The organism is Streptomyces sp. NPDC056480 (assembly GCF_042795405.1).
Lineage (GTDB): Bacteria > Actinomycetota > Actinomycetes > Streptomycetales > Streptomycetaceae > Streptomyces.
This window is the reverse complement of record NZ_JBHTSA010000006.1, coordinates 1-57,671: the sequence shown is the minus strand read 5'-3', so window position 1 is coordinate 57,671 and position 57,671 is coordinate 1. Positions and strand designations below refer to the sequence as shown.

Sequence of the window (57,671 nt, the reverse complement as noted above, 5' to 3'; positions counted from 1 at the left end):
TACCGTGCGCAGGCTGAGGAACTGAACCTCGTAGTCCACCGCCCCTTGCAGCTTGGAACGGCACGGGTGGTTGTAGGGGAACGGAGCCGAGTCCGCACCGCCGTCCTGCGCCACGGCCACGGTCGACATCAGTGCCACGGCCCCCAGCGCGTACGACACTGTGGCTGTGGCTCCGGTTGCTAAGGCGCAGGCAGCGAGCGCGCGCCACCATCCGGGCCGGCGTGTGCTCTTCGTGAAGGCGACCTCGACGGACTGGATCAGGAGGGCGACGACGGATGCAAGGGCGGCGAGAAGCACCACCGGTATGAAGAGGATCATGGTGTTGCCCTTCCTCATGCCCAGCCGCTCACAGCCTTCTCGCCTGCGCTGAACTGAGCTCGATGCCAAGTGCTGACGCGCAACGAAACCACAATGTGAACTGGAGCCGCAGGTATCCCGCTGGTGTCCCGCAGGTATCCCGCTGGTGACTCGCTACGACTTCGGCGGGAGGCGCGCTGGCGGCCTGTTCGAGCGCGGGACGCATCGAGCTGATCGCTGCCCCTGGCGCGATCCGTCCGGCCGTATGTGCTGGTGGGTGATGCGTGCCGTGCGTGAAGGGCGGCGCGCGCTCCGTGTCGCCCGCTCGTCCGGTCGGTGCTTCTCCACCCCGGTTCCACCCGGGGTTCCACCCCTGGGTGCAGGTGCCGCGAGCTGCGTCGCAGCAGTCTGGAGGGCATGACAGCAACCGAGTGGATCACAGACGCAGCACTCATCCTGATCGTCTTCCGGCAGCTGCGGGAGGGCCGTCTGGACCGCAGGACGTTCCTGCTGCCGCTGGGCATCGTGGCCTTCGTGGCGTACTCGTACCTGGACACCATTCCCACCGGAGGAAACGACCTCGTCCTGATCGCCGCGCTGATGGCGGTCGGTGCCGCCCTCGGTGTCGCCGGCGGGATCTACACCCGTATCCGGGCCCTCGACGGGCACCTTCTGATCAAGGCCGGTGTCGTGTCGGCGGTCCTGTGGGTGGTGGGCATGGGGGCCCGGATGGGGTTCCAGGTGTGGGTCGAGCACGGTGGCGGGGCCGACGACGTCGCCCGCTTCAGTCTCGCGCACCACATCACCGGCCAGCAGGCGTGGGTGGCGGCCTTCGTCCTGATGGCGCTCACCGAGGTGGTGACCCGAGTGGCCACCATCTACGTACGCAGCAGGACGCACAAGGCGGTCCGCCCCGTGGCCGTTCTCGATCGTGCGGCCTGAGCGTGCAGTATGTTCGGCTCGTGCCCGCAGACCATCACGCCCCGCCTCCCCGGCCGGACATCGGCCGGGAGACGGGAGCGCGTCGTGTTCCCGGACAGGACCCGCGGGTGCAGTGGGCGGTGAGCCTCGCGGTCGTCATCGTGGGTGCTGTGACGATCCGGCCCATGGGGTTCAGCGGGCAGGGGCTGGCCGTGGCCGTTCTCTTCGCGGTCAACGCCGCTGCTCTGCTGGCGCGGCGTCTGCCCGAGCACGGGGTCTCCCCGCGTCTGGTGCTGGTCTGGCTCACTCTCGGCGTCGTCGCGGCAGCCGCTCTGATCGGTGTCAGCAGCAGTGGTACGGGATACCTGTTCGCGTTCTTCCTCGCCGGTCACATCGGATACCGGCTGGAGGCGCGGCCGGCCCTCGTGCTCGCAGGACTGTGCAGTCTGCTGTGCGGTGCGGTCCTGTACTTCCGCCTCGGACCGGGGTACGAAGCGCTGCCGTGGGCGTTCGGGCTCCTGACCGGCCTGCCGGTCGTGATCGGCATCGTCAACCGCACACAGCGCCAGGCGGTACGGGCGGCCATCGAGGCGGCCGAGGCGGCTGAGCGTGCCGCTCGCGCCGAGGCCCGTACGGCCGTACTGAGCGAACGCAGCCGGATCGCCCGGGACGTGCACGATGTGCTGGCGCACTCACTCGCGGGGATCAACATGCAGCTGGAACTGGCGGACGCGCTGATGGACACGGGCGATCTGGACAAGGTCCGCGAGGCCCACGACAAGGCCCACGGTCTGGTCAAGGAGAGCCTGAGGCAGGCGCAGTGGACCGTGCACGCGCTGCGCGAGGACGCCCTGCCCCTGCGGGAGACCCTGTTCGCGATGCTGGAGTCCTCGGGCCACCGCGACGCCCTCACCGTGAACGGTACGGTGCGCGACGTGCCGGCCCGGGTGGCGCAGGACCTGCTGCGGATCGCGCAGGAGGCCCTCACCAATGCGGCCCGGCACGCGCCCGGCGGTGTGGTGCGGGCCGAGCTGGCGTTCACCGAGGACTCGACCGTGCTGCGCGTCATCAACGGCCCCGCCACCCGCGAGGTCAACGCGGGCGTGGGCAGCGGCATGGGACTGATCGGCATGCGCGAACGGGTCGCCCTGCTGGACGGAACGCTCACCGCGGGCCCCATCACCGAAGGACCGGACCGTAACGGCTGGCAAGTGGAGGCAGTGATCCCGGCATGAGTGAAGACACGGATCAGCAGCGCTTGAGGGTGGTCGTCGCCGACGACCAGGCGGCCGTCCGCGAGCCGCTCGCGGCGGTTCTCGCCCTGGCCGAGGACATCGACGTCGTGGCAGCCGCCTCCAACGGGCGCGAGGTCCTGGAGGCGGTCGCTGCCGGGCCGGTGGACGTGGTGCTGATGGACCTGAGAATGCCCGTGATGGACGGGATCGAGACCACGGGGCTCCTGGCCGACCAGTACCCGGAGGTCGCGGTGGTCGTCCTCACTACCTTCGCCGACGACGACTCCATCCTCGGCGCACTGAGCGCGGGAGCCCGCGGATACCTGACCAAGAACGCCGGACGCCGCGACATCACCCGTGCGATCCGGGCCGCGGCGGCCGGTCAGTCCGTCCTCGACCGCGCGGTCCAGGACCGCCTGCTCGCCACGGCGCGGGCCAAGGCCCCCGCGCCGCCGAAGCAGGACCTGCCCGCGGACCTCACCCCCAGGGAACGCGAGGTACTCGCGCTGATCGGCCTCGGACTGCCCAACCGGGGCATCGCCGAGAAGCTGTTCATCAGCGAGGCCACGGTCAAGACCCACATCAACAACCTGTTCGCCAAAGCCGACATCCGCGACCGCCCCGAAGCTGTCCGCCGCGCCATCGAAGCAGGCCTCGCCTGACGCACCGTCCATCAGACGACCCCGCGGCGTGCGCCACGGACGCGAAGGGGCACGCGCCCCTCGGCAAGGGTGTGATCGACGGCCCACCGGTGGTTGCCCGGCGACAACTGTCGAGTCAGTTGCGGCTCGCCTCTGCTTCCGGCATGACCACGACCTGGTACTCGTCCTCGTAGATGACACGACCGGGGTTCGTGGTCTCCAGGCGCCGGCACTCCACTCCGTGCGCGGCGAGCAGCTCGAGGTACCCGTCCACGCGGCTCACGAGCTCGACGGCGGACGACTTGAACCAGGCGACGGCTCCGGGGTTCACCTCGGGGTCGTACACCCGCGGATCGACATGGCCGGGGTTGGGATAGTTGGCGTCGTACCAGTCGTTGTTCGACCTCCAGAACCGGTACTGCTCCTCGGTCAGCCTGCCTTGCGCGGCCAGTTGGTTGGCGAGGATGAAGACTCCTGGACAGTGACCTCGCTCATGCCGCTCGGTGCCCTGGAACCGTACGTACAGTGCTTCGTCCATGAGGTCCTCCTCAGCGCGCCCAGATTCGCATTCCAGGTTGGAGCCTAGGGAACCCATGACCCCTCTGTTCTCCCACGCGCAGGGACGGCCTGACTGTCAGGGCTTGTAGTGGTCGGTCACGCGTCGGCCCACTCCGCGTCGGCAGGACGCTGGTGCCCACACGGAGCCGGGTTGCCGTTCTTGTCGAAGACCTCGGAGGCGTTGGCCGTATTCACCCAGACCGTGATGCCCTGGCTGTGAACGACGACGTTGAACGGGGACTCCTCAGGTGCCGTCTGCGTCACGACGGTGAACTCCTCGCCTGGACGCATCCAGTGATCGGTTCCCCACGGCTCGACCCACAGGCAGAGGATGCTGTCCGTCTCGTTGCTCACGCTCGTCTTCGCCACGCCGGCATCCTAACGAGCAGCATGATCGGCCGGACAGTTCTGATCGCCGCTACCACCGCAGTCCTCCGACCATCAGGAAGCCACAGGCGACTTCTCAGCCCCGGGCCGTCCACTCCGAACCGGGCGGAGGTTCTGTCGGCGGTGTTCGCCGGCCTTGGTCACGAAGCGGGAGTCTGGTCGACGGCGTAAGTCTGGCCGCCCGCCCTCATGTTGGCCCGGGCCTTGCGGTAGGCGCGGCGGCTGGGCGGCTCGGCGCCGGCGTTCTGCTCGTCGCGGCGGGTGGTCAGGGCGGCCAGTGCCTCGCGGGCCTCGACGGGGCTCCAGTCGGGCAGGTCGATCTCGCGGTGCTGCCGCGCGGCCGTCTGGATCGCCAGATAGGCATTGGCCGCGGTGACGGCCTGACTCGCTCGCTGCGGTGCGTTCACCGTGGTGAGGACCGCCCCGAGGCCCGCCGACAGGAGGGCCAGGACGCCGGCGGCCGTCGCGCCGGTGGACTCGACGAGGGCGGTCGTCCCGGCGATCGCGGCGAGCAGCGTCGCGGGCAGGCCGAGGGCCCAGTGGGTCGCCCGCCAGCGCTTGCCCTCCTCGAACTGGCACTGCGCGCTCCACATGGCGCTCTCCTCCAGCCGACGGAACTCGGCGTCGAGAGAACGGCGACGCCTCTCGTCACCGTCTGCGCCGGTCGCCGGCGCCCCGCTCAGGGGGGCTTCCGGGGCGTTGGCGGCCGGGGCCGTCTCTGTGTCGCCTGGTGTGGTCTCCACCTGCTCACGGTATCCGGCCGCGGTCGCCGAGGGGGCAGAACGTCCGGTTCTACGCGGGCAGTTCCTCCTCGTACATGACCAGCGCGGTGCGCGCGGGATGGCGGGGCGGCAGCCCGTCGATCAGCTCGTGCCAACGCACCGGGCCGATCAGTTCGTTGGCCCGCAGCGAGGCGAGCAGCTCCGCCGTGGACACCCGGTCGAGGAAGAGCAGCGGGACCGGTGGCCCGTCCAGGTCCACGTCGAACCGGCCCGCGGGCGCGGGCACGGCGATCCGGCCGTGGAGCACGGGGCCGACCCGGTCGAGCAGCATCCAGTACCGCTCGCCGCCGGCCGCTCCGGCTGCTCCGGCAGTTCCGGCCGCGGCGCCCGCCGGACCGAGCAGCACGGGCTGGCACGCGGGCCCTTCGGCCGTGTCCGGGAGGCGCCCGGCGCGGGGCCCCGCAGCCTCCGCCGGACCCGCGTCGATCTCCATCTCGACGGTCACCCGGCCGCCTTGCGTGACGGTCACCTCCGCTTCGACCGGCCCCTGCCCGAGCGAGACGGACGCCGGTCCGTCCGGCTCCCCGTCGGCGGCGCGGAGGACGAAGGTCGAGTCGAGCCGGGCCGTGAGGGGGAGGGGGCCACCGGCGAGGGGCTCCGGGGTGGTCAGCCGCGCGGCGGCGAGCCGGGCACTGTGGTGGAGCGCCGGGTCCGCGCCGAGTCGGAGGGCGAGCCCGGCCAGCGCGGCGCGGGTCGGTGCGGGCAGCCGGGCCGGATCCGCCGCCAGCAGCCCGGAGAGCAGGGCGGACGCCTCCCGGCCGAACCACGGGCCGGGGCGTACGGTGCGCAGCCCGGCTTCGAGGACGGACAACGGTCCGGCGAGCGACGTGGCGGCGGGGGTGAACCAATGGCGCAGATGACCGTCCGGGGCGGGGAGCGTGGAGAACGGCGGGCCGGCCTCGTCGAGGAGCGCTGCGGCCGTGCGGGCGGCAGTCTCAACCCGGTGCCACGGCAGGCAGTGGAAGAGGGCAGCGGGGGCGGTGGTCTCCAGGTCGAGGCGGTGCAGCAGGAAGTACCTCAACTCCAGGCTCTCGCCGGTCAGCCGCTCCACGGTCGAGGGGTCGGCGGGAGCGGCGGTCCACCGTTCCTCGAACTGCGCGACGAGCTCGGCGCCGTTCGCCGAGACCTCCACCGGCGCGCCCCGATCGTCGAGTTCGACCAGGAGCGAGCCGTCCGGGGCGCGCAGGGCCAGGGCGCGTACGGGGTCGCCCGCCGGCCGCAGGACCGCGGCGGCGGTGCGGGTCCAGCCGGGGGTGCGGAAGCGCGAAGCGGTCCGGGCGTCGGCACGCTCGTCACCGTCGTTGATGGGGCCGAGCAGGCCCGGTGCGCCGGAGGTGTCGCCCGGCTCCAGCCGGGCGACCCAGCCACTCAACGGACGGTGTGCGGGGTGGGCGTCGCCGCCGGGTCGGGGCATCAGACACCGCTCTCGTCAGGCCCGGCGCACCGCGTCGGCCGACCGGGACGGTCCGGAGGGGCGTCGCCGTCGTGGCCCCCGCGCGATGTGGGCGTGTCCGCCCGTCCCGGGCGGCCGGGTTCGACCGGTGGGACGGCGTCGCTCAGCCGGCCGGGCGGCGTGGACAGCCGGTCGAGCAGCCCGGACGCGGCCGGCCCGTATCCGCGGACCGATTCCGCCTGGGCCGCCGTCGGCCCGCCCGGCACCCACGACTCCCACAGGGTCGCGAGCCGGAGCCACTCGTCCGGGCCGCCGTCGAGCGCGTCGATCCGCGCGCAGAGGTCCGCGGGCAGCTCGGCCGCCCAGGCCCGCAGCGCGGTGGTGTCCAGGCCGGGCCGCGTCTCCCAGCGGATCAGGAACTTGGTCGCCCGCAAAAGGAGTTCGGCGCAGGTGACGGGCCCCGCCGGGCGTCCGGGCGGCGCCAGGCGCAGAGGCGGACGCGGGTCCTCGTCCCCGTGTCCGAGGTCGGCCAGGGCACGCCCGAGCGGATCGAGCACGAGCTGCCGCACCGGGTCGTACAGGAGCGTGTTGACGGTGAGGTCGCGCTGCCGGGCGTCCTCGCGCAGGTCGGTTCCGGTCGCCGGGTAGGGCACGCCGGTGAGGCCGAGGCCCCGGTACTCCAGGGTCCGTCGGTCGCGGCGGACCGAGAGGATGGAGCAGACGAGCGACCGCGGGCTGAAGCGCGGCGGGAGTTCGGCGCTGCGGCCGTCGAGGGCGAGCACCTCGTCGACCGTCCTCAGGAAGGCGCCGGCCGGAGCGGTGCCGGTGGCGTCCAGATCGCGCACCGTCTCGGGGGCGCCGCCCGCGACGAGGTCGCGGGGTGCTCCTCCGGCCAGCCAGACACCGTGACCGTCCGAGGCGAGGCGGTCCACGAGGGCGTCGAGGTAGCCGGGGGCCTCCGGCCCGTACAGCAGCCCGTCGAAGGCGGCGACGAGTCCGGGACCGAGGTCGCTCGCGCGGTGCACGTGCCGGTCGTCGAGCTGATGGGCCGGGGGACGGCCCGAGCGTTCCAGCGTGGGATGGTCGGCCGGGTCGGCGCTCCGCTCCGGCGGCCCGCTCGCGCGCTCGTCGCCGTCGAGCAGCAACCGGTCCCCGTGCCGGTCCGCCGCGTCCCCGGCGTCCTGCCTGCCCGGCAGGGGTCCGCCACCGTGGCCGAAGCCGAGCACCCGGTGGCCGTCCACGAGGTCGCCGGTCATGATCGGCCCCGCTCCGGGCCGGAGGAACACGTCCCGAGCCTCCCGGTCTCCGGCCTCCTCCTTCCGGGCCTCCGGCTCCCCTTCCTCCCGCTCATGCTCCCGCTCCCGCTCCCGCTCCCGGGCCCTGGGGCCCGGTACCGTCGAGCCCTCCGCCACCCGGTCGTTCACCCTGCCGCCAGTCCGGTCCACAGGGCCTCTCCCTTCGCGTGGGTCCGGAAGAGGAGCGGCACCAGGGGAGGGCCGCCGGTCCACGTGCCGTAGACGACCCCGCCGTAGTCCACGTCGCTCTCGTCGGGGCGCGCGCCGAGCAGGGCGACGTCCCGGAGCTGCTGGGTTGTGCAGGTGATGTCCTGGCCGGGTTCGTCCACGCAGCTGCTCAGCCCGGGGTACATCAGGCCCTCCGTGCCGTTGCGTCCGGGGTGCGTGCGGATGGCCCGCAGGACGGCCGCCGGACCGTCCTCGCCGCGGATCCACTCGTGCACCCCCGCCCGGCACGTCCCGCAGAGGGCGACCAGCCCGGCGGTGTCCCCCCGTACGGCCGCCTCCTCGATCCGGCGCGCCAGTCGGACCACGGCATCCGGCAGGCGCGTGCCGTGGTCGTCCACGGAGGTCACCGTCGGGGCCGGTGGTTGCGGGACGGCAGCCGGGCGCCGGGCGGCGGCGCTCTCGGCGGGGGTGAAGGCGAACGCGGACACCCCCTTGGCCAGCGTGTGGTCCCGGTCCGCCGAGGTCAGGGTCAGCGTCCCGGTGTAGTCGGTGACTCCGGACGGCGCGCGGGTCAGGCCGAGGGAGGACTCGTCCCCGGCGAGCCTGGCCACCCGCCCGTCGGCTCCGAGCGCGATCCCGAGCATGCCGGTGCCGAGGAACGTCCGGGCCCCGTCCCGCACGTAGTACGACACGAACCTGTCGGGGCCGGGGACCTGGCAGCGCTGGAGGGGGCCGTAGGTGACGGTGATCCCGTCGCCGGCCCAGGCGAAGGAGGAGAGTGTGCGCTGCCGGTCACCGATCAGGGCCCGCCGGAAGGGGGCGTCGTCCGGCAATTGCCGGACCGGGGCCGTGGCGGTGCGGCCGGAGTGGGTGAGCAGGGTCGACCTCGTCCAGCAGGCGCCGCCGCTGTCGGAGGTGCCCCAGGCCACGGCCTTGCCGTCGGGGGAGCGCAGGGCGTCGGTGAACGTGGAGGGTCCCTTCGCCGGCAGGAGGTCGCGGACGGTGCCGCGCCGGTCGACGGCGGCCAGGGTGCCCTGCCCCCGGGTGACGCCCGGGCCCTCGGGCAGCGCGGCGAAGACGATGACGTCCTCGGGTCCGCCGGCCGCGAGCCGGGCGTACGCTCCCCGGCCCGTGGCGAGCGGCACGCGGTGCGCGGGCTCGGCCGGGAAGCCCGGAGGGAAGAGGGCGATCGAGCTGCCGTCGGCCGCCAGGGTCGCCAGGTCCTGGCCGAGGAAGCCGAGGCCATGGCAGGGGCAGACCTGGGAGTGCGGCTTGCCCGTGGCGACGTCGTAGATGTGGACCTCGCCCGTGCCTGCCGAACCCTCCTCGTCGAGCCAGGCCAGGCGGCGGGCGTCGGGCGACCAGACGACCTTGGTGGGCGGTGCGGCCCCGGTTCGGGCGGCGAGCCATGTGCGGCCTGCCGCGTCTGCCAGCATGACGGCCCGCTTCTCCGGCTGGACGAAGGCGAGCACCGGGTGGGCGCGGTCCGGTCCCGGGCCGGCGGCGCCGGTGGCGGGTCGGGGCCCGGCCGACGGACCGTCGTCGCTCGCCGTGCAGCCGACCGTGGCGATCATCCCCGCGAGGAGGAGGGCCACCAGCCGCCGGACGCGCCGGACGCGCCGGACGCGCCGGGCGCCACCGCGCCGCGGGCCCGGCGTCGCCTCCCCGAAGGGTCTCCGCAGGGTGGACGGGTCGGCCGGAGCACCGGCGGCCGCGGTCCGGTCCGGTGGCCCGGCCGGTTCCCGGGGTGAGCGCGGCGTGCCGTGCGTGCGGCCCGGGACGGGGCCGGAAGGGCGGACGGGTGCCATGACGGCCTCACTTCTTCTCGGCGCACAGATCGACGTACGGCTCGTCGTGACTGACGAACTCGTTCCACTCTTCTTCCGTGAGCCCGGAGCCGGTCCAACGACACAGCACCTCGCCCCAGTCGATGGAGCCCACCCGCCAGAGCTCCACCGGGCCGGCGGGCCGGTCGCCCTCCCTGCCCACGGACGACCGGGTGATCCCGGCCAGCACCTCGCCGTCCGGGGACCAGCGCAGATGAATGATCCGGTCCGTCCCGGAGACCCGGAGTTCGGGCAGGAGGGTGTCGCCGGTGCCGGTGTCCCGCACGGTCACCCGGTCGCCGTACCCGACCGCGACCCGTGCACCGTCGGGCGACAGGGCGATCGACGACGGTCCGGTCACGGCGCCGCTGAGGCGCAGCGGCTTCCCGGTCGCGCGCAGGTCGGCGTCGAGGAACCGCACGGTGTTGTCCAGGCCGAGGAGGGCCACACGCTTCCCGTCCAGGCTCCAGGCGAACCGGTGGACCCGGGGGGTGTCGACCGCCCGGGTGGTGCGGGTGACGAGGTCCACGAGGACGAGGCGGGCGTCGGCTGATCCGGGCCGCTCCAGGGCGAGGGCGAGCGGCCGGCTCTCGTGCAGGGTGAACCCGAGCCCCTCGCTCGCACCGAGCGCGACGGTGCCCAGCGGCTTCCAGGTGCGGGTGGACCACAGGTACAGGGGTCCGTCGACGTGCCGGGCCACGAGCAGCTCCTCGCCCGGTACGAACCCGACGCCGACGGCGATGCGGTGGGCACTGGTGCCCCGGTCGGCGTCCGGGGGGCGGAGGTCCCGCAGCCAGGTTCCGTCCCGCTTCCACACGACGATGTTCGAGGCCCCCTTGAACTGACCGGCGGCGGCCACGAACGCGGAGGAGGAGGCCGCGTCGTTGATGTAGTGGCCGGATGCCGGATACTCCTTCAGAACCGGGTACTCGGCCATCGCCGGGTTCCGCTGGTAGGCGAGCGGGTCCGCGTCGATCCGCTGGAGGCCGTAGGAGAGCTCTCCGCTGACGCTCGTGAGCAGCAGCGACCCGTCCGCGTCGAAGGTGGCGGTGCTCGACGCCTCTCCGGGGAGCAGCCCGAGCGGCCCGGGACGGCGGTCGAGCACGCCGACCCGGCCGTCACGGCCGGCCGTGACCACGGTGAAGTGCTCCCCGACCGCGGCCGCCCCCGTCGCCCCTCCGCGCGGCCGTTCGAGGCCCCGGCTGGTCGCCGCGTCGCCGCCGGTGCCCAGGGGGATCAGCGCGGCGCCCTCGTCGCCCGCGATGACGACGCTCCCGCTGTGCCCGATGAGAACCTTCGGGGCGTCGGCCAGTCCGCCGACGGGATAGTCGAGTTGACGCTTCCTCACCCGGTCCCACGCCAGCACTCCGCCCGGGGTGGCCAGCACCACGAGATCGTCGTCGGCCCCGATGGCGGTGGCCCTGCCCGGGATGTCCTCGCTTTCGATCTCGGACTGGACCTTGCGGCTGTCCAGGCCGACCGAGACCACCCGGTTGTCGTCGAGGAGCAGCACGGCCCTCTCCTCGGCCGGAAGCTGCCCCGAGACCCACGGGCTCGTCGCCACGGCCGCGTCGACCACGCTCCACCGCCTCCGCGGGTCACCGCCAGGGCCCGCCCTGTCGCAGGCGGACTGCTCGCGCGTGAGCAGGTCGTACTGGGCGATCGTCCCGTCGTTGCGCACCTCGACCAACCGGCTCCCGCCCTCGGTGAACGCGGTCGCCACCGGGTACGCGTCCGGGCCCGCGCAGGTGGGCTTGGGGAGGGTTCCGAGCAGCTTGGGCACGCGGCCCTGGGCCGAGTACAGGAGGCTCCCGTTCTTCCCGTGGGCGGCGAGCATGCCGCTCTTCGGGCCGAACACCAGCCCGCCGACCTCGCCAGGCACGACCCCCAGCAGCTTTCCGGTCCGCAGGTCCCAGGACTTGAGGTACGGGTCGTCCCCGGTCGTGTACACCCGGTCCCGCTGGTCGTCCACGGCGATGCTGTCGACGCTGCCGGGGCTGGCCTTCCAGGACAGCCGGAGACCGGAGTTGGCCTCCAGGACGTCCCGCATGGCCTGCTCGGCGTTGGGGGTTCCGGAGTCGATCCGCTTCCCGGCCAGCGCGAGCAGCCCCGCCAGCCTCGGTTCGGTGCTGCGCCGCGTCAACGCCTTGGCGACGAGGCCGGCGGCGAGCGCCTCCCGTGCCTTCTGCCGGCCGTTGAGGTACAGCCCGCCCGCCAGCACACCGCCGATGAGGGCCAGCGCGATCAGGACCCCGATGACCGGCCGGAGGGATCGCAGGAGAGCCGGCATGTCCACGATGCGGGCGGCCTTCGCCGCCTGCGCGACGGTGCGGACGGGTTTCAACTGGGCCGAGCGGTCGCCCTCCCAGACCTCCAGAGCCCGCATCCGGTCCTCGTCGGGGAGGACGACGGTCTGGCCGTTGTCGACGACGCGGAGCTTCTTCTCGTAGCCGCCCACCGAGGTCAGCCGGCCCTCCGTGCTCCCGTCGAGCGCGCCGATCAGGGCGGTCCGGGGGTTGATCCGCCAGACGGCCCCGAGGCGGCGCTGGACGAGTCCGCCCGGCGGTCGCCCCGCTTCGTCCAGGAGTACGGCGAAGGCACAGCCCAACGAGGGGTCGGTGACCATCGCGGTGACGCCCTCGTCGTCGGTGAGCGACCAGAGGAGGGTTCCCCGGACACCGCCGCCCGCCGCGGTCCAGGCGTGTCGCAGGGAGGTGTGGAACATCTCGTCGGCCCGGAAGCCCGACATGGTGCGGGGGTCCGGGACGAGCGCGGGCGGTCCCTCCGCCAGCTCCGCCACGCTGAGTGCGCCGCGCACCCCGGTGTTCCCGCCGTCGAACAGCACGCTCGCCGATGCCACGGGCCGGGGCTTGGGCAGTGCGCCGTCGAGGGTCAGCAACCACAGCAGCAGGGGCAGCGCCATGTCCCGGTCCTGCGGCCCGAGGCCTTCGAGCAGGCGTCGGATCCGTGCCGGGTGCCCGGCTCGGCCGGACGGTACGGAGCTGAGGAGGCCGTCCAACGGCGCGCCGGGTTCCGGCAGATGGGCCCAGGAGTTGCCGAGCCAGCGAAGGCCGGCGCCCAGCTGCGCCGCGGCACCGTCCAGGTCGTCGACGAGGGCGAGTCCGAGCGCGGCGGAGGCGCGCAGTGCCTGGACGACCCCGGGCTCGGCGTCCCTCGCCGGGCGGAAGGGCGGATGGTCCGCCAGGGCCGGGACGGTGGTCCGCGCCGCTGCGCGGGGCGTCATGAGGGTGTGGACCTGGGTCGGCTCGTCCCGTACGAGACGGAGGGTCGCCACGTCCTCGGCGGCGACCCTCTCGCGCAGGTACGCGAGCGCGGGCTGCGCGGTCGACAGCAGCGCTTGGCGGGCCGACGGCCGGTCGCCCATCGGCAGCCGCGGCCCCACGAGTAACGTTCCGACGTCCAACGGCGCGGCCGGCGCATCCGCCATCGTCTCTCCCCCTCGCGCACGACCGGCGGAGCGGTCCGCGCCGGTTGAGAACACATAGTGGCACCGGAGACGCCCGCGCAGGAGGAAGTCGGCGACATCCCCCTCTCTTTGGACTTCTGGTACTACACCGGCTCTTGAGAGGATTCAGGGGACCGGAGCGTGGAAGGGCCTGCGCCGGGAGAAGCCTCGACGGGAGACCGAGAGTCCGCGCCGCACGCCGGGGCATACCGAAGCCCGAGCGGCCCCGCCCCGGAGAGCAGCGTGAACACCTCCGACGAACACCGCCGGCACGACGACGAGCGTCCAGCCGTGCACATGCTCCAGGACCGACGCACACCACCCCGAGCGCCTCAGAATCCTTGCGCTGCTTGACCAAGGGGCCTTCCGGTATCCGGGGCTGGGATCAGAGGGAAGTGCCCAGAATGTCCCACTGTCCACATTCCGCCACGACCCGTGCAATGTCCCGGCGTTTCGGATAGCTGTAGCGAATTCGTGACAGGCGTTCGGCGTAGGCTTTCGCGACATCGACCCCCTCACCGGTCAGCAGGTGGAAATCTCCCTCGCGCCACATGTCTTCAACTCCGCGAAGGGTCGTCTTGATTCCCTGAAACTCCGCCCTGGAGTATCCGTCGCCAGCCTGCAGCAAGTCATCGCAGGAATCCCAGAAATTCCCGATGCTTGACGTGATCCTCCATCCACGATCAGCATCAGGAAGCTCCTTCGAGGCCACCAGGATCGCCACTCCAGCGGCTGTCGACTGGAAATAGGACGGGGTGGACGAGTCCTCCAGGGCACCGATCTCGCTTCGCCAGTTCCTCAGCGAGTCGATCTTCTCGGTACCGCTGGGAACGTGCGGAGCGCTGCAGCCGGCGACGATGTCATCGATCTCTGCCAGGCGCGAGGTCTCGGCCCCGGCAAGCTCAAGGACGGGCCGCATCCTTGCGAGAGCCAATCCTCCGGCCAGGCTCCACATGTCCATCAGTCGCCGCCCCCTAGAACCACTCGCCATGGCGTGTTTCCTGTACTCGACACTCCGTTGCCCTTGCCGATGGAGCTGGGTGTGAGGCCCAGATCTGTCGCTTGCCCGAAGCATGCCGGGCACATCCTAGTTGACGAAGCCATCCCGATGATCTCCCAGTCGCTCCCCAGCTTATTCATGATCGTGGCCTCGGCATGACCCGGCCCGGAGATGTAGCGTTCGCCGCTCAGCGGCGCATTGCCGCCCTTCCATTCATTGGGGAGCCCCGTGCGTTCAGTCGCGACCCATGTTTCCGATCGCCCCGTATTCACGTTCTGAACATTGGCAACCGCAACGGTCGATGCCTCGTCGGACCGCGTTGCGTAGAGCTCGCGCGATCGATCGTAAAGAGCATCGCCGCAGTTGTGAACGAGGACCGGTGTGTTCCCCGCCAGCACGTAGTACGTGTGCAGGTCATCGACCGTGAGGTTGTGGACCCGCTGGTGCTGGGTCCACGCGCGCACCGCGCGAACCTGGATGTAGGAGCCGTTGCCGGTCTGCAGGAGTGTGCCGGGGAGTATTTCCTTGGCGTAGAGCCACGTGCCGAGTTCGGGCGCCCAGAACGGGTGGTTGTCCGTCGCGACGACCTTGCCCTCATCGGCGCCCGGGGTGGCGACGGTGATCTCGACCAGGTTCTTCTCGCCCTCGCCGGTGATCAGCGCGGTGACCGTGCGCGGCCCGTTCTCGCCGGTCGCCGGGTCGGTGGCGGTGACCTTGTCGCCGACGCGTACCTGTTCTATGGCCTTGTGGCTGCCGTCGGCCATCACGATCGGGGTGTCCGCGGTGAAGCTGTTGCCCGTGCCGCAGCTCCCCGCCCCGTTCCCCGCCCCGCTGTCCGCCGGTTTCGGTGCGGGAGGGCTGTCCGCCGCCTTCGGTACGGGTGCGGTGTCGGCCGCTTTGGCCGTCGTCGCCGCGTCGGCGGCATTGTTGGCGGTCTTGGCGGCCTGCGCGGCGTCGAGTGCCTTGTTGCCGTACTTGGCCGCGTTGGCCGCGTAGCCCGCGCCCGGGATGGCCGACGCGGCGGAGAGGCCGGCGTTGACGTAGTCGCCTTCCGCGGCGTACCAGCCCGCGTTGGCCAGGTCGCCGACCTCGCCGACGACCGGGACCATGCCGACGACGTCGAGGGTGGTGTGGCCGATCGTCTTCCAGGACGGCATCTTCGGCCACTTGCCGGTCGGGTCGATGAGCTTGACCGGGTTGTTGTGGGCGTAGGTGTAGGCGGCGAGGTTGCGCGGCTCGGCGATGCCGCCCGCCATGCCCCCGTCGAGGTAGTCGGCGAGCACCGGGTCGGCGCTCGCCCAGAGCTGGGTGCGCGGGTTGTAGTAGCGGGCTCCGTAGTAGTAGAGACCGGTCTCCGCGTCGAGTTCCTTGCCGGTGAACTGGTAGGGCGTGTCCGCCTGTCCGGTCCGCTCCTCGACCCAGGTCTCCCCGTACGGGAAGTACTCCAGGTGCTCGGTGACCTTGCCCTGCTTGTCGGTGACATAGCCGGAGGAGCCGATGTGGTCGGCGTGGAAGAACTGCTGGGCGTCCTCGGGACCGCTGGTCTCGACGGCTTTGGTCGTCACGCGGCTGTCGCCGACGAAGACGTGTTTGTAGCCGGTGGTGTCACGTTCGCTGTAGTAGCGGTTCGGGTACAGCGAGAGTCCGTCGTCGCTCCGCTTGACGAGGCGGTCGCCCTTGTCGTCGTAGACGTACGAGACGGTGGCGCCGGCACAGCCGCTCGGGTCCTGCGTGAGGGTTCCGGTCGCGGTGTCCTGGTTGCAGACGAGGCGGTTCTCCTCGTCCCACACGTACTGCCGGCGCTTGTCGGCGACGGCCGTGTTGATCGTGCTCGTCAGGTTGCCGTTGGCGTCGTAGGCATGGTCGATCGGACCGACTTTGGTCGGGGCATGCGGCCCGGCTCCGTCGTATGCGTACGTGTAGTCGTAGGTGGTCCGGTCCTGGACGTCGCTCGGGTTGGACGGGTCCTCGACCGGTTCGATCGGCCCGGCTCCGCCGCCCGATGAGGCCGGGAAGGCAGGGGTGCCGCCGGTGACCTCGTGGGTCTGCGACTTGCTCGTCGTGTTGTGGATCGAGTCGTAGCCCAGGCTCAGCGTGTACGTGTTGACCGCGCTGTTCTTGTCCGTGTACCGGCCGGACGCGGAGGTGAGCCGGTACTGGTCGTCGTACCCGTAGGTCTGGCTGCTCGGACCGCCGATGTCCCCGCCCTGCGGCGCGTTGTTCGCCAGTGAGGTGATGTTGCCGATCCGGTCGTACGTGTAGCCGAGGTTCTGGAAGGCGGTTCCGCCCGGCGCCACGGACTTCAGCGTTCCGAGCCGGCGGTCCTCGGTGTCGTAGGCGAAGGTCGTGCGGACCCCGTTGCCGGTCTGCTGGAGGATCTTCTGCCCGAACTTGTCGTAGTCGACCCGGTCCAGGTACGTGTAGCCGGTGCCGCTCTTGGATCCGGTGGCCCGGCTGACCTGGCCGCCCGAGTCGTAGTCGTAGGTCAGGACCTCGCCGTCGGGATAGGTCATCTGCAGCACACGGTTCAACGCGTCGTAGCGCCAGGCGGTGGTGTAGGTGCGCGGGGCGTCGCGGACCGCGGTGATCGTGCGGGTCTCCTCGATCACCTCGCCCAGCGCCCCGTAGGCGCGCTTCACCGTTCCCGCCGCGTCGTGGACCTCGGTGACGCGCGAGGCCGCGTTGTCCGGTGCGCCGGGGGCTCCGTACTCGTAGGAGACGTCGTTCCCCGGGAACGTCGGGTAGCGGATGGCCTTCAGCCGCGAGTACTCGTAGTCGTACTCGACGGCCTTCGCCGCTGCCCGCAGGTTCGCGGTGATCTTCGACGTGACGTTCCCGGCGAGGTCGTAGCGGGTCTCGGAACGCCCGGCGTCGGGGCTGTCGAACGAGACACGGCGTCCCAGCGCGTCGTAGCCGGCGCGCGTGACGTTGTTCTTGTCGTCGGTGACCGTCGTGACCTGACCCATGGGGTCGTACGCGTAGCCGGTCCAGATCTCCGAGGAGCCGTTGAACTCCTTCACCGAGGTGGTGGCGCCCCGGACGTCGGTGTAGGTGCGGAGCTTCTTGCCGTTGCCGTCGGTCACCGTCCGCTCGAAGCGGGTCGTGCCCGCCCGGTCCTCTCCGAAGCCGTAGACGGTGCTGGTGGTGACGCCGTCCGGTTGCACGGTCCTGACCGAGCGGTCCAGGACGTCGAAGGTCTCCTTCGTGGGTGCCACCGAGTCGAAGGAGGCGTTGAACGTGGTGTTGGCCGCTCCCTTGTCCTCGGTCACCGGATAGTACTTCTCGACGGCGCGGCCGAGGTGGTCGAACCTCAGCCGTCCCGAGACCGTCATCACCTGGGTGGGCGTGGTCCCGGGCGAGGTGGACACCGAGGCGTCCTTCTTGGTCTGCAGGACCCGCTGGAGACCGTCGGTGAAGGTGACGGTGTCGATGGTGTCGTCGCGTACGCCTGAGGCGGCACGGTCGAGGTGCTTGGTCGTGGCGTACGGGACGGTGGCCTCGGGGTGGTAGCCGAAGGTGATCGTTGCCCGGTCGCCGTCCTTCTCGTACGGCCCGGTCACCTTCTCGAGCCGTCCGGCGCCGTCGTAGGACATCCGGACCGGCTGGCCGTTGTGGTCGGTGTTCCGCTCGGGCCGGCCGTACTTGAGGTTGTACGTCGTGGAGGAGCGGTAGCCGAAGCTGTCCTCGACGGACTCGACGTGGACGCCGACGGTGGTGTCGTATCCGTACTCCAGCTTGTAGCGCTGCCCCTTCGCGTTGGCCGGACCGGTCGCCGACTTGAGGTTGCCGTCCGGGTGGTACGTCAGGTCGGAGACGGCCGGGGTGTCGTCGTCGAGGTACTCGCGTACCTGGCTCACCGCGCCGGTCGCGCAGTCGACAGTGGCTTCGCGGTGCCGGAGGAGCGTGCCGGTGGCCGCGGCCTTCTGCCGTATCGCGTCGGCGGTGCCGACGAGGTGCCGGTCCCGGCACCGGGTGTCGGATCCGCTGTACGCGTAGAGGGTCTCCAGATCGTCCGCGGCGCCCTCGTCACCCACGTCGAGGGCGCGGGTGACGTTGCCGTACTCGTCGTAGGAGAGGTCGGTGAAGCTGGACCTGCCTCCGGCGGCCTCGCCTTCGTAGGACTTGCTCTCGATGCGGATGAGCTGCGGGAAGACGGTGGCGGTCCGGCTCTTCGGGTCGGCTGCCTCGCCCGTGGAGGTGTCGAGCAGCCGGTAGGTGTTGAGCGTCTCGCGGTACGGGCGGCCGGCGCCGTCCTCGGTCAGCGTACGGGTGAGCAGGCCCCGGCCCACGTATCCGTCGGTGCGGTACTCGTCGGTCACCGAGCGGCGAACGGCGTCGTCCGCACCGGGGTCGCGGTCCTCGGTCACCACGCGGCCGAAGCCGAGGAACTCGCGCTCCAGCCGGTCGTAGCGGCCCTGCTCGTAGCGGAAGGTGGTCAGCCGCGTGTCGGCACCGTCACCCGCGAGCCCGTCGAACACCGAGGTGCGGGACAGCACCCAGCGGCTCTCCGGCATGGCGGCGGTGTTGCCCGTCCGGCTGTAGTCCAGGTCGATACGGGCGCCCATCGGCCGGCTGACGGAGCGCAGCAGGTTGGTGCGACCGGTCTTGTTCACGGCGACGAGGAGCTCGTTGTCCCGGGTCGACCTCACGTGGTCGGCGCGACCGTCGCCGTTGACGTCACGCAGGCTGGTCTCGGCCCGGCTGATGCCGGTGGACGCGTTGGCTCCGGGGTTGAAGACGAAGACGCCGACGGGAGTGGGCAGGCCGACGGTGAAGTAGACGCCCCCGCCGAGACTGGCGTTCTTGTCGACGGCGATCTCGGGGAAGCTGCCGCGGAAGGGGGTGGGTGCGGTGAAGCCGGTGCCGGTGTTGACCGCGACCTTGATCGCGTTGGCTCCGTCGGTGAAGACCCGGTCGGTGAGGCCGTCGCCGTTGACGTCCGTCATGCTCGCGTTGGTGAACGAGGTTCCCAGCTCGGCGGAGACGCCGCCGGCGAAGCCGTAGCGGTCGACGTTGAACCCGAGGTTGACGCCGACGTTGCGGGTGGACGCGTCGTTGATCGGCCCGGCCGACCAGCGTTCGCGTGCGGCGAAGGAGTAGCCGAGGTTCAGCTGCGCGTCTCCGTTGCCGAACACCTTGTCCGGCAGCCCGTCCCCGTTGATGTCGATCAGGTCGACGTGGACGTCGGACTCACCGCCGCCGAGGCTGCCGCCGATGCCGAGCGACGGCTGGACCGCGCCGGTGGTGGCGGTGTTGGCGCTCGTGCCGGCGTCGGGGGCGGCCATGCCTCGCGCGCTGGCGATGGTGGCGGACTCGCTGCCCGCGGAGTACGACACGTTGCCGGAGACGTTGTCCGCCTCGCGGACGTTGCCGCCGAGGGTGCCTCGTGTGGCGCCGAGCGCGCCGGTCATGTCGGAGAACTGGATCTCCTTGGCGCCGACGACGTCGGGGTAGCCGTCGCCGTTGAGGTCGAGGTAGTCGACGGAGCCCGCGGTGATCCCGCCGACCGCGGTGCCGCCGAACGGGCCCGCCGCGAGGGTGGCCGACACCTGGCCGGTGACGCCGCGGCGCATCACCGCCCGGTCGCCCGCCACGTCGGCGTCGGTGACGATGTCGATGGTGTCCGCGCCGAGGCGGGAACTGGTCGCGATCGCGGACGTGACCCACGAGGACTCGTCCTGAGCGGCCCAGCCGCCCTTGGCCGGAACGGGGGCGAACACCGCCAGCCGCGGCATGGTGAGCCGGGGATTCGCGGTGAAAGGCGCGACGTCCGCTTCCTTGGGCTCCTTGGGAAGCGCGTCCTTGAAGCTCTGGTCCAGCATGAGTTCGGCCTGCTTGAGCGGCTGCGCGGCACGGTCGCGGTTGCCCTGGTAGCCGATCACACCCCAGCCGCGGTAGGGCTGGGCGAAGGCTCCCTGCCCGACGGAGGCGTGCATGGCGCTGGGCGCCGGGGCGAAGGTCGGCCAGCTCGAGGTCACGTCGTAGGTGACCGAAGCGGACTGCCCGACGAGCAGTCCGAGCAGTCCGGTCTCCGTCGTGGAGTAGTCGATGTAGAGCTCGTCGCCGGTGGTGACCGGAACGGTCAGGTCCAGGTTCGGGCCGCCGAAGGGGGAGGTGTCCTTGGCTTGGAAGATGCGTTTGCCGAGCAGCTGTCCGCCGCGCTTCTTCACGGTGAGCGCGATCTTCGCATCACCGAGGAGGTTGAAGTCGAAGGAGAGCTTCGGCCGCACCTTCAACTGGCCGGTCCTGGTCGCCTTGTAGGACTGCTGGGGCGCGGTGAGCGTGTCCGCCGGGAACATCGCCATGTCGTAGGGCGGGTTGATCACCAGCGTGGGATCGCCCTTGGCGTCGACGACCGACTCGACCCCCTGCGCGGCCGTGTAGTGCGCCTTCGGCGCCCAGCTCACCGCGGAGGCGTCGATCGGGGAGTCGGTCTTCAGCTTCCACGACATCTTCTCGAACGTCCTGACGGGAATGCTCAGGTCGATCGTGGACGTGCCGGTCGAGGCGGCCGGCAGTACCTTGCGGAACACCTCCGCACCGGGGTGGACGCCGTTGCCCTTCTCGATGACGACGGTCACGTCGTCCGAGGTCGCCTTGGACTTGACCACGTCACCGGTCAGCCGCAGCGTGCCGTTCACCGGCACGGTCACCAGCGACGGCCTGCCGCCGTAGGTGAAGTCGGACGACGCGCGGAACACGGTGTTCGCCAGGCCGTTCGCGTCCGTACCCGCCGGCAGGTCGGTGTAGGTGATCGCCGGGTCCCACGCCACGGTGTCGTACGTGCCGTCCAGGACGGACTGGGTGCGGAAGTAGAGCGCGTCGCCCTTCTTCACCGGAATCGACGCCACGTTGCCCGGAGTGAACTGGCTGTGGTCGTCGGGGCCGATGCGCTGCGCCCAGAGTTCGGCGTCCTTGTGCTGGATGGTGACCCGCACGCCGTCGGCCTTGGTGTACGCCGCACGGGCGGGGGAGGGGTCCTGGGTCAGCTGCACGCTGCCGTCCACGCGGACGTTGCCGTCGAACGGCGCGACCCAGCGCCGCACCGTGTCGAGGAGGGGCGAGTTGTCGACCTGCTGGTTGAACTGCGCGGTCTGGTCGCCGACGATCTGGCCGGTCACCTCGCCGCCGCCGACCGGCACCGGGGTGCGGCCGGAGTCCGCGCTGTAGGCGGGCTGCCCGTTGGCGTCCAGGTACCCGAACAGCACGCCGCCGTTGTTCACCAGGTCGGCGATGCCGTCGCCGTTGACGTCGCTGAAGAACCGGTCCGAGGTGGTCGTGGTGCCCACGAAGTCCAGCTGGGCCGAGGTGGTGAGGACGTACGACTCGATGCCGATGGTGCCGGACAGCGTGCGCTCGGTCGAGATGCCCGGGAGATCGGTGAGCTTGATCGGCGTGTCGCCGAACTTCGGCTCACCGCCCGGTGCGGCCAGGTTCGGCCGGTAGAACACGTCCTTGTTCTTGCGGAACACCTTGTCCGGCAGGTTGTCGCCGTTCACATCGGCCAGCGCCGACAGGCCGTCGTTCTGGCCCGCGCTGAACCCGACCTTCAGGCCGACGGACCCCTCCTTGGTCGTCAGCCCCTGAACGTTGTAGCCCGCGAACAGGTGCGCGCCGAAGCCGACCGACGTGCTCGCCGAGATCGCGCTGGCCTCGCCTTCGCGGATGTTCACCCCGAGGTCGTCGTCCGGCACCGACCAACCCGCCGCGTCGGCGAAGGCGTTGTAGTCGCCCGACTGGTCGCGCACGTCGTCGAAGTAGTCGAAGGTGTGGGTGTTGAACAGCTGGTTGCTCTCGCCGAACTGCGACACCGAGGTGAGCAGGGTCTTGGCGAACGCGCCGGTCCGGTAGTTCAGTTCGTAGGCGCGGATCAGCTGGTCGTCCAGCTTGACCTCGACGCGCCGCAGCAGGTCGGCGGTGACCCTCTTGAACCCGTACGTGGCGTCGATCCGCACGTCCGGACGACGGGCCTCGCCACGCTCGCGGTCCCGGACGAACGTCACCGAGTACCTGCCGTCGGTGTCGCCGCGGCCGGTGTACGTGATCTTCTGCGGGTACAGCTCGCTGCCCGGCACCGTGGAGCCCGCCGTGCCGCCGTCGGCCACCTTGGCGTACCGGTAGCGCATGACGTTGTCGTGGCCGTCGCGGACCTCCCGCGCCGCCCAGGTCGCGACGCGCCCCTTGCCGTCGGCCAGTGTGCTGTCGGCCGTACCGCCGAACAGCGTCCGGACGCCCTGCTTGTCGGTGACCTCCCACCAGTAGTTCGCGGGGCTGTCGCCGTGGCGCACGATCCGGTCGAACGAGCCCTCCACCCGGGAGTGGAAGACCTTCTCCGAGGTGCGCGCCCGTAACGCGCTCCGGTGCGCCACCGGGGTCAGTTGCTCGCCGTTGAGCAGGTAGGTCTCGGTCTCGAGGCCGGCGTCGTAGCGCGGCACACCCCACCGCGTGTCGACCGTGACCGTCGGAGTGGCGAGATCCCACCCGACGCCGAGCCACCCGTTCGTCCCCGACGAGTTGTACGCGATGGCCAGACCCGGCTCCAGGCCCGCACGGCCCTTCGGCACCTCCACCGGGTACGAGAGCCGCGCGTCACCGCTGTTGTTCGCCGAGGGCGCCCCGATCAGGTTCACGCCGGATCCGGGGTCGGCCGCCTTGATGTCCTTGATCTGGTTCGGGTTGAACGACGTGCCCTCCGGCCCCTCAGGCCCGGTGACCGCCGACCCGGCGTCCGGCACCGTCGCGGCGGCGCTGCGGAGCAACTGGGGCGAGGTCAGCCCGGACATGGTGAGCACCACGGCCAGGAGGATGGTCACGCCCGTCCGACTGCGGACCAAGTGCTGGACAGTCATCAAAGAGCCCCCGTACCGCCGGACGTCCCCGAAGCACGGATCGTCCGACGACCCCCGCCCCCTGCATTACCGAACGGTAGATTGCCGGCCGGGTCGTTCGTACAGGCTTTCTGGACAAGGGCGGCCCGCGTCGTAACGATCCCGCTACGGGGGTCTGGTACGCGCTCGCGAGGTCCCGCAGGAGATGATCCGTATGAGTCGGTGCTCGGGCGGAATGAGTACGACTACTCAGGCGGCCGGTGTCCGCGGGCCCGCAGGCTACGGACATGCGATCGATTCCCTTCTCGAGGCCCCTGATCACCGCCGCAGTCGGCAGCGCCGTCCTTCTGGCCGCCGCCGGCACGCAGAGCGCCTACGCCGCCACCCCCCACGCCTCCGCGCCCGCCGTCACTTCCTCCGTCTGGGCTCGCACCCCTGTCGTCCACGTGGCCCCCCGTGTCGTCGCCGTGCGAACCGCCCGGGCGGTCACCCTCGTGCCGAGAGCAGCCGAGGCCGAGGCACGGTTCCTGGAGTTGGCCGACCTCATCGCGCAGAGCTGCGAGCCGAGGGTCTTCACCGCCGCCCGCCACGTCACATCGGCAGCGACCCCCGACACCACCATGCCCGTCCTGGTGGATCCCCTGCCGCTGACCCCGTGGGAGGAGTGCGCCGCCCAGAGGCACCAGGTTCGGATCGGCAAGGCGTTCTCCGGAACGGAGACGGGCACGTATGAGCAGATGCGGGACAGGCTGACGATCCTGAGGTACCCCGGAGCACGGATCCATCGCATGCCGAACTTCGCGGGCAGGCCTGTGGCGAGGCTCGACCTGCGCGTGGGAGCCGACCGCCTGGCCCTGGAGGTCACCGACATCGGTCACGGCGTCATGGTCCGGGCGTTCGGAGTACCGCGGCACGTGAGCGTGACCGAGGTCCGGCTGAAGCAGCAGCTGGACCGGCCCACCTCCTGAGTTCCTGCCGGGGCGCCGCGTACCCCGGGCGGAACTCCCGCCGAGGACGCGGCCGGCCCCGTGGAGCCGGAGACCCCTCGGCCTGGGTCACCGATCGGGCAGCGCACGGTTTCCCGTCGACCTGTCGGCCGCCCGGCGAGGCGGTCGGCAAGCAGGGGGAGCGCGGTTGCCGCCGGCTCCGAAGAACCCCCGCACAGCGGCAACCGTTCTGGGCACGATGACCTCATGACGGCTCCCGACCACACCACGCGCGCACACTCCTTCAACACGGCCGCGGCCCAGTACGCGGCCCATCGCCCCTCGTACCCGCCCGCTCTCCTCGATGCGGTCGAGGAACTCTCAGGCCGCTCCCTGCGCGGCGCCCGCGTCGCGGACATCGGCGCCGGTACGGGCAAGGCGACCGGCCTGCTGCTCGCCCGAGGCTCCGACGTCATCGCCGTGGAACCCGGATACGGCATGGCGGCCGAGCTCCGCCGTGCGCATCCCGACGTGCCGCTCGTCAGGGGCGACGGCAACCACCTCCCTCTCGCTACCGCCTCCGTCGACCTCCTCACCTACGCCCAGTCGTGGCACTGGACCGATCCCTCCCGCTCCATCCCAGAGGCACGGCGTGTGCTGCGCCCCGGCGGTGCGATCGCGTTGTGGTGGAACGTGAGCCCCGCGGACGTGCCCTGGATCGCCGAGGCGGGCGCCCGCCGAGCCGCGCACTTCGGCCTCGACGTCAAGGCGGACGAGAGGCTCGGTACACATGCAGGCGTGGCCGATCCCGAAGACCGCCTCGGCCTCACCGCCCGCACGTTGCGCTGGACCCGGCACGTCCCCCTCGACACCCACCTGGCGAACCTCGGCAGCCACTCGATGTTCCTCATCGACACCGAGGAACGCCGCGCCGCCTACTTCGCGGAGGAACGCGAGCACTTGCTGCGGGTCTTCCCCGACGGGGTCATCGAGGAGACCTACGACGTCGACCTTCTGGTCGCACGCACCGAGGCCTGATCCTGCGCGATGGCCCCGCCCATCGACGACCACCGCGCTGCGCCCAGGGATCACGAACTGCGCCGCGCACGCCCGACACCCGTGAACCGTGAACCGTGATCATTCACAGATCTACTCTCGGCCGACGGTTCGGGGCGCCCCCACCACCGGAGCCAGGGCAGCCAACAGGCGGGTGCCGAGGTCGCGGCGAGCGGTCTCGGTGTCCGGGTGGGCGTCGTCGAAGCCCGTCCAGTCGACCCCGCGGACGGCGTCCTCGAACATCGCCAGGTTCAGCGGCTCGTCGGGACGGCCCGGCCACTCGTCCGCCTCGCGCAGCACCGTCTCCAGGAGGGCGAGGGGCAGGGTACAGCTCTCGGCGAGGAGGACCGCGTCGTACAGGTCCTTGGCCTGCGGGTACGTGTCGCAGCTCAGCCACATGAGCTTCCAGGCCAAGGAGGACTCCCGATCCGCCGCGGTCAGGCGGACGCCCGCGACCTCGGTGGGGCGGGGAGGGGTCGGGAGGCGCTCGTTGAAGACGAAGTCGAGCTGGACCTGTCCGCCGGGCAGCCCGGGGGCGGTCCACGGCAGGACCAGACGATGACCGGGCACCCGCTCGTACGTCCAGATGTACTCGGACACCGCCCCGGCCGCCGAGATCGCCAGGTCCGTCCCGCGCTCCGCGGCGAGGTGCTCGGCCGCCGCGGCGATGCCGTCCAGCATCACCCGGGTCCGGGGCTCCTCGATGCGCCAGGTCTCGGGGACGACGACGAAGTCGATGTCCTTCGGGGCGCGGGCGCAGTCGCCGAACCAGGCCCCCATCAGCATGCTGCCGCGCAGCACGAGGGAGTCGGCCCACGGCGACGCGGCCACGGCCGCGAGAACGAGTTCCAGCGCCGCGCGCCGGGCCGTCCGCCAGCGGGCCCGCAGCTCCGGGTCCTCGACGACCCCGTCGGCGGGACGGAACGCCTCGTCGAAGTGCTTGAGCGCGGGGTCGAAGACCCGGTGCCGCGCGGGCACGTCGCCGACTCCCGCCGTCAGGGTCTGCGGAGACTCGCTCCTGCGGCGCACACGGTCGGCGACGGGCTCGGTGAGACTGTCGGGCCCGTCAGGGATCGACGGCGCCCACTGGTTCTCGTTCATACAGGCATCTCCTCCAACCAACCCTCGTCCCACGACAGATCGCTGTCGGAGACCACGAACTCCCGCTCTTCCGCCAGCAGTTCGTGCCCGGCGGTGAGCAACGCGTCGACGAGCGCGTCGCAGGCGTACCCCGCCGCGTCCGCGGGTCCCCTGTGCCGCTGGGTCACGAAGCGCTCGTGTCGCCCACCCGGCCCCGGCAGCGCCCGGCGCGCGTTCCACGACACGTGGGCGCCGTGCGGCACGACGAGGGCCTCGAGCGCCGCCCGGTCGTACGCGGCGGGCAGCACCAGCTTGACGTGGTGCTCGAAGTAGCCCCCGCCGGGACCCGCGGGCTCCGTGCTCCACGGCACCGTCTCCACCTTGACCCGCGCCGGCTCGAAACCGGCCGCGCGCAGTTCGGACACCACGGCCGGATGACCCGTGCGGCCCCGCAGGGTGAGCATCGGCTGTACCGGCGTGCGGCCGCGCGCGAGGACGATGGTGGTGACCTTCAGAGCCCGCTCCGCAGCCCAGGCACCGAGGCTGGTCAGCTCGTCCTCGCTCCGGCACCGCACCGTCACATGCGTCTCGAAGACGTCGTGGACCTCGTTCATCCCCCACCCCAGGAACACCGTGCGTATCACCGCGAGTCTGGCAGACCAGCGCCCGGGGGCGCCTCCGGGATTCCGCCCCCGGAGCCGTAAGCTCACAGCCGACGTCGACGGGAGACTGGCATGTGGAAGCGGGCCCTCGACCGGGCCGGGGTGAGGGAACCGCGGCTGCGGCGGGACTACACCGAGCAGCGGCGGGCGGTACGGCGGTTCGCGACGGCCGAGTACGCGGCGGCGCGGATCCTGCTCCCCGCCACGCTGCTCCCGCACGTCGTGGCCGCTGTCGCGTTCATGCACGACACCGACGACCGGATCGACCGCGGCACACCGGACGAGCGGGCGGCCGCGCTCGCCGAGTGGGACGGCCTGGTACGCAAGGCCCTCGCCGACGGCGACTCCGCCCTGCCGGTCCTGCGCTGCCTCGCCCGCACCGCCGAGAGCCACCCCGAGACGCGCGCCCACGTGGACGAGTTCCTGCGGGGATGCGAGCGCGAGGTCGCCTGGCGGACCATCGCCGACGACGAGGAACTGGGGCAGTACGTACGGGAGTACTCGCTGCCCGCCCTGATGCTCACGGCCGGCCTTCTCGCCCCCGAGGACGCAGCCACACGGACGGCGTTCACCGAGGGCTGCCACCTCCTCATCCGCGCCATGCAGCGCATCGACTTCCTGGAGGACCTGGCCGAGGACGTACGTGCCGGCCGCCCCGGTGTCCCCCTGGACGCCGTGGCGCGCCACGGCGCGGACCTCACCCTGCCCGGCCTGGCACTCGGCCTGCTCGTCGACGAGGAGGCCGAACGCGCCGCCGCCGACCTCACGGCCGCCACCCCGCTCCCGAGCCTGGTGGCGCCGCCGTACCGTCCCTTCGTCCGCGCCCTCGTGGGCGTTCAACGCCTCCGCCTCGACGCCGTACGCCGCGCGGGCGCCTCCCTGGCGACCCGTACTTCGGGCCCCTCGGCGCCGGCCGCAGCGCTGCTGCTCCTGCGGGAGGCGACAAGGAGGGTTCGGAGCCGCAGCGTGTCCTTCTGATCAGACCGGACCTCGCACCCGGCGTCGTCGCGCTCTTCCGCGGCTCGGCGAGGTCCCGGTATGCGACGACCTCGCGGACGAGGCCCTGATACGTGCGAGGAAGCAGGACGTCCTGCCGACGGCCTGCGGAATCCACGCCCGCCGACCCTGTGGCGTTTTCGGAAAGGGCGATCCCGGAGGAACTCGTCGGGCTCCGCGTTCCCGGATAGACCGTTTGGGATTCACTTGTCGCCGTCGAATCCGGATGAGCTGGGATTCCGGCTTCTGTCGAGCTATAGATACATGCCACGTGGATGGGGCAGCTCATCTCATTTCGATCGGCATCCCGGAGGCTCCTATGCCCGACATGAACGGTACCTACAGCCCGGGCACCCCGTGCTGGATCGACCTGATGGTCCCTGACCAGCAGGCGGCCATCGACTTCTACAGCGACCTCTTCGGCTGGCAGGGCGAGATCGGCCCGGCGGAACAGGGCGGATATTCCGTCTGCACTCTCAAGGGCAAGCCTGTCGCCGGGATCATGAAGGCGATGAACCAGGACGGGACCGTTCCCGACCCGCTGCCGCCGACCGTGTGGACCACGTACCTGTCCACAGATGACATCAGCGCCACCATCAGCGCCGTCACCGGCGCCCACGGCACGGTCATGATGGGTCCGATGGACGTCATGGACCTCGGCAGGATGGCTCTGATCGCCGACCCGACCGGCGCTGTGATCGGTCTGTGGCAGCCCGGCACCTTCGCCGGTGCCGGCATCGTCAACGAACACGGCGCTCTGATCTGGAACGAGCTGACCACGAGCGACATCCCGGCGGCGTCTGCGTTCTACTCCGCCGTCCTCCCGGTGACCACGGCCCGCTCCGAGATGCCCAACGCCGAGGGCTACGTCGAGTTCAAGGTCGGCGGGCGCGCGGTGGGCGGGATGATGGACATGAGCCAGATGCCGCCGGGGGTGCCCTCGCACTGGCAGCCCTACTTCCACGTGGACAGCGTCGACGACATCCAAGCCGCCGCCGTTCGGGCGGGCGGCACTGTCCTGGCCCCGGCGTTCGACATGGCGGCGGGCCGCATGGCCGTGCTCGCGGATCCACAAGGCGGCGCGTTCTCAGTGATCACCGCCAGGAGCCCGGAACAGCCGTCCTGACGCCACCCCGCAAGGCCTTCGGCCGTCGCCTTCGTCTCCGCGGGGCGACGGCTCGGGACGACCGCAGTACATGGGCATAGAAGACAAATGGGAAATTTTGCGTCAAACTTTGTAAAGAAAGGTTTCCCCTGCTCGTGTGAGGGGTCCCCCATGCTCGACGTGCCGTCCTGGCTGTGGGTGGCGTTCGCCGTCACTGTCATCGTGTCGCTGGCCGTGGACCTGTTGGCGCACCGGGAGGCCCATGTCATCGGCTTCAAGGAGGCCGCGGCCTGGAGCGGCGTCTGGGTGGGCCTCGCCCTCCTCTTCGGTGCGGTCGTCTTCCTGGTCCTGGGGACGGCGCCGGGCGTGGAGTACACGACCGCGTGGTTGCTCGAGAAGAGCCTGTCGGTCGACAACCTGTTCGTCTTCGCGCTGATCTTCGCCTACTTCAAGGTGCCGCGCGCCTATCAGCATCGCGTGCTGTTCTTCGGCGTCATGGGCGCGCTGGTGTTCCGGGGCATCTTCCTGGCGGCCGGAGTGGCGGTCGTCAGCCGGTTCACGGCGGTGCTGTTCGCCTTCGCGGCCGTTCTCTTCTACAGCACCTACAAGATCCTCAAGGGCGAAGAGGGCGACTTCGACCCGGGCAAGAGCATCGCCGTGAGGCTGCTCCGCAAGATCGTGCCCGTCCGGGACGAGTACTACGGGATGAAGTTCTTCGTCCGGGAGGCCGGGAAGAGGGTGGCCACGCCGCTGCTCGCGGTGGTCGCGGCGATCGAGGCGGCGGACCTGGTCTTCGCCGTGGACAGCGTGCCGGCCGTCCTGGCGGTGAGTGACGACGCCTTCATCGTCTACACCAGCAACGCGTTCGCGATTCTCGGTCTGAGGGCCTTGTATTTCCTCCTGTCGGGCCTTCTCGACCGGTTCCACTATCTGAGCAAGGGCCTCGCGCTGATCCTCTCCTTCATCGGCGTGAAACTGATTCTCCAGGCCTCCCACAAGATGTTCAGCAGCAGCATTCCGGAGATCCCGTCACCGGTCAGCCTGGCGGTCATCGCCACGATCCTGGCGGTGTCCGTTGCGCTGAGTGTCCGGTATCCGCGCCCGTCGAACCATGAGGAGGCCGAACCCGCGGAAGGCGAGGGCGGCGATTCCCGGGGCGCGGTCGGTGAGCGTGCGCCGACGCGGGCGGACGCGGAAACGGGCGACCCGCCGCAGTCCGGGTGACCTGGCGCAGCCCGAATGACCCGTGGCTCTGAAGGTGAATGTGGGCCCTGTCGTGCGGCAGCCCTGTATCGGGCAGCCCTGGATCGGGCGGCGCTCAGGCCGGTGGCGTCACCGGAACCCCATCCTCGTAAAATCTTCGCCATTTTAGGGCAAAGTATCTTATTCTATGCATATGAGCAGAGGCGAGCATGCGTCGACACCGCAGGCCGGACATGTCTGCCCCGCCTGCCAAGAGCCCGTGACCGCGCAGATCACGAGGCACAAAACGATGGGAGTCTTCATTCCCCAGTGGAAGTCGGGCCCCTGCCACAACCCGACCTGCACGAAGTGCGTGCCCGACGCGCAGCACCCGTCGGCCGACAGAGAGAAGACATGACGGGGCGGTCGGCCGTCCAGGATGTCGTACCCCCTGAATACCCTGACCGCATGACTCTTTCTGTCGAGCAACTGGCCGGGTACGTGGAGTGGGGTCTGGACGACGACCTGGCGCGCTGGTTCCCGGACGCGCCGCCGGTTGAGGTGCCTGCCTCGACCCGCCCGGTCGAGCCGTTCCTCACCCGGCTCCCGCGGAACGCGGCCACGACGCTGGCCGTGTTCGACCGCAAGGTGCGCTCGGGAGACATGAGGCAGTGCCTCGATGTCTTCGACTGGTCGTACGCCTTCGACTTCGCGGCCAACGGCTGTTCCGTCCTGGACAGCGACTACACCACGGAACTCGGCGACGACGACGTGTGGTCCCTGGGCGCCGACGGCGGGGGCAGCCTGTACGTGATGCGCACCGACGGCCGTGTCGCTGTGTGGTTCCACGAGGAGGAGGTACTCGAGGAGGGCACGGGCTTCGACGATCTCGACGTGTTCGTCTGGTCCGCCGTGCGATTCCGGGCCGTCCGCGCGGGCGTGCTCGATCTCGCCGCCGTCGAGGCCGACTTCCGCTCGCTCGCCCAGCCGGGTGCCCTGGCGCCGGAGATCGGACTCCTGGCGTCGATGTCCTGACGTCCTGACCTGAATGAGCGGGCACCCTCCGCACCCCTCCCGGTCCAGGCGTACACCGCGCACCGCGCCGGCTCAGCGGACACAGACGGTGGCCGGCAACGGCCCCGGGAGGGCGTTGCGTTCGTCGTCGGTGAGGCCGCGGCCGAGGACCTTGCAGATGTGCCGCTTCCACAGTGCGGGGTCGAGGCGGGTGGGCGTCAGGGCGGACCTCGTGAACCCGATCGCCGTGCGTTCCAGCGCGGGGGTGCCGAGGAAGGACGTTCCGTCCGTGGTGGCGACGAAGCCCTGTTGGCCACTGAACTTGTACGTGTCCCGATAGGAGGGATCGTCCGCCTTGAGGAAGACGGCGGTACTGTCGTAGGCCACGACGAAGTCGGCGCCTGCCGGATTCCCGACCGTGAACTCCCCTGGTTCCAGGGGCCCGAGGGGGCCCAGCGCCCGTCGCGCCCGGTGTCCCGGCTCTGCGGACCACAGTTCTACGATGCGGCCCGTCGTGAGTAAGGAGAGGTACCGCCTGTCCTTGAGGAAGGCGACGGCGAGCAGGTCGTCGCCGAGCGTGATGAGCTGGTCCCTGCGCTCACGGCCAGTCCCCGGGGCGACCGCATGGAGGTGTGGTTCCCCATGAACGTACACCGCGATCACTCCTGGGATGCGATGCTCACCGACTCCGTACACGGGCTCGGCGCGGGACGTCAGCCGGAGATCGCCGAGGTCTCTCGGCGGGTTCAGCCGGCGTCCGGTGCCGGTGTCCCAGTGCTCGACCACGGGGCCGGAGAGCGTCACGAGCCGGCCATCGGCCTGGAAGTCGAGCGCGACGGGCTCGTTCTCCCCCTGGCGACCGCCCTTGGCGTCGCGGCGCGCCGCGGTGAAGGCGGAGACCACTTCCAGCGAGGGGAGTCGGCGGACCGTGATCCGGGATTCGTCTGACACGTCCGCCATGAGGGTCTCCGAGCCGTTGACGGCGAGGAGCTGGTCCTTGGAAGGTGGGGTCCTGGCCCTGTACGACACTTCGGACACCACGCCGTTGACGCCTTCGGTCTCCACCAGGGCCAGCCGACCGCCTGCCGCACCGGTGCGGACCAGCATGGTGCTGCCGTCTCCCGGCAACCGCGGTTCCCCGTATGCGATGTAGCCCTCTGCCGTGGTCAGCTTCTCGGCGCTGACCGCGGTGTCCGTCAGGACGGGCACGACCGGCGCGTCGCCGGTACCGAGCAGGGGAACGGCCGGCTGTCGCCGACGCGTAGAGAAGGGCCCACGAACGTGCGGGGTTCGGTGTCCCCGCTCGTCTTGAGGACCTCACCGCCCTCGTCGTCGATGACCCGGGCGCCACCCGTGAGCGGCTGTCCGCTCACTGCTGCCCGCTCTCGGCCTCAACGCCGTCGGCATCACGCTGAACCAGGCCGTTGCAGCGCCTCAAGGAGCGCGGAGACAGCTCCCTTGTTCCGCTGTGACAGCAGGACGAAGTGGTTCGTGACGTAGGCGACCGGGTCGGGGCGGGTACGGGGCCTGCCCGGTCCCAGACGATGTGCCTGGGGATCCGCATGGGCGGGCCGTACCGCTCTGGCACCCACCCCGCCACGGCGCCCCGGTCCGTGTCCGCCGTCGTGTGCCGTCGTTGCTCAGCTGCCGCTGAGCCCGTGCCGGAGGACGTCACGGCCTCTTGCCCGTCGGCAACAACGGCTTCAGCAGGGCCCACTGCGCATCGGCCAGATCTCCACGTTTCACGAAGGGAGATCATCCTCCGTCAACTGGCTGACGGGACGCGTCAGCGGCTGGGACGATCCGAGACGTGATCGCTTGGATGCACCGCACCCCGCACTGGGTGGTGATAGTGGTGTGCGCCACTGCAGCCGGCCTGCTCCTCGTTGGCGCCGTCGCCCATGTCACCGACCTTCTTCACCATGGCCTACAGGCTTACGACTGGGCTCCGAGGTGGCTCAACTTCTACTGGTCCTCCCTGGCGTTCCTCGACCTGCTCGCAGCTGCGCTTCTGATCAGCGGCAAACGCCGAGGGGTGGAGCTCGTCTGCGTCATCATGACGACCGACCTCGCCGCCAACGGGTACGCGATCTACGGCATCCAGCACAGCAACCTCGCCGCTCAGCCCGGCCTCCAACGACTGGTCGCCTTCACTGTATTCGTCTTGGGAACGGCGCCTTTCGTCCGACGGCACCTCAGCTGAGCCGATGGGAAGGTGACCCCCTTCCGAAACACGGCCTTGGGGGTCGGGGAGATCTCACGGACGAGCAGGGGTGGTGTTGGAGCCGTTGTTGCCGAGGGGGACGAAGGCGGGGCGGTCGCCTGTCTGGCCTCGGCGGCGACTGATCGACGGCTTACGGTTCCGGGTCCGGACCGGAGTCCCGTGGCAGGACGTCCCCGTCGAGTACGGGCCATGGAACCGGGGCTACGACCTGTTCCGCCGGTGGCAGCGCAACGGCACCTGGCACCGCATCCTCACCCGGCTCCACTCCTCGGCCGACGTGGCGGGTGCGATCACCTGGGACCTGAGCGTCGACTCCACGGTCTGCCGCGCCCAACAGTAGAAAGAGCCGCCGGGCGGCGTGCTCACCGAGCCTGGAGACCACGGACTGGGACGCTCGCGCGGCGGGTTCACGACCAAGCTGCACCTGGCTGTCGAGCAGCGCCAGAGACCCATGTCGATCGTGGTCACGGCTGGGCAGCGCGCCGACTCGCCGCAGTTCGAGCCTGTGCTGGAGAAGGTTCGCGTGCCTCGCATCGGTCCGGGCCGGCCACGCGTCCGCCCCAACCGGGTCCGCGCGGACAAGGCGTACGCCTCCCGCAAGAACCGTGCCCACCTGTGCCGCCGGGGGATCCGCTGCACCATCCCCGGCAAGACCGACCAGGCACGCAACTGCCAAAAGCTCGGCTCCCGCGGTGGCTGGCCGCCGCAGTTCGACCCGGTCGACTACCGCGAGCGCCACGCGTTGGAGCGCGGGATCAACCGCCTCAAGAGGCACCGTGCTGTCGCCACGCGATACGACAAGCTCGCGGTCTGCTACGAGGCGACCGTCCTCGTCGCGGCAACCAACGAGTGACTGTGAGCCTCGGTCATCACGCGTTGACGTCCACGTTCCACGCCTCCGGCAGATCGCCTCCGCAGAAGACGCAGGCGAAGTCGTCCTCGCGCACGATGTTGTGCTCCTGGCAGCCAGGGCACCGGCGGAACACCACTTCGTGGGTAAAGCCGGAGGGACGTTCGAGCCCCACCTCGTCCAGAGCACAAGCGACTTCCGGCCAGGAGCCGATGTCAGGGCAGTACCCGGTGGACTGGTTGCTGACCTCGCCCACGGCCCACCGCCCCGCCTCGCGCAAGAAACCGATCTCGCCGGCGCCCAGAACATAGGCTCCGCCGGCACAGGCCACGTGCTCACTCCGCCGCGGCGCCAGCCGAAGCACACCGTCCGTGCCGACCACGAAGGTGAACGGCTCTGCCAGCTCCGCCGCCGATTGCCCAGCGATCCAGTGGCCGAATTCAACTGCCGAGCTGATCCGGCACCCGCCACTGCCAGGCCGGACGGCAGCCTTCAGCTCGATCGGTCCGACGTATCGGTAACTCCGCCCCTGCGCACTCACATTAGCCAACCTAGAGCACCTCGACACACCCCCTAGTGCTGACGACATCCGCTGGACTGTGTCGGTGGACTCCACCGTCTGCCGGGTCCACCAGCACGCCGCCGAAGCGAGGAAGAAGGGGGCGCCATTTCAGGCTGAGTCCGATGACCATGCGCGCGCTCGTGCGTTCCCGCGGCGGCCTGAGCGCGAGAGTCCATCTCGTCAGCTATGGCCATGCGCGGCCCCTGGCCCTCCGCGTCACGGCGGGACAGGCGGGCGAGACGCCGGCCTTCGAGGGGGTCTTGGCAGGTCTCCGTGTTCCGCGAAGCGGGCCAGGAAGACCGCGGACCTGGCCGGACGCCGTCCTTGCGGACCGCGCGCATTCATGCCGCGCGATCCGCGAGCATCTTCGGCGGCGAGGCATCCGTGCCGCGATCCCGCAGCCCGTCGAACAGGTCGGTCACCGGCTGCGGCGAGGTCGCGCCGGTGGCCGCCCGCCCGGCTTCGATGCCGAGGTGTACAAGCAGCGCAACGCGGTCGAGCGATGCATCAACCGGCTCAAGCAGTGGCACGGCCCGGCCATGCGAACGGACAAGCTCGCCATGGCCTACCGGGCAGCGCTCCACCTCGCCGCCATCTTTGTCGGGGCCCGGGCGTAGGAGCGTCGGGCCGCATGATGTGGAGAGGCACGTCCGCAGCCCAGCGTGGCAGCATGCGGCCATGGTCTTTCGACACCCCGGCGGCGACTACGCGATCACCACGATGTACTCGGTGCCCGATGACGCCTGGTATCTGGATCTCGTGAACGGGCAACGGACTCTCGTGACCGCGATCGTCCCCGACGAGGATCCGGCACGGGAGCCGACGGTGTGCTGCAACCCGAACGCAGGGCACACTGACGTCCCGTACGAGGTCATGCGCTGGTTCATGGACCAGGTCGATGAAGAGATCCGTAGCTCCCGTGCCTGGATGCAGCTGAGACCGGACCTCGTCGAGATCATCTACCAACTCCGTCAGGAGCACATGGGCGTCATCGACGATGACGACTTTCCCCAGGTTCTGGCAGACGTGCGCACCATGCTCCCCAAGGAAGACGTCCCCGCCGTTCTAGAGGCCGCCTTCGGGCGGAATCCCGACGGCACCACCATGAACCATCCGTAAACGCCCCGGCCTGTAGATGATCAAGGAGGCAGGACCTAGCAGCCGCCGCGCTCCGTGAGGGCGTGAGGACCGTCCTCACGAAGTCCCCCTCGCAGCTACGGCATAGCCCGCCGGCGCCGCCTCATTGAAGCAACGAGGCGCGTGGACCCGCATCCGTCACCCGACCGCTCACCTGAGGTCACCGCATGTCCGCACGTCGTACGTCCCTGGTCCTCGCCCTCGCCCTCGCCCTGGCCGTGCCGGCACTCAACGGCTGACGAGAGGCCTCGATGTCGAGCGGGATACGGGGACGGCCCGGGCGAGACGGCCGAGGAGGCTCGCGCGGTCCCAGACCAGCTCCATCGCGAGCAGTCCGGCCGCGTGCTGCGACACGGTGGCCGCGCTGGGACACGTCTCCCGGATTGATCGCGGTACGTGCCAGCGGACCTCTGCGCAGAACGGCCCGCACGATGGCGGCGCCGTCGTGCTGGTCGGCTGGTCTTCCGTCCGGCGTTACGGCGCATGGCGGTTCTGCGAAGCCGTCGCGGACCGGCGTGCTGAGTCCCGCAGGTACGAGTGGTCCTCGTCCGGGGGCCGGGGCAGGCTCAAGCGCCGGGTGAGCGGGATTGCGCACGATGCGGGGGAGTGCGGGATCAACCGCATCGAGCGGTACCGCGCTGTGGCAGCCCGGCACGGCGTACGAACTGGCCGTCCGACGTGACGCGACCGTGCTGGTCGCGGTCATCGACGAAACGGCACGTGGTCACCCTGCCGTAGCCGCCGCGTCTCCTGGGCCGCCGGGAGGACAACCGGACCGGTCGGCACCGACGATTGCTCTGGCAGGCCGCTCAGGCCAAGGGCGCAGGACGCGGGTGATGGACCTCGACGCGGTGGGACGTCCGAGCATGTCTGTCCGACGGTGCCGGGCGGGGGCGACCCCGTGGTGGAGCGGGTGTCGAACGTGCCCTGCTTCCGGAGCCCCCGACCGTCTGGGCGCGTACTCCGCAGCCCGGGCATGCTTTCCCCACCCGCCCCCACCCGCCCCCACCCGTCCCATCCGTCCCATCCGGCAGGGGGGGCCGACGGAATGGATTCCCGGGCCTCAGCCAGGCTCGTTCGACGCGGCCGGAGTGACGGAACCGGGGGCGACCAGCGCCGCAAGCTCCAGTGACCGCAGCTGCGCTTCCCGATCCGCCGGCACGTACTCGTCCGCGGCGGCAGCCGCGTCCAGCACCTCCCGGATCTCGGCGGCCGTCAGGCTGCCCGCTTCCGCCGCGGCCACAAGACCGTCAGCCCGGCCGCGGGGCAGGCCGCGCTCCGACGCGATCACGTCGCGCAGCAGTTCATCGCGCACCGCGAAACGGCTCATTCCGCAGTCGAGGCCGTCATCGTCCAAGTCGTCCGGGTAGGGCGCACGAGCCCAGGCACCGTTCTCGTACCAGTACACACAGCCCAGCTCCCAGCCCTCCAACAGCTCGCGAAGGTGCTCGTACGGCAGCCAGTCCGGCGCCTGCGCCAGCATGTCGATCGAGGGCTCGTGCCACTTCACGGCACTGGACTCGTCCTCGCCGTACAGCAGGTAGCGGCCTTCTCCCATCTGCTGGAAGGTCCAGCAGGTGCAGCCGCGATCGTCGAGGTGCAGACCGCTGCCGTCAATCCATGTGCCGCCGCGGTGAACGCCTTGGGCTTCCGCCTTCGCCGTGGCCTCCAGCGCGGCGACCAGGGCCCAGCGCGCCCACAACACTTCGGCTGCCGGCAGGTTCTCCGGCCGGCCAGGCCTGTCGATCGCCTTTCCGTCCCCCAGTCCATCCCGTACTCGTACAGTGCCGCATGACGGCGGAACCATGATCGTGGAATCGTAGACCAGTGCTGGTACGGGTTCCTGGACAGCTGACGGCAGCCGGGCCCCGCAAGTGTGTCGGCACAGCCGCAGCCCTGACCGGCTACCGCCGCTTGACCGGCCTTCTCATGGTCTGAGCCGGTTCTGCTGTGCGTCGAAGCAGATCAGGCCCATGGACTCCGCGACGGCCGCCGCGTGGGCCGACGCCTCCTCGGCCATGCTCCACCGCATGGGGAAGTAGATCAGCGGACCACTGGCCTCGCCGATCAGCGGCCCGGTCGACCAGGGCGAGGTCCCCTCCTCGTCCTCGGTGAGGTCGCACCACCGTTCGAGCAACACGGCCACGTAGCCCGCGATGCGCTCGGACGGAGGCTCTTCCACTCCACTGCCGATGTAGCGGTGGTACAGGTCGTCGAAGACCAGGCCGGCGGTCTTGTCATTCGCCGGTCTATCGCCTTCCCACACAGCAAGGTCGTAGCTCATGCCAGGAGGCTGTCATGCCGCTCTGACAGTCGTAAGGAACGGCGTTCCAGTGGGGGGCTTGCCGAGTGGTGGGGTTCCCGGCGCTCGGATCGCGGTCGGTGCCGTGTCGGGTGGTCGCCCGTCCGGGGCTCCTACCCGGACGGGTGGACTCCCGGGGCGCACTACCGCGCCCGCGCGCCGTACGGCTTCGATCTGGACATTCCTGGTTCGGCGCGGCCGGCATCACACGCCGTCGGCCTGCTTCGCCCTCGGAGGGACGAACCGGATCCGGCCGAGGCGCTCCGGAGTGCGCCCCCTGTGCACCCGGCGCGGTGTTCCGCCTGGTGCGGCAAGGGCAGAGGGCTGGGGGTGATGGCTCGCGTCGTGCACCTCTGGCACGGCGGAGGACCGAAGGGGTGGGAATGATACGAGTGACGGTTGTCTACGAGGCGCAGCTCCTGCGGACCGCTCTGGCCGAACTGCTGAGGTCGGGCGGGCTCATGGTGGTCTCCTCGCTGCCGCGATGGCCGCACGGCCCGGCGACGGGGATGCCCGAACCGGACGTGTACGTGGCGGACGCCGAGTGTCTGCCGCCCGCGGCGAAGCGGCCCGTGGCCGCTGCCGCACCGCCCACGGGGGAGTGCTCGGGCGTCCGTCCGGCTCTGCTGGCCCTCGTCGCCGGGAAGCGGCCGGGGGTTCTGCGGCGGGCCCATGCCGCGGGGGCGAGCGGCTTCGTCGACCAGAACGCCCCGAAGCATCGATTACTGGAGGCCGTGCACCGTCTGGCCAAGGGGGAGCGCTACATCGACGACACGCTCGCGCTGGGGTTCCTCCAGGCCGCGGAGATGCCCCTGACCCGGCGTGAGTTGAGCGTCCTCGCGCTGGCCGCCGACGGAGCGCCGGTCGCCGAGATCGCCGCGACGCTGTTCCTGACCAAGGGCACGGTCCGCAACTACATGGCGAGCGTCATTCGCAAGGTCGGCGCACGGAACCGCGTGGACGCCATCCGGATCGCCCAGGGCGCCGGCTGGACCTGAGCACTGCGGCGGCGTGCGCGCGGGCGCGGTCCGCTCACTCCTGGACCTGGTTCCAGTGCCCCACGAGATCGCGGTAGAGAGCGGAACGCGCGAGCAGCTCGTCGTGCGTTCCGTACTGGGCCCGGGTGCCGTCGAGGACGAGGACCCTGTCGGCTCGGAGTGCCGACGACAACCGGTGGGCGACCACGATCAGGGTGCCCGGCCGGGCACTGAGAGCCCGCTCGGCCGTGGCCTCCGCGACGGGGTCCAGGTGGCAGGTCGCCTCGTCGAGCAGCAGCAGCGGGGCGGGGGCCAGATGGGCGCGCCCCAGCGCGATCAGCTGGCGTTCGCCGAGGGACAGGGCGTCGGGCGTCAGCGTACGGTCGAGCCCGCCCACCCGGTCGACGAGCGGTTCCAGGGCGAGTGCGTCCACGGCGCGGTCGACGGCGGCCCGGTCGGCGTCGGGCCGCAGGTACCGCAGGTTGTCCCGCAGGGTGCCCGTGAAGACGTACGCCTCCTGGGGGGCAAGGACGCGCAGTGCGGTGAGCTCCGAAGGCGGGCAGGCCGCGACGGGACGGCCGAAGAGCCGTACGTCGCCCTGATCGGGGGTGAGCATGCCGGCCGCGACGTGCAGCAGGGTCGACTTGCCGATGCCGCTCGGGCCGACCACGGCGAGGTGTTCCCCCTGCTCGACGGTCAGTTCCAGCGCGTCCAGTACGGGGCGTGCGCCGGGGCCGTACGAGGCGTGTACGTGGCGCAGCACCAGCGCCGTGGCGGCCCGACCGCCCTCACGGCGCGGGCCGGGCGGTGCGGCGGCGGAGGCTGGGGGAGGGGGCGTGGCCGGGGCCGGGGGAGGCGTCGGGGTCCGGGGCAGCGGCTGGGTGAGCCGGTCGAGGACGACGAAGAGCCGCGCGCCCGCCGCGCCCAGGACGGTCATCAGTGTGTGCAGCGCGGGGAGCAGCGACTGGAGCACGTAGGTGAGCGCACCCACCACGGCCCCGGCCGTGACGCCCTGGCGGAGAAGCCACGGCGTCGTGACGAGGAGCAGGAGGACCGGCAGCTGTCCGGCCGTCGCCACCGAGAACGTGCGGACGGACGCCCAGCGGGCCAGGGCGCGTTGGGCGGCGGCCGCCTCGTCGACGGCACGGCGGTTCTGCGCGGCGGTCGCCTCCTGGGCGCCGCAGGCCACGATGTCCCGCAGGGCGGTGCGGGTGATCTCGGCGCGCCGGCCGACGGCCTCGTCCGCGTCGAGGTACCGGTGCTGGGCCCGCGCCATGGGCCGCAGGGAGGCCGTGAACAGGGCGAGGCCCAGGGCCAGGGGCGGAAGTACGACGAGGAGGAACTGCGGCGCGAGCGACAGCAGGCCGACGAGGGCCCCCACGGCGACGAAGACGAAGGAGCGGGTGGCGAGCACCAGTCCGGCGAAGCTGTCCCGGGCGATCTCGGTCTGACTCGTCAGCCGGGACACCGCTGTGGCGTCCACACCCCGGCCCCTGCCACCGCCCCCGCCTGTGGTCGTGGCGGCGCGCAGGGCGCGTACCACCGACCCCCGTACGAGCTGGTCGCGCAGTGGTTCCGTGAGGTGGGGGAGCTGGGCGAAGACGCCCCGGACGACGGGAGCGCCGAGCAGGATGGCCATGGCGGCCCCCGCCAGCCAGAGGAGCCCGGTCGAGGGTGCGGCCCTCAGGAATCCGTCGTCGAGGGAGCGGGCCACGCAGTAGCCGCCGAGGAACGTCTGCGCGGATTCGGCGGCGGACCAGGCCGCCAGCTTCGCCAGGACGCGTCTGCGGCGGATGAGGAGGGACCGGAGCGAGGCCGTGACGCGCCGGGTCGAGCCCGTCTCGCCGAAGACGGCAGCCGGTGCGGGACAGGTGACGCTTCCGGGCGCGTCCTTCCCGTCGGAGGCGCCAGCCGGTGCGGCACAGGTGACGCTTCCAGGCGTGTGCTTCCCGTCGGAGGCGTCAGCCGGTGTCGGACGGGGGATGGGCTGCGCCGAGCCCGTCTCGCCGAAGACGGCAGCCGGTGCAGGACAGGTGACGCTTCCGGGCGCGTCCGTTTCGCCGGAGGCGGCACCCGGTACGGGACAGGTGACGCTACCGGGCGCGTCCGTTTCGCCGCGGGCGGCAGCCGGTGTCGGACGGGTGATGCGCTGCGCCGAGCCCGCTTCCCCGTGGACGGCCGCCGGCGCCGGACGGGCCGTCGCCTTCGGCGTGGTCGGTTCCTTCGCCCGCCCCGGCCCCGGAGCGGGCGTCACGCGTCCGCTCCCGTCCCCGGGACGGCCGACGACGGCAGAGCGCACGAGTCGGCGGTCTCCGGGGGAGCGTCCGGCCCGGTGGACCAGCGCGCGGCGTCCGCAGGACGGGCCTCCGCGGTGAACACCGCGCGGTACTCCGGATCCTCCCAGAGCAGGCTGTGCGGTCCGGACCTCCGGACGCGGCCTGCCTCCATCCAGACGACCAGGTCCGCCCGGGCGGCCGTGGACACCCGGTGGGCCACGATCAGCCTGGTGCACGCCCGTGACGGTGTGGCGAGGGCCGTCTCCACCTGACGTTCGGTGGCCGTGTCCAGGCTCGACGTCGCGTCGTCGAGGATCATGAGACGGCCCAGGCCGATGAACGCCCGTGCCAGACCGAGGCGTTGGGCCTCGCCGCCGGAGAGCGGGGCGTCGTCCACCGGGGTCTCGTACCCCAGCGGCAGCAGTTGGACGAAGGTGTCGGCGCAGGCGGCCGTCGCGGCGTCCCGGATGGTCGTCGGCGTGGCCGGGCTCCGGGCGGGCCCGGTCCCGGCGGCCAGCGCGGCTCCGATGGTGGGGGTGGCCCCGGCGTCGAAGACGGGACGCGCGAAGGCGTGCGCGGTCGCCCCGCGCAGCTCCGATCGGGACAGTTCCGCCAGGTCGACTCCGTCCAGGCGGACGCTCCCGGCGTCGGGGTCGGTCAGCCGGCCCGCGACGGCGGCCAGGGTCGACTTGCCCGCTCCGGACCGGCCCACGACGGCGACCGTCGACCCGCCGCGGATCGTGAGCGTCACGTCCGCGATCAGGGGGAAGCCGTCGCGCGTCACCCGTACTCCCCGCAGGTCCAGGTCCCCGGGCGTGTTGGGTGGAAGGACCGCGGAGCCGTACGACAGCGGTGCCAGATCGGCGAGTTCGGAGATGCGGCCGGCCGCGCTGCGGGCTCGGACCAGGGTGCCGAGTGGTGCCGCGATGCCTCCGATCCCGGCGGCGAGCGCCGCGTACCGCGAGGCGGCGAGCAGTCCGCCCACGCTGAGCTCGCCGGCCGCGAGAGCGACTCCCGCGACCGCCACGACGGCCGTCGTGAGCAGGGGCAGGAGGACGCCGCTGCGGGCCACGGCGCGGCCGTGGACGAGCCACATGCGGGTGCCGTGCCGTGTCATGTCCGCCAGCGGGGCGAGGACGCGCTCCTCCTCGAACCGTGCCGTGTCGGCGGCGGCGATGGTACGGGCGCCGCCGAGTGCTTCGGCCAGTCGGGCGGCGACGGCGCCCTGCGCCCGCTGGTAGTGGCCGACCGAGTCGGAGGACTGGGTGGCGTACGCGCGGAGCAGCAGCAGGAGCAGGGGCAGACCGGCCACGAAGACGGCGGCGGTCCAGGGGTGGATGAGCGCCAGGGCGACGAGTGCGCCGATCGGCACGAGCACGGACGACACCGAGGTCGCGAGGGCCGCCGGGGCTGTGCCGCTGTCGGTGGCGTTGACGCACAGCCGGGCGGCGACGTCGCCGCCCGAGTGGGGTGCTGCCCGGTGGGGAGCGGTGCCGAGGAGACCGCCCAGGGCGCGCAGCCGGATCCAGGCGGTGGCGCGGGCATTGGTCAGCTGCGTCAGAAGCACCGCGCAGGTCTCCAGGAGTACTTCGGCCGCGAGCAGTACGGCGGTCCACAGCAGCCACGTCCCCGCCCCGAGCTGGTGGCGCAGCAGCAGGTCCAGGGTCCTGCCGGCGAGCGCGGGTACGGCGAGCGAGCAGGCCGCGCTGGCGACCGAGCACAGCAGCAGCGCCGCGGTGGTGCCCGCCGTGTGCCGTATGGCGCCGCGGAGCAGCCGGTCGGAACCGGTCGGCGAGGCCATCCGACCCCCTCTCTTCCCCTCCGGGAGCGATGTCGCCGCCGGGCCGCCGGTGCCCGGACCCGACGGCCGGAGCCCCGGGAGCAGCGCTCCCGGGGCCCCGTGACTTCTCACCGGCGCTCGGGACGCCGTGTGGGAAGACGGATCGGGTCAGTTACAGGTCGTGACGCTGAGGCTGCTGTCACCGCAGAGGAGGAGGCTCGCGCGGCTGCCGGTCTCGACGTCGCCGATGGCCTCGTCCTTGGGGGTCTCCAGCGACTGAAGGTCGAAGAGGTTCATGATCGTTTCCTTTCGTAGGGGACGGGTGGTGCGGGGCGACCCCGTCACGGGGCCGGTTCGTGGGGCCGCGGGAGCGGCGGAAGGAACGGCAGGTGGGCCGGGCGGTCGCCCAGGGCCGAGGAGAGGGCGAGCAGGACGCCCGCCGTACCGGTGGAGAGGTCCATGGAGAGGCGCATCATCTGTTCGCCGGGGAAGGCGAGTCGGCCCTGGTAGGACATGGCGTGCCAGCTCAGGCAGCCGATCTGGCGTTGTACGTCCTCCGGTGTCGTGCCGGGCCCGCCGACGTTCGTACGGGCGAGGTGGAGCACCATTCCGGCGACGCCCCGGAAGAGACCGGGCTGGGCGTAGAAGGTGGCCTGCGCCGCCCGTACGATCTCGCGGCGCGCCCGGTCGAGGGCGTCGTCGTGCCGGTGGAGCAGGTAGTCGTCGATCACCATGCCGATGCCCACGCTGCCCGCGCCCAGGTACGGCATCGTGCGCCAGCCCTCGTCGACCTGGAGGGTCCCGGAGGCGCCGTGGACGCAGCGGTTCAGGTCGTCGTGGAGCGCCTCGGCGGCGCGGTCGAGGAAGGAGGTGTCCCTGGTGCGCTCGTAGAGCCGTACGAACAGCAGGGCCCGTCCTGCGGAGCCGTGCAGGAGTCCCGTGCGCACCTTGCCTGCCGTTCCTGCCGTTCCTGCCGTGCCTGTCGCTCCAGCTGCTCCTGCCGCACCTGCCGCTCCAGCTGCTCCTGCCGCTCCTGCCGCTCCTGCCGTTCCCGCCGCTCTTGCCGTTCCCGCCGGTCGCCCGGGCGACCGGAGCGGGCGGGCGGACAGTTCGGCGCAGCGCAGGGCCGCCGCGTGGAGGCCGCTCTCACCGGTGGCGGTGGCCAGGGCGTCCAGGGCGAGGCCGATACCGGCCGTTCCTCCGTACAGGTCGGGGGCGAGGCCCTCGTGGTCCTGTTCGGCGACGAGCGAGGCCAGTTCGAGCGCGGCAGCCGTGTGCCCGAGCCGTTCGAGGGTCCACGCGACACCGGAGAGCCCGTCGTAGAAGCCGAGCGGTGTGCCGGAGTCGGGCTGTTTGGCGTACCGCAGGAGCCTGTCCTCGGCCTCCGGACATCGGGGTGCCCCGCTCTCGTACAGGGCGTGGAGCACTCCGGCGGTGCCGTGTCCGAAGGTCATGCCCCCGCCGACGGTGGCGAACTGCGCGATGTCCCCGGGGAAGAAACGATCCTCCCTTCCGGGCGTCGCCGACGCCAGGATCGCGCCCACCATGGAGTCACGGCTGTTCGGCCAGTCGACCGGCTCCGTGGGCAGGAACCTGGAGGGGTCCGCCGGACGGTCGGGCGCCCGCGAGCTCCCGCCGGACCGGCCGCCGGCCGGGTCGCGCGTGATCTCCCGGACCGCCTCGTCCAGGAAACCGGGAGGCAGCGGGAACCGCGCCGCAGCGGTCTCCGCGAGGTGCGCGGCCTTGCCCCGGTCCACCGCGAGCAGACTCGTGAGCGGGATGAACAGCGCGATCCGGAGGCACGCGAGGGCGTACCGGTCCACATCGAACCCCCGCCGGTCGGCGGGCGCCACGAACGCCGGGTTGGCGACGGTCTGGCGACCGCCCTCCGAGGCGGGCTGTGCCGCCTCGAAGTCCAGCAGCACCACCGAGGACTCGTCCTCGGACACCATGATGTTGAACAGATGCAGGTCGTTGAAGACGATCCCGCGTGCGTGCACCGCGGCCACGGCCCGCTCGACGAGCCCGTGGATCCGCAGCGCCCACTCCGTGTACTCGGCGAGCCGTTCCGCCGGCGGATCGGCCTCCATCAGCGGATGCCTCCGCGCGAAGAAGGTGTTGAGCGGCTTGCCCTCCACGAACTCCAGCGCCAGGAAGTGGTGGTCGCCCACCGTGAAGCAGTCGAGGACCTCCGGCGTGCAGGCGAGCCCCGAGAGCCGTTCCAGCGCCTCGCGTTCGCGGTGCAGCCGCGTCACGGCGTCCGCGCCGTCCGCGGCGAGGCCCGCATACGGCCGCGCCTCCTTGAGGACGACCCGCCGCCCGGTCCTCCGGTCCCGGGCCTCGTACACTCCACCGCCGTTGGAGAAGTGCAGGGCCTTCTCGATGTCGTACGGCATGTCCTGGACGGTCACCGAGGCCCTGGCCTCGAGGTGCGGACGCAGGAAGGCGGGGGGAGTCACCCAGGCGGGCACGTGGAAGACGGGATCGCGCCGGTCGGGTACGAGCGTGCCCGACCCGTCCTCGACGGCCGGCCGCAGCTCCCCGTGCTCGTCGTAGCAGTGGCGGAGGGTGAAGCTGCCGTACCTCAGGTGCACGGGGCCCCGGCCCCAGCGCAGATCGCTGAGGATGTACGGACCCGGCCGGCCCTCGAGCAGCCCCGCCAGATCGGTGGCCACGCGCTCGCACTGCTCGTCGTCGGCCGGATACACGGTGATGAACTTGCCGCTCGCCGAGCGGTCCGCGTACTTGGCGTTGCGCTGGTGCAGCAGGTAGCGGCTGGGGACGAACTTGAAGGCCACGTCCTGTCCCAGACAGTACGCGCGGACCGTGGCGAGGATCGCCTCCGCGTTGTCGAGACGGGCAGAGACGTGGATCTTCCAGCCCTGCGACGGGAGCGCGTGGTCCAGAGGGCGCAGGGCGAGCCAGTCGCCCGTACGGTGGGACGTCCAGCCCTCGGGTACGGGGAGGGTGGCCGCCCGGTAGAGCGAGTCGCCCGCTCCCTCGGCGAAGACCAGGCGGTGCGGCGCGTCGTAGAAGTGACGGTCGGCGTCGCAGAACACCGCGTACCCCTTGTTCACTGCGCACTCCCTCGGTCGGTGACGGACACGACGCTGTCACGTCCCCCGAGGACCCCGACAGTCGCCGCTGTCACCTTCCACCCATGCGGAACGCACGGGTAACAACCGCCCCGCGTATGCCTCCGGTCCGGGCGACCGGCCCCGCCCCCGACGACCGACGGCGGGTGCGGAGGCGCGGGCGGGGGCGGGGCATACTCCTCGCGGCCGCCCAGGCCGCGGGTGCGGCGGTCCGTCAGACCGCGCGGGCGGCGGTCCGTCTGGCCGCGCGGGCGGTGGCACGTCAGACTGCGTGGGCGGTGGCCTGTCAGACCGCGCGGGCGGGTGAGCCCGTCAGACCGCGGACGGTGGCCCGTCGACCAGAGCCCGCGCCGCGGCGTACTCCTCGCGAGCGGCCTGTTCCGCGACGTCCAGATAGCCGTACGCGTCGGCGCCGACCGGGATGCGCAGGGGCGTGGGGCCCTCGGCGTCGACGATGGCCAGGACCCGTGCCGCGTAGTCGTCGGGACGCCCGGTCTCGGGGCTGTCGGCGAGTCCGCGCGCGCCTTCGAGCATCTCGCGGTTGGTCACGTCGTAGGCGGGGACCCGGTGGGCGGCTTCCGTCATGGCGGTGCCGTAGCGGGTGGCGAACATGCCGGGTTCGACGACCGTGACACGGATGCCGTGCGGGGCCGCCTCCACCGCGAGAGCCTCGCTCATGCCTTCCAGCGCGTGCTTCGCGGCCACGTAGGCGCCGAGGCCCGGGAAGGCCATCCGGCCGACGACGGAGGAGACGTTGAGGATGTGGCCGTGCCCCTGGGCCCGCATCAGGGGCAGGGCGAGCCGCGTGAGTCTCCAGGGCCCGACGACCAGGATCTCCAACTGTTCCCGGAGTTCGGTGTCGGAGACCTCCTCGACCGCGCCGAAGAGACCGACGCCGGCGTTGTTGACGAGGACGTCGATGCCTCCGAGGCGGTCGACGGCCGTCCGGACGGCCTCCTGGCAGGAGGCCGGGTCCCGCAGCTCCAGCGGAACCGGGACGATCCGTCCGGGCCAGGCGGCGGAGAGGTCCTCCAGGTCCGCGGTCTTGCGGGCGGTGACCACGAGTTCGTGCCCCGCCCGTGCCGCCGCGGCGGCCAATGCCCTTCCGAGGCCCGAAGAGCACCCCGTGATCAACCAGCGCCTGCCCATGGATCCCCCCGTACGGATCGCCGAAGTGTTGACGCGCGAACGGTCCTGCCTGCTGGCGCCGCCGTACACGCACCGTCCCGTCCGCGGCGGGCGGGACGGGACGCGGTTCATCGTGGAGGCGAGATCCGGCCACGGCCATCCCTCACGCAGGGGCGCGCGGACGCACGGACGGGCGCAGTGGCGCAGGTTCCCCGACCCCTCCGATACCGCGAACCACCCGCGACGGGGCAGAGAGCTCACGTCGCCTCTCTCTCCCCCCCCGGGGAGCACCCGGAAGGTGCCCTCCACCGTCCGAAGTCGGTCGGCCGAAAGCGGCGTCCGAAGGCGGTCGCCCGAACGCGGACACCCAAACGCGGTCGTCCGAAAGCCACCGCCCGAAAGCGAGCGGCCCCGCGCGTCGGCCGAATGCACGGACGTCACAGGGATGCCCCGGGGCATCCGGGGCAGCCGTACCCCGAGGTCCGCACGCGGCGGCCGCACGGCCGCGACGTTCGGAGGCGACCAGCGCCCCAGGCCGGAGGGTCCGCACTGGACGGGGCGAAGGGCGGCACACCGCTCGTCGACGAAGAGGCGGACGGCACAAGGCGGCAACGGAACACAGGGAGAACCGAGATGCAGGTCCGTCCGTGGCGCGTCCAACCCGACACCCGGCTGACGGCTCACGCAGTCGCCGGCCGGTACCGGCTCGACGGCCTGCTGGGGAGAGGCGGAGCAGCCGACGTCTACGAAGCCGTGGACCTCCGGCTGCGCAGGCCCGTCGCGGTGAAGGTCTTCCGCCGCGGCGACACCCGGACGGAGGAGCGCTCGGACAACGAGGGACGTCTCCTGGCCCAGCTGCAGCATCCCGGTCTGGTGACCCTCTTCGACTCCGGTCGCGACGAAGGCCGTCCCTTCCTGGTGATGGAGCTCGTCAGGGGGACGACCCTACGCAGGCGCCTCGCCCGCTCCGCGCTCTCGCTGACCGAGACCCGCCGCATGGGCGTCGCGCTGTCCTCCGCGCTCGCCCATGTGCACGGAACGGGAATAGTCCACCGTGACGTCAAGCCGTCGAACATCCTCCTGGACCGGACCGACGCCCCGCACCTGACGGACTTCGGGATCTCCCGCCGCTTCGCCACGGCCGACGACCCCGCGGCCGCGCCCGACGACGCCGCGAGCAGCGCGGCCGCCCCGGCCACCGACGGCGAGGACATCCTCATGGGGACGGCTTGCTACATGGCACCGGAACAGGCACTCGGCCGGACCACGGGGCCGCGGGCCGACGTCTACAGCCTCGGACTCGTCCTCCTGGAGGCCCTCAAGGGCGAACGGGAGTACGGCGGCCCGCCCCTGGAGGCGGCGCTCGCACGGCTGCACCGTCCGCCGCGGCTACCCGACGGACTCCCCCCAGGACTCGGCAGGCTGTTGACGGCCATGACAGCGCACGAGGCCTCGAACCGACCCGACGCCCGTACCTGCCAGACGGTACTGGCCTCGCTGCCGATCCCCGACGCGTGCGAGGCCCCGCACGCCGCACAGCCGGCGACGGTGCCCGGGGACCCCGGGCACCCGTCCGGAGTCCCTGGGCACCCGTCCGGAGTCCCTGGGCACCCGTCCGGAGACCCCAGGCACCCGTCCGGAGTCCGCCGCTCGCCCGGTACGCCCCCGGGCGGCCGGACCACGCCCAGGAAGGCGGAGCCGAGGACCAGGTCGCCCCACCGCCCGGGACGACTGCTCGCCAAGAGCGCGGCCCTGGCCGCCCTCGGCGTCACGCTGACGGGCTCCATCGGCGCCGCCCCCGCCGGGAGCCGGAGCGTCGTGGACCCGCTGTCCGACCGCGTGACCGCCCGACAGATACCGGACGCGGCGCGGGCGATGGAGATCGACTGACTCGAGCCGTGTGAAGCGGCACTTTCCGAGCACACGCAACGGCAGGAGAACACGACGGCCACCGGCCGCACGGGAGGAAGGAAGCAGACATGACTCGTGATGTCTGGACCTACGCCGAGACCGCGACCCACGCGACAGAGGTGGATGTGACGGGATACAAGGTCGAGTGCTCCGACGGCGGCATCGGCAAGGTGGACAAGCACTCGGCGGAGGTCGGCAGCAGCCACCTGGTCGTGGACACCGGCCCGTGGATCATCGGCCGCCAGGTCGTCATCCCGGGCGGAGTCGTCACGGCCGTCGACCTCGCGATGGAGACCGTCTTCGTCAGCTGTACCAAGGAACAGATCAAGAACGCCCCCGAGTTCGTTCCCGGCCAGAACGACGACGCTGCCGGACAGCACAAGATGAAGTTCGTCGACTACTACCTGGCGTTCTTCCGGTAGGGCCCTGGCACCCGCTGGGGCCGATGAAGACCGGGTAGACGGTTGCCGGATTCGAAGGACCGTTCCTGAGCCTGCCAGACCTGCTCGATCTCGCGATCCGCCGGGAACGGAACCCCCACCACGGTACGGCGGCCCCCCTGCGACCGAGCCCGCCACTCCAGCACGCCCCTGTTCGCGAAGCGCCGGCCGGGGGGTGCATCCGAGCAGAGCTGAAGAGCGGAAACTCAGGTGTCCGAACGGCGCGATCGTCGCAGGGATCCCTGGTGTCTGGAGTGGCCGACCGAGTGACCGCACAGGGCGCACGAGCGTGGGCCGCCCTGATCGGTTTCCTGCTGGCGGCGTACGCCGTTGCTGCGGCGGGTGCCCTGGCCTCCGCGGACGCGGCGACGGTCTACACGTCACTGGACGTGCCGGCCTGGGCTCCTCCCGCCTGGCTCTTCGGCCCTGTCTGGACCGTCCTCTACGCCACCATCGGTGCTGCCGCATGGCTGGTTTGGCGGCGACAGGCCGCACCGGACAGGAGGTCGGCGATCACGTGGTGGGTTGTGCAACTGGCCCTCAACCTCGGCTGGACCCCTCTCTTCTTCGGACTGGGCGCATACGGCGCCGCCCTCATCGACATCCTCCTCCTGGCGACCGCGGTGAGCGTCACGATCCTGTTCTTCAGCCGCGTGTCCAAAGCCGCTGCGCTCCTGCTCGTGCCCTACCTGGGCTGGGTGTGCTTCGCCACGGCGCTCAACGCGGCGATCTGGACGGCGAACGGCTGACGCGCGCCGGCCGCCGCAGCGGAAGGCGCCCGCCGGGGCATCCCGCCAGCTCGTCTGGGAGGCGGCCCCGTCGTGAGGGAAGCCGTTGTTCATGAGAACGGGCAGCACCTTGCCGACGAGGCCGCGGCCGCTCCGCAGGGATCGAACGTCGCCGGTCGGCCGTGACACGCCGCAACCGCCATCGCGGCCCTTGCACGATGGCGGTTGCGGCGCGTCTCAGTTCAGCCGGGTGGTGGCGTAGGCCTCGATCGCGTCGCGCTGGTACGCGGCCAGGCCGGGAACGATGGCCTCGTACGCGGCGCGCCACGTCTCGTTGCCGACGACGGAGCTCCCGATGGCCCGGAACTCCTCGGCAGAGACCACGCGCAGTTCGGCCAGTGCCCGGTACTGGGCGTCGATCTCGGCCTGGACCGGGGCGGCGTCGGCCGGAAGGCCCGCGGCCATGAGTTCGGCCAGCCGGATCATCTGCGCGGTCCGCTCACGGTGCGCGGCGTCCGCGTCGGCCTGGCCCATCGCGTCGGCACGTCGCCCGACCTCTTCGGCGAGCTCGGGGAAGTCGCGCATGTTCTCTTCGTACTGGGAGGCCTGAACGCCCTCGAAGAGGTTCTCCGGTCGGTTGATGGTCATGGGGTTGCCGTCCTTCCTGGACTGCTCCAGTTCGGCGATCGTGCGGGAAACGGTGCCTGCCAGGGCCTCGAGCCGGTCCCGCTCCGCGAGGAGGCGCTGGCGGTGGCCCCGCAGGGCATCCACCTCGTCGACCTGCTCAGACAGGATGCGGCCGATCTCCGGCACCCCGACCCCCAGCGCCCGCAGCACGAGGATCTGCTGCAGCCGCAAGAGCTGACGCTCCTCGTAGTAGCGGCGTCCACCGGTGCCGATCCGGGCCGGCGGCAGCAGGCCCGTCTCGTCGTAGTGGCGCAGTGTCCGGGCGGTGACACCCGACATCCGGGCCACCTCATCGATCGGCCAGTCCATCACGACTCCTGCACGTGTGCATCGCAGGGCCGGTGTCTCCGGCCCTGGTCACGACGGTATGAGCTGCCGCAACGGCAACTTCAACCCCGATGCTCAAGATCCTCGCAATCGAGCAGGCACGACCCACGCTCAGGCGAAGCAGGCTCCGCCCGCTGCCGAACTCGTGAACATCCGGACACTGCCCGAGGCCCCGGCGCCTCCCGAATCCCCGTAGAAACGGCGCCTCCCGAATCCCTGTAGAAACGCTGTCTCCTCACAGCCTCTGGCTCAACTTCACTGGAGCAGTAACGCTGCGCGCGGTCGAGACCCTGCTCAGCCGCCCCGGGGCCCAGGTGGCGTCCCACCCGTCTCGGGGGCCGCCGCAGGCGATCCGCAGATCTCCACCCACCCCCTTCAGGCGCTGCACAGGATCCGCATCCACCCCAACTTCTCTGCGGCGTCAGGGGCGTTCCCTCGGTTCGTCCCACACGCGCTGGTACTCCGCCCAGTCGGGACGAGGACCGGGCAGGCCGGTGTGCGGGGACCGGAGGCCGTCGAGGGTGAGGGCCAGCATCCTGCGGCGCGCGTTGTCGTCCTCCTCCGTACGGCGGGGATAGCGGCTGAACATCTCGATCACGTGGGTGATGTCGAGCGTCGTGACGTCCTCGCGCACGGTCCCGTCGTCGTGGCCGCGGCGCAGCACCTGTTCTGCGAGCGCCTTCGCCTCCTCGTTGGCGGTGGTGACGTCCTCGGGCAGGCTGAAGGTCCCCGCGAGGGCGGCGAAGGCGCCGGCCCGTGCCTCGACCGCCGCCGCCATGTAGTGCGCGAGCACCTCCCATCCCGTGCCCTCTGCCGCCAGGGCCGCGCGGAGTTCGGCGATCGTCCGGGCGATGCCGACGGCGCACAGCCGCTGGAGAAGCTGCTCCTTGCTGCCGTAGCGGCGGTAGAGGGTGCCGATGCCGACGCCCGCGAGGGCGGCGATGGCGGAGACGGGGGCGTCAGCGCCCTGCTCGGCGAAGACGGCGCGGGCGGCGTAGAGCACGCGGACGTCGTTGCGCTCCGCTTCGGCCTGGCGGCCGAAGCGACTGCCGCCCGCCCGCGTCCTTCCGGCATCTGGATTCTTCATGCGGCCCAACCTATTGCCTATCGGAGCGGAGTGCTCCGATACTCCTGTCGGAGCGAATCGCTCCGATAGGAGGTTCTGATGGAGAACACATCCCTACTGGCCCTGTCCGCCCCCCTCTTCGTCCTGCTGGTCGTCATCGAGATGGTCTACTACCGCCTCCACCCGGACGAGAACGCGAGCGGCTACGGGCTCCGCGACACCGCGGCAAGCTTCGCCGTCGGCGCCGGAGCCGCCGTCGTGGACGTCCTCTACAAGACGATCGCCGTCGCGGTCTTCATCGGCCTCTACGAGCTCACGCCCTTGCGCGTGGAGATCACCTGGCTGACGTTCCCGCTCATCCTGCTCGCGCAGGACTTCTGCTACTACTGGATGCACCGCGAGCACCACACGGTGCGCATCCTGTGGGCCAGCCACGTGGTCCACCACTCCAGCACGCGCTACAACTTCTCCACGTCGGTCCGCCAGCCGTGGACAGGCCTCACCTCGCAGCTCTTCTACATCCCGCTGGCCCTGGCCGGCGTGCCGCCGTGGGCGATCCTCCTGTGCGGCGCCATCAACATGCTCACCCAGTTCTGGCTGCACACCGACCGCATCGGCAGGCTGCCGCGGATCATCGAGCGAACGATCAACACACCCTCGGCCCACCGGGTGCACCACGCCTCCCAGGGCGGCTACCTCGACCGGAACTTCGGCGGAATCCTCATGGTCTGGGACCGGATGTTCGGCACCTGGGCGGAGGAGACGGAGCGCCCCCGTTACGGCCTCACCAAGAACATCGACACCCACAACCCACTGCGCATCGTCTCTCACGAGTACGCTGCCATCGGCCGGGACCTGGCCCGCGCCACGTGCTGGCGGGACCGGGCGCGCCACCTGCTGGACCGCCCGGGATGGAAGCCCGCACCGGCGGCGGAGCCGGCGGGGTCCGCCGCCGGCCCCCAGCTCTGAGCCGCCGACCCGCCGCCTCAGGAAGAGAGACCCTTGGAACCCGCAACGCCACAGGACAGCACATCCGGACGGACATGGACCCTGCGGACATCCACGGTGATCGCGGCGCCGCCCGCAGAGGTGTTCGCGGCGCTCAGCGACGTACGGCAGATGCCTCGATGGAGTCCGGAGTGCGTGGCCGTCCTGGTGGTCGGGGGACGTGGCGGTCCCCGTCCGGTCTTCGTCGGATTCAACCGCAACGGTTTCCGGTACTGGTTCACCCTCTGCCGGGTGGTCAGGTCGGACGCGCCCGGAGAGTTCGCCTTCCGCGTCTCGATCGCCGGACTCCCGCTCGCCACATGGGGATTCCAGCTCCGCCCGGCCGGCGATCCGGGCCGGACCGAGGTCACCCAGTACTGGCACGACCTGCGTCTGGGCCGGCGCGGACGGGTCGCCGACCTCCTCGGGAGGGTGGCCGCCGGGACATCGCCGGAGGCGCGGGTGAGCACGAACCGGGCGGGCATGGCCACGACGTTGCGGCGCCTGCGGGAGTCGGTGGAGGCGGCGGCGAGGGAGCCCTTGCCGTCAGAGTGACGCCCGGACCGGTGAGGGAGCCATGAGGCCGGCCGTCGCGCCGTGGCTGGACTGTGCCGATGGCGCCGGGAGCCTGCTGCTGTTCAGCGCAGGAGGGCGGTGAGAAGGTCTGTGCCGACCGTCGCGATGTGTGTGTGGTCGAGGGTGTAGTGGACGTAGCGTCCGTGCCGCCGGGCGGTGAGGAGGCCCGCGTGGCGTAGGACGGTGAGGTGGCGGGAGACTTCCGGGGGAGAGAGTTTCCAGGCGTGGGCGAGTTCGCTGTTGGTGTGCGGTCCGCGGGCGAGGGTGCGGAGCAGCCGCAGCCGTACGGGGTGTGCCAGTGCTTCGAGTCGAAGTGCGACGGTCTCCTGCGGCACGGGCTGTGACGGGCTGCGTTCGGACGCCGGGTACTGCACGACCGGCCGCCGTCCTGGTGCGTGGATGACCACCAGGTGAGGGCGGCCGTAGGCGCTGGGGATGAAGGTGACGCCTTGGTCGTGGGCGGTGGTTGTGTTGTCCTGCAGTTGGTCCACGACGATGCTGCCGCCGTCCGGTGCCAGGGTGACCGCGCTGGAGACGGAGCCGAGAGCCGCCTCGATCCCGTGTCGTCCCAGCAGGTCGTTCTTCAGTCGCAGGTCGGCGGCGAGTTCCATGGCGACGGCGGTCCAGGCGGTGTCGAAGAATGCCTCGGCGCACTGTTCGAGGGTGCGGCGTACCTGCGCTCGTACGGCGGTCGGGTCCGCGAGGAGCCGCTCCGCGAAGGCTTCCTGGAGTGCCCCTCGGGCTTGGGCGAGGTCCAGGGCGTGCTCGCGTGCGGCCCGGTTGGCGAGCGGTGACGCTGCTGGAAAGTGGATGCGGTTGTTGCCGCATGTGGTGGTGAGCGCGGTGGCGACGTAGGTTTCGTCGTCGATCCGGTCCAGGTCGTCGAGCTCTGCTGCGAGGGTGCGTCGGGGTCGGGCGGGGACGAGGAAGTCGGCTCGTGAGGAGCGCCAGAGGAACTGCGCTTCTCTCAGTCGCCGGGCCAGTTCGGACGGCATCGCGGCCCAGACGTCGTCGGCCCAGTCGGCCAGCTGCGGGTGGTGTGCGGGTTCGGCCAGGACGTGCAGCATCGCGGTGAGCTCGGCCAGCGGGGAGGCGGCGAACCGCAGTCGTCCGGCGGGCAGTCCGGTGATGTCGATGCGCAGCGTCATCCCTCCATCATCGAGGGCATGGTGACCGATGACGTCGCCGGTTGACGATGTACGTCAACCGGCGTGCCGCATCGCCGGCCCGGCCTCAGCTTGGGCGCCATGGCAACCACCACCCGGATCCGTCCCCGCGCTCTCCTGCATGCGTCCGGAGGCCCCCGCTACGCCGTCGCTCTCGCCGTGGACGCCCTCGGCACGGGCTTGTTGCGGCCGTTCCTGCTGTTGTACGGGGTGACGGTCCTCGGACTGTCCGCCTCGGCGACCGGCATCGCGATGACAGTCGGCATCGTCGTGGGCCTCATGTGTATGCCCGCGGTGGGGCGATGGCTGGACCGGGGCGCACGCAGCACGGTCGTGGCGGCGGCGATGCTCGTGCGGGTGCTGGGCGTGGTGCTGCTGCTGGCCACCCCGACGGGCAACGCGGGGCTGTTCACCATGGCCGCGCTCTTCCTCGGGATCGGCAACCAGGCGTGGCCGGCCGCCCACGCCGCCCTCGTCGCCACCATCGCCCACGGGCGGGAACGCGACGCCGCCCTTGCGGGAGGCCGCGCCCTGCGCAACGCCGGACTGGGCGCCGGTGCCCTCCTCGCCACCGCATGCCTGACGGGCGGTACCACCGCCTTGCGGGCTCTGGCAGTCGTCACCGCCCTCGCCTACCTCGCCGCGGCGGCTCTGACATGGTCCGTCCACGTGCACGCCCACCCGACCGCTCCCGCGCCGGTCGCGGTCGTGGCCAAGGACGAGGGCGGCGAGCCCGCACCCCGGATGCGTACGCTGCTGGCCGCCAACGTGATCTACGCCTTCTGCCTCAATGTCCCGGAGATCGCGCTCCCCCTGGTTCTGGTGACGCAGATGCACGCTTCCCCGATGTGGCCTGCGCTCATCTTCGTGGCCAACACGGTGCTGGTGGTCACCTTGCAGGTCCCCGTCACCGTCCTGCTGTCCCGCTTCCCCCGCCGGTCCGTGCTGGCGTTCGCCGGCATGGTGCTGACCGCCTCCTACCTCGGCTTCCTCGCAGCCGCGTCCCTGGGACACGGGTGGGCCGCCCCGACCGTCACGGCGGTGTCCGTGGTCTGCACCCTCGGCGAGATCATCTATGCGGGCAGCGCCACCGCGCTCGTCACCGCCCTCGCTCCGGCGCATGCGCTCGGACGAGTCCTCACCCGCTTCCAGCTCTCCACGGGCTTCGGACTCGCCGTCTCCCCGGCGGCCATCACCGCTCTCGCACCCCACGGCCCGGCTGCGCTCTGGGGCGCCCTTGCCGGCGCTACGCTCCTGGCTGCCTCCGCCGTCGCCGGCTGAGCATGCTCGACTGCGAGGCGCCACACGTCGTAGGGGCGCCGGTGCGCGCAGCTGGGGGAGTGGGCCCGGCCCTGCGTACGGCCGTCGTTCGGAGAACGCCGATCCGGGGGGCGTGAGGTGGCTCGGCCGAAGCCGTGGCTTGTCGGTTTTCGGCCTGCGGCTCACGGAAGTCCGTACAGGCCGCTCTCGGGGATCCCCGTCAGGGCACCGGGCTTCGGGGAGGGAGCGGCCGAAACCGACGGGCGAGGTGACGTCACGCGGGGACGGCGAGCGGCGGGTGGTCGAGCACGCGCGGCTTGTATTCGACGAGCTGGATGCCGTTGTCGAAGGTGCGGTGTTCGATCATCTCGAGAGCGACGTCCGGGTAGCCGTCGTAGATGCGTTCCTCGCCCGTGGCACCCGTGATCACGGGGAACATCACGACGCGGAAGCGGTCGACGAGTCCGGCTCGCAGCAGGGAGCGGGACAGGCTGAGGCTGCCGATCGTGCTGAGGAGCCCCGAGCCGCTCGATTTCATGGCGCTGACCGCTTCGACGGCGTCGTCGCGGACGAGGGTGGAGTTGGCCCAGGTCAGCGGCTCCTCGAGAGAGGAGGAGAACACCCGCTTCGGCGCTCGGGTGAGTTCGTCGACGGATGCTTCCTCTTCGGGCCGGAACTCGTTCTGGCCCTGGGGGACCGCGCCTGCGGCGAAGCCCGACATCAGGCGGTAGGTGTTCGCTCCCATGAGGTAGGTGGCCTGGGGCTGTGCGCCGAGCCACGCGAGGTACTCCGGACCTTCGAGGCCCCAGAACCCGGGCCATCCCTCTCCTGACGCGTAGCCGTCGAGGGAGGTGATGAAGTCGACGAGAAGCTCCGACATGGCGGTGTCCTTTCTTGGGCTGTCACGAGCTTGGACCGTCCGGGAGCGGCAAACTCATCGGCCGCGCCGCAAGGCAAGAGGAAGCGACCCGGGCGCGCCGCGAGCCGTCATGATCGGCTCGGCTCGGTCATGCAGTCGGGCCATCAGAATGCGCCGACGTCGGCGAGCCGACCGTCCGTCGAGGACGCTGCGAGGGCCGTACGGGGGTCGGTGGCCCTGGTCGCGCCGGCCCGGGGCCGACCTCGTCCGCCGGCGGTTGGTCGCTATGCGCGGGTCGGGGGTCCTGCCGGCCGCACGCCTGGCTCGGATACCGCGGTGTCCCCCGGCACGTGTCCGCGCCCCGGCCGGTTGTGGGTGGCTGGAGGTGGGGGAGTGAGGGAGGGGCTGGGGGGGGCTAGGGCCTGTGTGATGTCGTGATCATTCGGCGGTTTTGATCAGGTCGTCGATCCAGATCACGGCGGCGCGGAGGTGGACGCCGGCGAGATAGCTCTCGG

The 57,671-nt window shown here is 71.3% G+C and carries 44 protein-coding genes and 2 pseudogenes (1 of these 46 running past the window's edge); 20 read left to right on the top strand and 26 right to left on the bottom strand.

Annotated features, from left to right (window positions below):
- Positions 1-318, bottom strand: the 5' portion of a protein-coding gene (locus ACFQ79_RS05025) for a hypothetical protein (RefSeq protein WP_383579437.1). 201 nt of this gene lie to the left of the window's left edge; only the first 318 of its 519 coding nucleotides appear in the window; its start codon is at positions 316-318; its stop codon lies beyond the left edge, outside the window.
- A gap of 396 nt (positions 319-714) precedes the next feature.
- Here ACFQ79_RS05025 and ACFQ79_RS05020 point away from each other — a divergent pair, with 396 nt between their 5' ends.
- From ACFQ79_RS05020 to ACFQ79_RS05010, 3 genes are all read left to right on the top strand, one after another.
- A complete protein-coding gene (locus ACFQ79_RS05020; RefSeq protein ID WP_383579436.1) occupies positions 715-1,239 on the top strand; it encodes a hypothetical protein in 525 nt (174 codons plus the stop codon).
- Between the two features lie 107 nt (positions 1,240-1,346).
- On the top strand, positions 1,347-2,453 hold the full coding sequence (locus ACFQ79_RS05015; protein ID WP_383579511.1) for a sensor histidine kinase: 1,107 nt from the start codon (positions 1,347-1,349) through the stop codon (positions 2,451-2,453).
- On the top strand, positions 2,450-3,115 hold the full coding sequence (locus tag ACFQ79_RS05010) for a response regulator transcription factor (RefSeq protein ID WP_383579435.1): 666 nt from the start codon (positions 2,450-2,452) through the stop codon (positions 3,113-3,115). The genes ACFQ79_RS05015 and ACFQ79_RS05010 overlap by 4 nt, the downstream gene beginning before the upstream one ends.
- 115 nt (positions 3,116-3,230) lie before the next feature.
- Here the strand turns inward: ACFQ79_RS05010 and ACFQ79_RS05005 are convergent, their stop codons facing one another.
- From ACFQ79_RS05005 to ACFQ79_RS04965, 9 genes are all read right to left on the bottom strand, one after another.
- Positions 3,231-3,632: a hypothetical protein gene (locus ACFQ79_RS05005; protein WP_383579434.1), complete on the bottom strand. Its 402-nt coding sequence runs from the start codon at positions 3,630-3,632 to the stop codon at positions 3,231-3,233.
- Positions 3,633-3,748: 116 nt separating this feature from the next.
- The gene (locus ACFQ79_RS05000; protein ID WP_383579433.1) at positions 3,749-4,021 is read right to left on the bottom strand and encodes a hypothetical protein; all 273 of its coding nucleotides are present in this window, start codon (positions 4,019-4,021) and stop codon (positions 3,749-3,751) included.
- Between the two features lie 158 nt (positions 4,022-4,179).
- The gene (locus ACFQ79_RS04995; protein ID WP_383579432.1) at positions 4,180-4,782 is read right to left on the bottom strand and encodes an SLATT domain-containing protein; all 603 of its coding nucleotides are present in this window, start codon (positions 4,780-4,782) and stop codon (positions 4,180-4,182) included.
- A 49-nt stretch (positions 4,783-4,831) separates the two neighbouring features.
- A complete protein-coding gene (locus tag ACFQ79_RS04990) occupies positions 4,832-6,235 on the bottom strand; it encodes a hypothetical protein (protein WP_383579431.1) in 1,404 nt (467 codons plus the stop codon).
- Complete coding sequence (locus ACFQ79_RS04985; RefSeq protein ID WP_383579430.1) at positions 6,235-7,659, bottom strand: hypothetical protein; 1,425 nt, start codon at positions 7,657-7,659, stop codon at positions 6,235-6,237. Before ACFQ79_RS04985 ends, ACFQ79_RS04990 begins: the two co-directional genes overlap by 1 nt.
- Positions 7,635-9,485: a hypothetical protein gene (locus ACFQ79_RS04980; protein ID WP_383579429.1), complete on the bottom strand. Its 1,851-nt coding sequence runs from the start codon at positions 9,483-9,485 to the stop codon at positions 7,635-7,637. Before ACFQ79_RS04980 ends, ACFQ79_RS04985 begins: the two co-directional genes overlap by 25 nt.
- A 7-nt stretch (positions 9,486-9,492) precedes the next feature.
- Complete coding sequence (locus tag ACFQ79_RS04975) at positions 9,493-12,951, bottom strand: hypothetical protein (protein WP_383579428.1); 3,459 nt, start codon at positions 12,949-12,951, stop codon at positions 9,493-9,495.
- 403 nt (positions 12,952-13,354) lie between these two features.
- A complete protein-coding gene (locus tag ACFQ79_RS04970) occupies positions 13,355-13,930 on the bottom strand; it encodes a hypothetical protein (protein ID WP_383579427.1) in 576 nt (191 codons plus the stop codon).
- The gene (locus ACFQ79_RS04965; protein ID WP_383579426.1) at positions 13,930-22,782 is read right to left on the bottom strand and encodes a SpvB/TcaC N-terminal domain-containing protein; all 8,853 of its coding nucleotides are present in this window, start codon (positions 22,780-22,782) and stop codon (positions 13,930-13,932) included. Before ACFQ79_RS04965 ends, ACFQ79_RS04970 begins: the two co-directional genes overlap by 1 nt.
- Before the next feature lie 302 nt (positions 22,783-23,084).
- On the opposite strand from ACFQ79_RS04965, the gene ACFQ79_RS04960 reads away from it, so the two are divergent.
- Entirely contained in the window at positions 23,085-23,765 is a 681-nt protein-coding gene (locus ACFQ79_RS04960; protein ID WP_383579425.1) for a hypothetical protein, read from the top strand.
- 225 nt (positions 23,766-23,990) lie between these two features.
- On the top strand, positions 23,991-24,761 hold the full coding sequence (locus tag ACFQ79_RS04955) for a class I SAM-dependent methyltransferase (RefSeq protein WP_383579424.1): 771 nt from the start codon (positions 23,991-23,993) through the stop codon (positions 24,759-24,761).
- 111 nt (positions 24,762-24,872) lie between these two features.
- Here the strand turns inward: ACFQ79_RS04955 and ACFQ79_RS04950 are convergent, their stop codons facing one another.
- The gene (locus ACFQ79_RS04950; protein ID WP_383579423.1) at positions 24,873-25,880 is read right to left on the bottom strand and encodes a nucleotidyl transferase AbiEii/AbiGii toxin family protein; all 1,008 of its coding nucleotides are present in this window, start codon (positions 25,878-25,880) and stop codon (positions 24,873-24,875) included.
- Positions 25,877-26,473, bottom strand: coding sequence for a hypothetical protein (locus ACFQ79_RS04945; protein WP_383579422.1), 597 nt, complete (start codon positions 26,471-26,473; stop codon positions 25,877-25,879). Before ACFQ79_RS04945 ends, ACFQ79_RS04950 begins: the two co-directional genes overlap by 4 nt.
- Before the next feature lie 120 nt (positions 26,474-26,593).
- Between ACFQ79_RS04945 and ACFQ79_RS04940 the strand changes: the two genes are divergently transcribed.
- From ACFQ79_RS04940 to ACFQ79_RS04925, 4 genes are all read left to right on the top strand, one after another.
- A complete protein-coding gene (locus ACFQ79_RS04940) occupies positions 26,594-27,499 on the top strand; it encodes a phytoene/squalene synthase family protein (protein ID WP_383579421.1) in 906 nt (301 codons plus the stop codon).
- Positions 27,500-27,845: 346 nt separating this feature from the next.
- A complete protein-coding gene (locus ACFQ79_RS04935; RefSeq protein ID WP_383579420.1) occupies positions 27,846-28,643 on the top strand; it encodes a VOC family protein in 798 nt (265 codons plus the stop codon).
- A 150-nt stretch (positions 28,644-28,793) separates the two neighbouring features.
- Positions 28,794-29,846, top strand: a complete 1,053-nt coding sequence (locus ACFQ79_RS04930) for a TerC family protein (protein WP_383579510.1) — start codon at positions 28,794-28,796, stop codon at positions 29,844-29,846.
- Positions 29,847-30,272: 426 nt separating this feature from the next.
- The gene (locus ACFQ79_RS04925) at positions 30,273-30,839 is read left to right on the top strand and encodes a hypothetical protein (protein WP_383579419.1); all 567 of its coding nucleotides are present in this window, start codon (positions 30,273-30,275) and stop codon (positions 30,837-30,839) included.
- A gap of 72 nt (positions 30,840-30,911) precedes the next feature.
- Here the strand turns inward: ACFQ79_RS04925 and ACFQ79_RS04920 are convergent, their stop codons facing one another.
- Entirely contained in the window at positions 30,912-32,027 is a 1,116-nt protein-coding gene (locus ACFQ79_RS04920; RefSeq protein ID WP_383579418.1) for a hypothetical protein, read from the bottom strand.
- Between the two features lie 601 nt (positions 32,028-32,628).
- Between ACFQ79_RS04920 and ACFQ79_RS04915 the strand changes: the two genes are divergently transcribed.
- Together ACFQ79_RS04915 and ACFQ79_RS04910 are read left to right on the top strand one after the other, a co-directional pair.
- Positions 32,629-33,021, top strand: a complete 393-nt coding sequence (locus ACFQ79_RS04915; protein WP_383579518.1) for a hypothetical protein — start codon at positions 32,629-32,631, stop codon at positions 33,019-33,021.
- A pseudogene (locus ACFQ79_RS04910) lies at positions 33,018-33,895 on the top strand (IS5 family transposase). The gene ACFQ79_RS04915 and the pseudogene ACFQ79_RS04910 overlap by 4 nt, the downstream one beginning before the upstream one ends.
- A gap of 16 nt (positions 33,896-33,911) precedes the next feature.
- Here the strand turns inward: ACFQ79_RS04910 and ACFQ79_RS04905 are convergent.
- Positions 33,912-34,433 carry a hypothetical protein gene (locus tag ACFQ79_RS04905; RefSeq protein ID WP_383579417.1) on the bottom strand — a complete coding sequence of 174 codons (522 nt, stop codon included), beginning with the start codon at positions 34,431-34,433 and terminating at the stop codon, positions 33,912-33,914.
- Between the two features lie 34 nt (positions 34,434-34,467).
- On the opposite strand from ACFQ79_RS04905, the pseudogene ACFQ79_RS04900 reads away from it, so the two are divergent.
- Together ACFQ79_RS04900 and ACFQ79_RS04895 are read left to right on the top strand one after the other, a co-directional pair.
- A pseudogene (locus tag ACFQ79_RS04900) lies at positions 34,468-35,071 on the top strand (IS5 family transposase); the annotation flags it as partial.
- Between the two features lie 61 nt (positions 35,072-35,132).
- Positions 35,133-35,573: a hypothetical protein gene (locus ACFQ79_RS04895; protein ID WP_383579416.1), complete on the top strand. Its 441-nt coding sequence runs from the start codon at positions 35,133-35,135 to the stop codon at positions 35,571-35,573.
- Positions 35,574-35,819: 246 nt separating this feature from the next.
- On the opposite strand, the gene ACFQ79_RS04890 is transcribed toward ACFQ79_RS04895, so the two are convergent.
- From ACFQ79_RS04890 to ACFQ79_RS04880, 3 genes are all read right to left on the bottom strand, one after another.
- Complete coding sequence (locus ACFQ79_RS04890) at positions 35,820-35,945, bottom strand: hypothetical protein (protein ID WP_383579415.1); 126 nt, start codon at positions 35,943-35,945, stop codon at positions 35,820-35,822.
- A gap of 709 nt (positions 35,946-36,654) precedes the next feature.
- Positions 36,655-37,398, bottom strand: coding sequence for a hypothetical protein (locus tag ACFQ79_RS04885; RefSeq protein ID WP_383579414.1), 744 nt, complete (start codon positions 37,396-37,398; stop codon positions 36,655-36,657).
- A gap of 120 nt (positions 37,399-37,518) precedes the next feature.
- Positions 37,519-37,875 carry a hypothetical protein gene (locus tag ACFQ79_RS04880; protein WP_383579413.1) on the bottom strand — a complete coding sequence of 119 codons (357 nt, stop codon included), beginning with the start codon at positions 37,873-37,875 and terminating at the stop codon, positions 37,519-37,521.
- Positions 37,876-38,276: 401 nt separating this feature from the next.
- Here ACFQ79_RS04880 and ACFQ79_RS04875 point away from each other — a divergent pair, with 401 nt between their 5' ends.
- Positions 38,277-38,891: a LuxR C-terminal-related transcriptional regulator gene (locus tag ACFQ79_RS04875; protein WP_383579412.1), complete on the top strand. Its 615-nt coding sequence runs from the start codon at positions 38,277-38,279 to the stop codon at positions 38,889-38,891.
- Between the two features lie 34 nt (positions 38,892-38,925).
- Here the strand turns inward: ACFQ79_RS04875 and ACFQ79_RS04870 are convergent, their stop codons facing one another.
- The 5 genes from ACFQ79_RS04870 to ACFQ79_RS04850 form a co-directional block, all read right to left on the bottom strand.
- The gene (locus ACFQ79_RS04870) at positions 38,926-41,124 is read right to left on the bottom strand and encodes an ATP-binding cassette domain-containing protein (RefSeq protein ID WP_383579411.1); all 2,199 of its coding nucleotides are present in this window, start codon (positions 41,122-41,124) and stop codon (positions 38,926-38,928) included.
- Positions 41,121-42,947, bottom strand: coding sequence for an ATP-binding cassette domain-containing protein (locus ACFQ79_RS04865; RefSeq protein ID WP_383579410.1), 1,827 nt, complete (start codon positions 42,945-42,947; stop codon positions 41,121-41,123). The genes ACFQ79_RS04870 and ACFQ79_RS04865 overlap by 4 nt, the downstream gene beginning before the upstream one ends.
- A gap of 147 nt (positions 42,948-43,094) precedes the next feature.
- Positions 43,095-43,223, bottom strand: a complete 129-nt coding sequence (locus tag ACFQ79_RS04860) for a SapB/AmfS family lanthipeptide (RefSeq protein ID WP_015037662.1) — start codon at positions 43,221-43,223, stop codon at positions 43,095-43,097.
- Between the two features lie 44 nt (positions 43,224-43,267).
- The gene (gene lanKC, locus ACFQ79_RS04855; protein ID WP_383579409.1) at positions 43,268-46,003 is read right to left on the bottom strand and encodes a class III lanthionine synthetase LanKC; all 2,736 of its coding nucleotides are present in this window, start codon (positions 46,001-46,003) and stop codon (positions 43,268-43,270) included.
- A 330-nt stretch (positions 46,004-46,333) separates the two neighbouring features.
- A complete protein-coding gene (locus tag ACFQ79_RS04850; RefSeq protein ID WP_383579408.1) occupies positions 46,334-47,170 on the bottom strand; it encodes an SDR family oxidoreductase in 837 nt (278 codons plus the stop codon).
- A 612-nt stretch (positions 47,171-47,782) separates the two neighbouring features.
- Between ACFQ79_RS04850 and ACFQ79_RS04845 the strand changes: the two genes are divergently transcribed.
- The 3 genes from ACFQ79_RS04845 (at position 47,783) to ACFQ79_RS04835 (ending at position 50,249) form a co-directional block, all read left to right on the top strand.
- Positions 47,783-49,039: a protein kinase gene (locus ACFQ79_RS04845; protein WP_383579407.1), complete on the top strand. Its 1,257-nt coding sequence runs from the start codon at positions 47,783-47,785 to the stop codon at positions 49,037-49,039.
- A gap of 89 nt (positions 49,040-49,128) precedes the next feature.
- Entirely contained in the window at positions 49,129-49,482 is a 354-nt protein-coding gene (locus ACFQ79_RS04840) for a PRC-barrel domain containing protein (protein ID WP_383579406.1), read from the top strand.
- A 284-nt stretch (positions 49,483-49,766) separates the two neighbouring features.
- The gene (locus ACFQ79_RS04835) at positions 49,767-50,249 is read left to right on the top strand and encodes a TspO/MBR family protein (protein WP_383579405.1); all 483 of its coding nucleotides are present in this window, start codon (positions 49,767-49,769) and stop codon (positions 50,247-50,249) included.
- 216 nt (positions 50,250-50,465) lie between these two features.
- Here ACFQ79_RS04835 and ACFQ79_RS04830 read toward each other — a convergent pair whose 3' ends face one another.
- Positions 50,466-51,224 carry a MerR family transcriptional regulator gene (locus ACFQ79_RS04830; RefSeq protein ID WP_383579404.1) on the bottom strand — a complete coding sequence of 253 codons (759 nt, stop codon included), beginning with the start codon at positions 51,222-51,224 and terminating at the stop codon, positions 50,466-50,468.
- Between the two features lie 439 nt (positions 51,225-51,663).
- Positions 51,664-52,329 carry a helix-turn-helix domain-containing protein gene (locus ACFQ79_RS04825; RefSeq protein WP_383579403.1) on the bottom strand — a complete coding sequence of 222 codons (666 nt, stop codon included), beginning with the start codon at positions 52,327-52,329 and terminating at the stop codon, positions 51,664-51,666.
- A gap of 78 nt (positions 52,330-52,407) precedes the next feature.
- Here ACFQ79_RS04825 and ACFQ79_RS04820 point away from each other — a divergent pair, with 78 nt between their 5' ends.
- Entirely contained in the window at positions 52,408-53,277 is an 870-nt protein-coding gene (locus ACFQ79_RS04820; RefSeq protein ID WP_383579402.1) for a sterol desaturase family protein, read from the top strand.
- 33 nt (positions 53,278-53,310) lie between these two features.
- Positions 53,311-53,850 carry an SRPBCC family protein gene (locus ACFQ79_RS04815; protein ID WP_383579401.1) on the top strand — a complete coding sequence of 180 codons (540 nt, stop codon included), beginning with the start codon at positions 53,311-53,313 and terminating at the stop codon, positions 53,848-53,850.
- A gap of 83 nt (positions 53,851-53,933) precedes the next feature.
- Here the strand turns inward: ACFQ79_RS04815 and ACFQ79_RS04810 are convergent, their stop codons facing one another.
- Positions 53,934-55,019 (bottom strand): DUF5937 family protein, encoded by a 1,086-nt coding sequence (locus ACFQ79_RS04810; protein WP_383579400.1) that lies wholly within the window; start codon positions 55,017-55,019, stop codon positions 53,934-53,936.
- A 99-nt stretch (positions 55,020-55,118) separates the two neighbouring features.
- On the opposite strand from ACFQ79_RS04810, the gene ACFQ79_RS04805 reads away from it, so the two are divergent.
- Entirely contained in the window at positions 55,119-56,318 is a 1,200-nt protein-coding gene (locus tag ACFQ79_RS04805; protein ID WP_383579399.1) for an MFS transporter, read from the top strand.
- 253 nt (positions 56,319-56,571) lie between these two features.
- Here ACFQ79_RS04805 and ACFQ79_RS04800 read toward each other — a convergent pair whose 3' ends face one another.
- Positions 56,572-57,177: a dihydrofolate reductase family protein gene (locus tag ACFQ79_RS04800; RefSeq protein WP_383579398.1), complete on the bottom strand. Its 606-nt coding sequence runs from the start codon at positions 57,175-57,177 to the stop codon at positions 56,572-56,574.
- Positions 57,178-57,671: the final 494 nt, after the last annotated feature.

Excerpts from the sequence above, each read along its gene's own strand:
- ACFQ79_RS04935 (WP_383579420.1), top strand. The coding sequence starts at position 27,846 with ATGAACGGTACCTACAGCCCGGGCACCCCGTGCTGGATCGACCTGATG.
- ACFQ79_RS04925 (WP_383579419.1), top strand. The coding sequence starts at position 30,273 with ATGACTCTTTCTGTCGAGCAACTGGCCGGGTACGTGGAGTGGGGTCTG.
- ACFQ79_RS04840 (WP_383579406.1), top strand. The coding sequence starts at position 49,129 with ATGACTCGTGATGTCTGGACCTACGCCGAGACCGCGACCCACGCGACA.
- ACFQ79_RS04940 (WP_383579421.1), top strand. The coding sequence starts at position 26,594 with ATGTGGAAGCGGGCCCTCGACCGGGCCGGGGTGAGGGAACCGCGGCTG.
- ACFQ79_RS04850 (WP_383579408.1), bottom strand. The coding sequence starts at position 47,170 with ATGGGCAGGCGCTGGTTGATCACGGGGTGCTCTTCGGGCCTCGGAAGG.
- ACFQ79_RS04950 (WP_383579423.1), bottom strand. The coding sequence starts at position 25,880 with ATGAACGAGAACCAGTGGGCGCCGTCGATCCCTGACGGGCCCGACAGT.
- ACFQ79_RS04805 (WP_383579399.1), top strand. The coding sequence starts at position 55,119 with ATGGCAACCACCACCCGGATCCGTCCCCGCGCTCTCCTGCATGCGTCC.
- ACFQ79_RS04845 (WP_383579407.1), top strand. The coding sequence starts at position 47,783 with ATGCAGGTCCGTCCGTGGCGCGTCCAACCCGACACCCGGCTGACGGCT.
- ACFQ79_RS04955 (WP_383579424.1), top strand. The coding sequence starts at position 23,991 with ATGACGGCTCCCGACCACACCACGCGCGCACACTCCTTCAACACGGCC.
- ACFQ79_RS05005 (WP_383579434.1), bottom strand. The coding sequence starts at position 3,632 with ATGGACGAAGCACTGTACGTACGGTTCCAGGGCACCGAGCGGCATGAG.
- ACFQ79_RS04895 (WP_383579416.1), top strand. The coding sequence starts at position 35,133 with ATGGTCTTTCGACACCCCGGCGGCGACTACGCGATCACCACGATGTAC.
- ACFQ79_RS04970 (WP_383579427.1), bottom strand. The coding sequence starts at position 13,930 with ATGGACATGTGGAGCCTGGCCGGAGGATTGGCTCTCGCAAGGATGCGG.
- ACFQ79_RS04825 (WP_383579403.1), bottom strand. The coding sequence starts at position 52,329 with ATGAAGAATCCAGATGCCGGAAGGACGCGGGCGGGCGGCAGTCGCTTC.
- ACFQ79_RS05020 (WP_383579436.1), top strand. The coding sequence starts at position 715 with ATGACAGCAACCGAGTGGATCACAGACGCAGCACTCATCCTGATCGTC.
- ACFQ79_RS04930 (WP_383579510.1), top strand. The coding sequence starts at position 28,794 with ATGCTCGACGTGCCGTCCTGGCTGTGGGTGGCGTTCGCCGTCACTGTC.
- ACFQ79_RS04800 (WP_383579398.1), bottom strand. The coding sequence starts at position 57,177 with ATGTCGGAGCTTCTCGTCGACTTCATCACCTCCCTCGACGGCTACGCG.
- ACFQ79_RS04980 (WP_383579429.1), bottom strand. The coding sequence starts at position 9,485 with ATGGCACCCGTCCGCCCTTCCGGCCCCGTCCCGGGCCGCACGCACGGC.
- ACFQ79_RS04960 (WP_383579425.1), top strand. The coding sequence starts at position 23,085 with ATGCGATCGATTCCCTTCTCGAGGCCCCTGATCACCGCCGCAGTCGGC.
- ACFQ79_RS04945 (WP_383579422.1), bottom strand. The coding sequence starts at position 26,473 with ATGAACGAGGTCCACGACGTCTTCGAGACGCATGTGACGGTGCGGTGC.
- ACFQ79_RS05010 (WP_383579435.1), top strand. The coding sequence starts at position 2,450 with ATGAGTGAAGACACGGATCAGCAGCGCTTGAGGGTGGTCGTCGCCGAC.
- ACFQ79_RS04820 (WP_383579402.1), top strand. The coding sequence starts at position 52,408 with ATGGAGAACACATCCCTACTGGCCCTGTCCGCCCCCCTCTTCGTCCTG.
- ACFQ79_RS04990 (WP_383579431.1), bottom strand. The coding sequence starts at position 6,235 with ATGCCCCGACCCGGCGGCGACGCCCACCCCGCACACCGTCCGTTGAGT.
- ACFQ79_RS04830 (WP_383579404.1), bottom strand. The coding sequence starts at position 51,224 with ATGGACTGGCCGATCGATGAGGTGGCCCGGATGTCGGGTGTCACCGCC.
- ACFQ79_RS04880 (WP_383579413.1), bottom strand. The coding sequence starts at position 37,875 with ATGAGCTACGACCTTGCTGTGTGGGAAGGCGATAGACCGGCGAATGAC.
- ACFQ79_RS04875 (WP_383579412.1), top strand. The coding sequence starts at position 38,277 with ATGATACGAGTGACGGTTGTCTACGAGGCGCAGCTCCTGCGGACCGCT.
- ACFQ79_RS04885 (WP_383579414.1), bottom strand. The coding sequence starts at position 37,398 with ATGGTTCCGCCGTCATGCGGCACTGTACGAGTACGGGATGGACTGGGG.
- ACFQ79_RS04975 (WP_383579428.1), bottom strand. The coding sequence starts at position 12,951 with ATGGCGGATGCGCCGGCCGCGCCGTTGGACGTCGGAACGTTACTCGTG.
- ACFQ79_RS04810 (WP_383579400.1), bottom strand. The coding sequence starts at position 55,019 with ATGACGCTGCGCATCGACATCACCGGACTGCCCGCCGGACGACTGCGG.
- ACFQ79_RS04865 (WP_383579410.1), bottom strand. The coding sequence starts at position 42,947 with ATGGCCTCGCCGACCGGTTCCGACCGGCTGCTCCGCGGCGCCATACGG.
- ACFQ79_RS04860 (WP_015037662.1), bottom strand. The coding sequence starts at position 43,223 with ATGAACCTCTTCGACCTTCAGTCGCTGGAGACCCCCAAGGACGAGGCC.